We start from the raw sequence: 57,671 nt of genomic DNA, 5'->3' as shown, positions 1-57,671 counted from the left end.
TCTGATCCTTCTGGCCAACTCAAAACACACATATTGGCCTTCAAGCTCATCCCCGTGAATTCCAGTGACAATGCAGATTCTCTTTTGCCCACTGCCATCAGAACTCTTTAATCTATGCTTTCTTATTACATATTCTTCGTCTACAGGAAGTGGTATACGCACCACATCCTCAACAGACTCAATCAACTCACTCATCCAAAACCTCTTCTACAATCACGCTTATTTCCTGTGTCTGCGTCACATTACCGGTAAAAATCCCCTGATTCACAAGGCAATCAGCTGAATCTCTTCCGTTGGAAATCTTGATGTAATCATCATCCACAAGCCTCTTGTTGGTTGGATCATAGCCAATCCATTTTTCTTCATCCCATACTTCAACCCAGGCGTGGGAACTGCCTTCTCCCATCATCATTCCAGCTACGTATCTGCAGGGGATTGTTTCCATTCTGCACAGCGACAGCATTATGTGAGCGTAGTCCTGGCATACCCCCTGCCCTCCTGATAGTGCCTGCTCTGCAGTAGTTTCCATACACGTATAGCCCTGGCCATATTGAAAAGAACTATATAGTTCCTCCATTATGCGCAGGGCCTTTTCTCTGGTACTCTTTAATTCAGATAACTGCAGACCGGAATAAAAATAACGAATGTTATCGCCAGGTCTTGTTATAGGTGTGTGATATCTGTACATACCGACTTTATGCAGTTCCTGAGATTTCTCACTATCAGCCAGTCCTGTTGTGGCAATCCCAGTCACATCAAAACCAAAGCTGTTGTGATATTCATTTGTGTATCCAAAGAGTGTTATGTTGCCGTATGAATCTGTGTTTTCACTTATTATATGATCTGGGTATACAGATACAGACAGCTCTTTTATCTGCTGCATATCTGTATCATGCGGAATACATTTTAGCGAGAAGCGGTGATTATTAACTGCTCCGCTAAAAGACAGCTTCATGTGATACCCAAATTTGAGTTTTTTCACAAATTATCACCTACCAATTTCTCTACAGATTCGATAAGGGTCTCATAAGGTACCTCATCCAGCTGTACAAGATAATTTACATGGGCCAGTGTCTTGTGGCTGTATCTCATTGTGCTCTTATCTATTCTGTTAGTAAGCCTTCTGGCTTCTCTTCTGATCCGCTCTGGTGGCTCCTTGAGACGGGCATACAGATCGATTCTCTCAACCAGCTTGCCTACTTTTATCATGTTTCTTATCTGAGATTCATCAATGTCATCGTCTGCCATTCCCCAGAAAGCTGCCAGATTATCTGTAACCTTCTGTAGGCCTATAAGGGGCGCTCTTGAAATCGCTGCCTGATTCATGGCATATATTGCAAGCTGTATGTATGAAAGCGTGTCACTACCTATTTCTTCCCTCAAAACTATCGCATTATCATAAGCTCTCATGAGATTGGAAAAAATAGAGTTCTCATCCTCCAGGGAAAAACAGTATCTTCTACTGAAATCCTCCCTTGATTTGTACACATTAGGAATGTCCTGACTCTTACAAAACTCAGAATATTCCATTTCATCCACGTCTATCATAGAGTCGAATCTCGTCTCAAAGATCTTGATCGTTGAATAAACGCGTTCTGTATATCTTCCTAGCCAATATAATCTGTCGGTGTTTTCTACTGAGATAATACCCATGTGTCTTTGAAACCTCCTCCCTGTGAAGAATTAACTATGAATGAATCCGGATTTCTGGAAAATCTGGTCAGGCCACTCTTCCACACCATTGGCTCATCTGCCATGAGGACAAATGCTCTAAGGTCTGCTTTTCTTGGAAGGAGCTGTCCCTTTTCCATAATGTCTATATCCAGGAAATCAATTACCTCCTGAGCTATGAATCTTCTTGGCTCATTACGCAGCATTTCCTTGAAGTTTTTCTTTTCCTCAGAAGTCATCTTATTTCCAAAGACAACGCCATATCCTCCTGCTTCTGCCACGTCTTTTAACACAAGCTTGTCAAAATTCTCCATGACATACTTCATATCTTCTTCGTAATATGGCAGATAAGTAGGTGCATTGCTCAGGATTGGCTCTTCTCCCAGATAATAGCTGATCATCTTAGGAACAAAGTAGTAAATTCCCTTATCATCTGCTACTCCGTTACCTGGAGCATTTATCAGTGCTACATTTCCTTTTCTGTAGATGTCAAAAATGTGAGGAATTCCAATAACAGACTCTTTATTGAAATTCATTGGATCAAGATATTCATCGGAAATTCGCCTGTATACGGCGCCTACCTTTTCTTTTCGTCCCGAATAATCGATGAAATACAGATGATCATTTTCTACTATCAGCTCATTTCCTGAAACCAGGTGCGCTCCCGTTTTCTCTGCAAGATAGGAGTGCTCGAAATATGCTGCATTATATCTTCCAGGCGTGAGAATTACTGTGTGACCACCAACATTGACGTGATCCATGGTACGCCTCAGTAAAGACGCATAATTTCTGTTATCTTCTATATGTTTGCCTGTAAAAAGATCTGGCGAACTCCTTCTAGATATCTGCCTGGCAATCATCGGATAAGATGCCCCTGAAGGAATTCTGAGATTATCCTCCAGGATGTACCACTCTCCATTTTTGCCCTGTACAAGATCGATTCCGGATATATGGGAATATATATCTTTTGGCGGCTTTATTCCTTCGCACTGAGACAGATAGCCACTTCCAGCATAGATAAATTCCTCTGGAACAACCCCATCTTTTACAATCTTCTTATCCCCATATATGTCTTTGATAAAAAGATTCAACGCCATAACCCTCTGTTTCAGGCCCTTTTCAAGATAGCTGAACTCTTTACCATCAATTACTCTCGGAATCATATCAAAAGGAAAGAGCTGTTCCTTAAATTCATTGTTCTTATAAATTCCAAATTTTACGCCGTACCTGGCCAGTAACTCATTGACATCCCCAGCACCAGCATACAGCTCCATATCCTCAACCCGCTCTTTTTTACTGAAAATATCCGTATAGGTTGTCATGCTTTTGTTCTCCTTCCCTTCTGTTCCCCTAATAAAATACTAGATCCATTATCCTGATTATCAGACCGCATATCGCTATAAATAAGATCCGCGTTTAGCACAAGCCCCACAAATATGCCAATGAGCGTATCAAGCGATCTGTTAAGTACAAATAAATATGGATTTTCATCCATAAGATGATTGACGACGATACTGAGGAACACAACACAGGAAAAATACGATGCCTTTTTCTGATCGATCACTACAGTAGAATAGATAAGCGGTATAAGCGTTACGGATATGATCGCGTAATGCAGATAGCTGTCTCCTATAATAAGAAGATGTAATTTGACGAGAATATAGATAAGTCCAAAAACTGCACCAATAAAAGTGCCTACAGTGCGCTGCAGAGCGTTCCCTACAGTATTGCTGGTGTGGTTCTGTATACACCACAACACCGCCAGCGCCGAATAGAACGGTGTTCCCTGCTTACCTCTAAGAAAATAGATTGTAAAGCAGATCAGCACTCCCAGTGCTGATTTGATTATCCTCATTCCTATCCGTGGAAAATGTATCATACCTTTCTTATCGCCTTCCCCAGATGCAAAAATGGCGCTTCGGAAAAAACCGAAACGCCATTGTCCCCATGCACCCTTTATATGAAAAAAATGAAAAAAGAAAAGGCGCTCTGAAACACTGAGTGAATCAAAACGCCTTTGTTTGTATACAAGTATACGGACGTGTTATAAATCTGACAATTGTCATTTTTTCACAAATATTATTACACAAAACGCTGAAACTATCATTATTATTGCTAAACTATAGCCCTTATTTCCTCTTACCCAGCTCTCTTACGCGCTCGCGAAGCTCATTAGTAAGGTGTACCTGCTTGGGGAACTCAACCTTCGGAGTATACTTCTTTATTCCAAGAAGAATTCTCTTCTGGTTAAAAGAGAGTCTCTCAGCATATTCGCTTACCAGCTGATCATACTTAAGCTCTGCCATTTCTCTTTCAACCATGATCTTCTGCTCAATCTTCTTAGGTGCATCCACAACCTTCTCATATCGAGCCTGAGCTTTGATATTAAAGTCTTCATGCATCTTCTCAACATCTTTAAGAAGAGCAGAAAGACTGGCCTCTGTCAGAGCGAAATCCGCGCCAAATATCATAGCAAATGTTATTGCAAGAATCTCATAAACAATCATAGGTACTGCTGAATGCATTCCCTCGATAAAAGGAATCAGATATTTAACTATCAAAACGCCAGCAGCTCCAAAAGCGATACTAACTGGAACGCAGATTCTGCCATTGATGTTAAGTGGCACATTACTGTAGTCCCACCATCTAGCATGGAATCTCTTTTCCAAAACCCATGATGTACCGTATTCAGCAATAGCGCTTCCGATATAACAAATAATGAATATTCCCCAAACAGGGAAATCTGGTGATGATAAGAAGTCAAACATACTGAAAAGAGCTGATGTAGCTACAACACAGCTTCCATATATGGGACATACAGGGCCAAAAAGAAATCCTCTGTCCGCCCACTTTTTCTCTTTTGCCGAACAATATATTGATTCCCAAACCCAGCCTAGAAAACTATATAAAATAAACTCAACAAAATACTGTGCGATCATAACAGCCTCCTAATCTCATATAGATAGCATACAACATACTTACTTATGATGCACTAAAAAAGCCAGCAATTTCTTACGAAACTACTGGCTTTCAAGCTTTATGCTAATAACTCAAGATTGAAAACTGAGATAAGATCCTCGTCCTTTTTGCCAACACCACTGATAAGTGAGTTGCCACCCTTAAGGAAAGGTGATGGATCCATAATCTCTTCGTCTGGTATTGCTACAACTTCCTTAACCTCATCAACAATAAGTCCAACCTGCTTATTGTCCTCAATCTCTGTAATGATGATTCTTGAAGCATGTGTAAAAACATCATCCTCAAGGCTCATCTTACGACGAAGACTGATTACAGGAATTATCTCACCTCTAAGATTGATGATTCCTCTAAAATGCTTGGGTGCTCTTGGAACATTTGTTATCTGAGGCATTTCGATTATGGAACTTACTGAAGATATATCAATTCCATAATTCTCTTTGCTTACATTAAATACAACGTACTTCTTTTCGTCTTTTAACTCTTCTCTATAGATTGCTAATTCTTCCATTTCTGACCTCCTTAAGCTACCAATGAATCAAGATTAAGGATAAGAGCTACATCATCAGCATCTGGAAGAAGTGAAACACCTGTAAAAAACTCGTTATCGCTGAGAATTCCAAGTGATTTGCTCTCTATCTCTGCCTGTCCAAAAAGCTTGTCTACAACGATTCCTACGTTTGAATTATCCTTGGCGCAGACTACAACATTTATAGCAGCCTTATCTTCGCCTTTTTCTTCAAGTTCAAAAACCTTATCAAGATATACAAGAGGAATAACCTTTCCTCTGCAATCAATTACATCTTCACGATCAACAAGCCTTACATCAGCTGCCTGAACATTCTCTATTGCAAGTACAGATGAAAGAGGAATTGCTACTACCTCACTTTTTACGCCTACTATAAGAGCCTGTGCATTATTATTTACTTCACTGTCCTGATTAAGCACAGCTAACTGATTTGATACCATTTTGTTACCTCATTCCAATATCTTTTGAATAAAAATTAAAGACACAGTTTTTTAGTTTTATCACAAGAATATACATGAGGTCAACAAGTAATTTTCTTTTTATCGCACACTCTAAAAATGAAATAAATTTACGTACTATTTGCTCAGGTCTTTTTAGCCAGCGCCATTGCTCTCATATAGCTTACAGCTGTAAGTAATGAGGCAATTGCAATGAAGATAAGTGCCAACAGTGCATGATTTATGCGCATGCCAAGGAATACAACGCCTACCACAAGTCCCATAACTACGAACATATTAGGAAGCATATACAGTGCTACTGCTGGTCCCTGCTTGATAACTTCAACCTCGTTCTCCCAGTCCAGACGCATATGCTTGATACCACATGCACATCCCCATGCAGTAGAAAAGGCACAGAGCACAGAGCCAAGAATCAGGTACAATACAGTATTGATCACGGGCACTTTTGCAGAAAAGCATAAACACAGCACACCTAAACACATAAATGGAACTGTAAGATACATGTTAAATAGCATCTTGCCCTGATATATCTGTTCTTTCCTAATAGGAAGACTCTGTAAAATCCAATACTGCTTACCTTCAAGTGAAGGTGAACAGGTTGTAGAAGCCATCATTCCAACAAGGAAATAGATGATAAAAGGAATAGCTGGCTGAAGTACAGCAGAATCAAAAGGTGCATTCTGAGTTGTTACCTTGACTATACTATCGAACCCGAAAATCAGTGTAACAACACTAAGGATCACGGCTAGAAGCTCACCAATTGCCACATTTGTTATATATGTGGTTGAGCCTGTCATTCTCTTGAATTCCTTGTAAGCTATTGCAGTAACCACGCTATGTTTTTTCTGCGACGTCATCTTGTAGCTTTTGGATGCACTATGGGATTTAAGTGCAGAATTGATCTGCCTGTAGGATCTGCCAACAATATGGAATACTACTGAGAACAATAGCACCGTTACTCCTACTAAAAGAAGTGCATCGGATATGCTGCCATCTACAATTGCACCGGCAAACCATTTAGCAGGCAAATAAGTATTTGCAGCGTTCTCAATCGCCTCATAGGAGGCTTCCAATGTCTCCTCCACGTTACCATTTCTGAACATTGCTTCAAGAATGTATCTAAAAGAGAAGCAGAAAATGATGAACATGAAAGTAAACAATGTCTGGATAATGTTGTTCTTCTTAAATCCTACACTTGCTCTTGCAATAAGAAATCCAAAAAATGACGCGATAAGCATAGGAATTATAGGCACGAGCAATGATAAAATCAGCCACTCGATCAATACATAAACAGGAGCAAAAGCAAATATTTCATATCCTATCATCATGGCAATGGTAATGCTAAGATACCATGGCAAGCTCTTTATATACATGTACAAAAACTTACAACCTGCAACAGTCTTGGCTTCAAACGGAAGCGACATGAGCATGTCATATTCTTTAAAGTTGAAAAGATACCCATTAGTTTTAAAGAATGTAAAGAAAAATGCCAGCGCACTTATAGTAAGGACGCATATCATAGGAATCGCCTGAGTAAGCCCTATTGCGCCGTAGCCCAGAGTAGCAGCAAGGCTATAGCCCAGAATCATGGCATATATGATAAACATCCCGATGAAGGACCATACAATCTTGCGCTTTTTCTTTTTATCATCACAATGCTTGTAGGTATTTACCAAACTCGTTGATAATAATAATGTTTTGAGAAGTAAAATATTATTTTTCATTGTTATCTGTCTCCAGGAATGTTTCCTCTAATGAATGACCCTCTGTAAGTTCCTCCATAGTTCCTGATGCAATTATTTTTCCCTGTTTGATGATGGCCACTTTGTTACACAGTTTCTCTGCCACATCCAGTACATGAGTTGAGAAAAAGATGGCTGTTCCCTGATCGCACATTTCATGCATGATCTCTTTTAACACGAAGGTTGCCTTAGGATCTAAGCCTACAAATGGCTCATCCAGAACGAGAAGCTTAGGATTATGTATAAGCGCTGAAATAATAGCCACCTTCTGCTTCATTCCATGGGAATATGAGCTGATCTGATCGCCAAGAGCTGGTGTGATCTCAAAAAGATCTGCATATTTCTTGATACGCTCCTCCCTTTCCTCGGCACTTATATCAAAAACATCTGCTATGAAATTAAGATACTGGATACCTGTGAGATTCTCGTAAAGATCTGGATTGTCAGGAATATACGCAGTCACACGCTTACATTCCATCGGCTCATCCTTGACTGAATGTCCATCGATCAGGATCTCGCCCTCTGTGAAATCAAGGACTCCTACGACTGCTCGGATTGTTGTGGATTTACCTGCGCCGTTGTGGCCAATAAAACCAAAGATATCGCCACTTTCAACTGTAAGTGATACGTTGTCAGCAGCTTTTTTGCCTTCCCTGTAAGATTTGGAATAATTTTTAATCTCAAGCATTTCTTTATACCACCTTCCCATAATTGGTAAGTAAATCATATAGCGTTAATGTTTATACTAATATAGTATTCACTGATATTGCCGTGTTAAACACTGATTATGGCAAAATAGCCAGCTTTAATCTTCTTCCCTTTTGTAATTCTTCCCGAAGTGCTTTGGCCATTTCATTTTCATCCTGAGAAACCATCACATTATCGCCGTTTCCATAGATGCTCCTGTAATAGACGTCAAATACCGCTTTTACTGATGCTTGATACTCTGTTGGAGCTATTTCCACATAATCAGATAAAAGACCTCTCTCAATAAAATCTCCGGTATATTGCTGCCTTAGGAGCTTCTTGATAGACTCAACATCCATGGCGAGCTTCTTTTCCGGTGTTCCATGCCTGTATCGAAGGCTCCTTATGGCGATAGTTCCCAGTATCAAAAGAACTATCAATAAAACTACGCTGAGCGAAACTATAATTACTACGCTTAGAACCTGAGTTGTAGTTTGAGTGTTATCCTCTTCTTCCGGCTCAGTTTCCTCCACTTCGGGTATTTCAGGGATATATTCTTGTTCTTTTGAAACCGTTTTCTCAATTACAGTGTCTGCTTCTTTGGCTTTCCTATGCCATGTAAAGTCAGTTGCAGTCATATATGCGCTTGTTGGCTCAAAAGGAACCCATCCGATATTCTCAAAATAAGCCTCAGGCCATGCATGAGCACAATCACTTCCTACAATATAGGAATCCTGCTGTTCAAAGGGATATGCATATCTGTAGCCAACAGCCACCCTGGCTGGAATTCCAGCGAGCCTTAGCAGCATTACCATGGAAGAAGTATAGTGTACACAGTAGCCTTTTTCTGTTTCAAAAAGGAATCTGTCGGCTATATCAGCCATACCCTGGGCTGTGCTCATATCTGAATCCGGGTTATGACCTCCAACAGCATCAGTACTATAGGGATATTGCCTGAGATACCTCTCGATAATCCTGCATTTCTCATAGTTACTATTAATTCCGGATGTCAGCTCTTTTGACAGCTCTATCATCCTGTTAGTTGCACCTGAAGTATCGGTATAAGCCACTATATTCCTGGGCTCTGTCTCTAAGAATTCCTCATAATCCTGCTCACGAATAACTCTGCTCAGCTCAATCCCATAAAGCTCCCACATGTAGCTATCTGCCTCGGAGTATGACATCATAAGCGCGTTATCTTTTCCCTGCGCCTGCTCTATAAGGTCCTCAAAGTAGGGACTACCATAATCAATATCGAGGAAGGATGCATCAATAACATAGCCCTTCTTGTGCTTGGACTTACTGACGCCTCCATCCACTCTTTTACCGCCACTAGAGAGCATTATGGAGTTGTTTGGCACAATCTCATCCGCAGTATCCAGATATACATATTCAATATTTACTTTGGAAATTTGTGAGAAAAGAGCTGCCTTTTCCTTATCCACGCCCTGCTCATGCATGAAGTTTAGAAGGCTAACAAGGCTCTCATATTCGACACCTTTGCCGCCTGAAAGATAGATGTTTCTACGCATCTTCATATTGGCACCGGTTTCATCATCCTTGAAAACAAAGTATGGCTTTTCGCTGGTACGAAGGATCAGCTGGGTTTTGTCGGATTTGCTGACTCTTTCTCCATTTACGTTAAAGGAGCTGTAACCTGCAGAATATGAGCCATCCTGGAACATGAAAGACAGATAGTACGAAGCATTGTCAGCAACGTCCCTTACTCCAGAAACAAGCCTTTCTCCTACAGCTATTGCTTTCGACCAGTCGATAGGCTCATCTCCCATAGGAAGCGCAAAGACTAATACCGCGATAAGCGCAAAATAATAAAACGGGAAAGCTGCGCCACTTCTATCTCGCAGCAGCTTTTGAAGCGCCGATAAAACCAGTACACTTAAGTCTGCAAATAAGAGCTTATCTGTTATCAGATGACCTGAAAAGCCATTCCAACCAAGGCACAGATAAACTGCCCCTGCCGCCAGAATAATGCCAGTCCAGTCAATAAACGCTTCTTTATGCGCTGCAAAAGACAAAAACAGCCTTACAAGCGCTGCAATAATGACTGGAACTTCCATATGCGGCAATGTCTCTATATCTTTTAACAAAAAACTCAAGATTGCTGCCGGCAAAAGCAAGGCTAAAGCTGATGCCCTGCTACTTGCAAATAGTCTGAACACATATTCCAAAATACTAAACAGGAAAAAGAATCCAATTACAGCCAAAGAAAGGACGTCTCTATAATCGTCCGCGTTTTCCTCTTTTGCCAGAAAATAGATCTCTGCAAAGACCGAAAACAGGGCAAATGCAAATAAATGTAACCTGATTTCAGCCGCAAATAAGGTAGTAATCCTCTCCCGGCTCTGGATCTTCTCTGATGACAATCCATGTATCCTGCCCATACACGCTGTTCCTCACATCAAATACCATGCTCTGCAATTTCTTAAATTCCTCATCAGAGCTATAAAAAATGCTGTCTGCAACCACACTATAAAACTCTAAAAAACTCTCGTATGAATCAACTAAAGACTCCGAAATCTTCCCCGATGGATAAACGATTCTCACGGGAACGCCCTGTTCTCCAAAATGCCAGGCTGCAGACACAGCAAACTCCAGGAAAAAATCTCTCTTTTTGAGGAATTCAATGTCCTGATCACGCTCCGGAACATTCACTGCCTGCAGTAAAAGAGTTACTGTCCTCTTCTCCATTTTGTCTGGGATTCTGGAAATCAGCTCAGATAGTCTTGCTGAAAGCTTCCAATTTATAGAACTAAGAGAATCGCCTCTCTGATAGGGCCTGAAATCACTTCCCGGCGTATTCTCAGATAATCTAGGGCTCTTAAGACCTGTATTATTGAAGAGATTTTCGATATCCAGAACTCTGTCCGCCATATCTGTAATGCGTGGACTTACTATTGCCCTGAAGGAATATGGAATGTCAAGTGTTACCGTATAAATCCCGAAGGGATCTGCAAAAGCAACGTTCTCTATACCGACATTATAGGTTCCGGAATATCTACAATTGATCCCGGAAGACAGCTCTTTTTTCTCATGAATATCCAGAGAAAGCTCCTCACCGTTTCGAAGCTCATACAGCTCACATCTGTCTTCATATAGGAACAGCTTCATTCTGTGGACAGGAAGGAAGCCCTCATTGTCTATAGACACTCTGTACTTGTGCTCTTCGCCTTTGGTGAGTCTGTGAACCTCAATCTCCTGATAAATACGTAGAAAACTATTGTTAATGAAAATATAGATAATCGAAATAGGTATCAATAAAAGCACTACGTAGAGCCACGCAAAAGAGACCGGGCCTCCGTAAAAGCTGGCAAATACGAAGCTCCCAATCAGAACTATCACATATATAATGAATTTCAGTTTGTTAACTGTAACCTTCATGACACCTTCACTTGCTCAAGTATCTTTTTTACCAGGTCTTCTCTAGTAACTCTGCTGAGTCTGGCCTCTGTAGTAAGGACAAGTCTGTGTGGAATCGACAGTCTTGCAGCCTCCGCAATATCCTCTGGCACGCAGTAATCACGACCGTCCATATATGCAATAGCCTGGGCACACCTTAGCATTGCCAAAAGAGCTCTTGGGGAAGCTCCGCATGAAATCTCCGCTTTGGTCCTAGTAGCTTCCACAATGTTAACTGCATAGGCCCTCAGATTCTCATGAATAGTGACCTTCTGAGCCTCTTTCTGCATGGATATAACCTCTTCCCCAGACAAAACAGGCATCGTCTTATCGTGAAGGTCTCCTTCAAGGAATCTCCTAGCTATATCCTCTGAAGCCTCTGTGTCTGGATATCCAACAGAAAGCTTTATCATAAATCTGTCCAGCTGGGACTCTGGAAGCGGATATGTTCCACCCATTTCCGCCGGATTCTGAGTTCCTATCACCATAAATGGCTCAGGCACCTTGTATTCCTGGCTATCTATGGTCACTCTGTGCTCTTCCATTACTTCCAGAAGTGCTGACTGCGTCTTGGGCGAAGTTCGGTTTAGCTCATCCGCCAGAACTATGCTGTTCAGAACTGGTCCGGGAACTACCTGAAAGCTCTCCTTAGCAGGACTATATATAGAAAGGCCTGTGATATCTGCAGGAGTTGTATCAGGTGTACACTGGATTCTTGCAAAAGAAACAGAGATTGAGTCTGCTAGCGCCTTGGCAAGGGATGTTTTACCAACACCAGGAACGTCCTCTAATAGTACATGTCCTCCAGCTAATAGGCAGATGACCACCTTGCGGATAACATCATCTTTTCCTATAAGCCTTTTCTTCATATTTTCAGTTAATTCGGTGATTTTTTGATTTGTATTTCCCATAGAATCCCCCAATGAATAGAAACTTCATACTAATAACTATACTCTAAATCCATGCAAATAAGCAGAATATTTTGCATAATCCGCGAAATATTCTGCTAATTTTTTCTACAATTTATATATATTCGGTATTGCGTTTGCTATAGAATAATATCATCAACAAACAGTTGATAACATATATAGAAAAAACATCTTGTTGATTGAGAAAGGAGATCAAAAGTATGGAAATTACATTACAGGCAGTAGAAAAGGTTATGGAGGAGACAGGTGTGGATTTTAAGGTTGCAAAAGAGGCCCTCGTCAAGACAGACGGAGACATCGATGCAGCAATAAAGCTCATTCAGCCATCATCTAAAGATATAGGCGATGATATCAAGGAGCTTATAGATAAGCTTAAGACTAAGGTTGAAGAAGGCAATGTTGATAGAATCCAGATCAAGAAAGGCGAAGAAGTAGTATTCAGCGTTCCAGTTAATGTTGGAATCGTTGGCGGAATCATCGGACTTGCAGCAGCTCCTTGGGCACTGATCGCTGGATCAGTTGCAGCATTCGGAATGGGATGCAAGCTCGAGGTTGTACACAAAGATGGTACAATCGATGGTATTAACTAATTAAAACGTAAAGACAGCCTCAATCCTGGCTCAGGGTTGGGGCTGTTTTCATGTTCACTGTACTATATTCGATTGGTTATTCCTGTGAAGCCAGCATCTTATCTACCAGTTCCACACACTTGTTGAATTTAGTGAGGTAATCACCTTCTATGTACTCAAATTTCTTACCATGAGATTCATAGATATCTGCTATCATCTTGCGATATTTATCGCGATTGTCCCTTATCTCAGTGCTCCTGTCTCCATCCTGAACCCATTTAACATCAGGTGCCAGGAAAAGAACCAGATCATAACTGTTAAGGGCATCAATAGCGTCAGAAAGCTTGATGTTCTCTTCGTTACCACCAAGGAATTTTAGGAAAAACTGAGTTATAAGACAGTCCGTGTCGCAGAAAAGAATTCTGTTACTCTGCTCTACCGCCTTCATCTCATTGAGCTTCTGAGTGAGTAATATCTCAGTGAAATCCTCATCTAGCATCAGTGTGTCGGTGCCAGATTTCTCAGACAGATCTCTGCCAGCTTCCTCAATATAATTAGTATTGTAGTAATTGGCCAAATTCACGGTCATTACAGATTTACCAGAGCTCTCTACGCCTATCAGTAACACCTTTTTGACATAGTAAGGTCTTACAAAGGTTGGAAGCCAGTCCCAGTGGCCATAAAGATCCTTGCGAATAGCCGTTGAGCTGATATCATTGCGCTCAAATACGTAGAATTCGCTATCTGGGTAATTTACGTTCCAAAAGCTCTCTGCATCGTAGTCAGATCCACAGAATACTACATCTATTGGCTCTCCGATATGTTTTTTAACATATTCAGAATCAGCCTTAGACGCTTCCAGAGTGTATTCCTGCTTGGTTTCGCAATCATCTGATATTGTAAAAATCTCGACGTTTCCTATATGTTTAGTAGCCTGATATAGCCATCTGTAACGGACTCTGTAATCCACTTCGTCCCTGTTATTTCCTATGCTGAGCACGACATAGAGCTTCTCGCACATGCAAGCAGCCTTGATGATGCACTCCAGATGCCCATTATGCATAGGATTAAAGGTTCCGCCATACATACCAATCTTGTACATATTATGCCTCTTTTGTTGTCGCATTAACTCTGGTATCTGAAATCCATTTTACCAGCATTATTATGGCATTTATGAGATAAATGCTCCACATAAGAACTGTTGCCATGTCTCCTGTGCCAGTAGCAAAGGCGTAAACCCACATGATTACTGTAACAACATCAACTACTACCCAGAGAACCCACTGCTCCATGTATCTCTTAACACAAAGGATCTGAGCAAATATTGAAAATACTGTGCTCATAGCATCAACAAATGGAAGTGTGCCATTCATCATCTTAAGTACATATCCGTATGCTACAGTTCCAACTGCAACAAGAAGATAAGCGATAAGACTGCCCTTAAGAGTCATTCTCTTTTTGACTACCTCTTCTGTCTCACTGTTCATGTTCTTGGACCACATATAGAGTCCCACAAAGTTCATAGGAACGTAGTACAAAAGATTGAGCATTACTTCGCCCCAGTATCTCGCTCTCCAGGCTACGATCGCATAAAGAATCGTATTGATAGTTCCAAACCAAAAGCTTGAAAGCTTACCTTTTCCAGTTAAAATAACGCACCAGATACCTGTAACAGCCGCCAGAATTCCAATAAGAGAATCCTTCCAATAGATTGAAAGTCCCAGAATTACTGCCGTTGCCAGAACAATCCAGGCAACTTCCCACTTTTTCCAGCCAGCAACCTCTTTTCTAATTGCCTCTTTTACCTTTTCCATACCAAATCTCACTCCATTAAAACATGTAATAATTTCTGCCGATAACCGCAGAACATTGCTATTATAACAAATAACAACTCATATAGAAATAAAGTGGCATGGTATGCTTAGAAAAAGATTTTTAGCCGGCGAAAGTATTGATTTCCTTACAGAAAGGGCATTTTGCTTCGGAAACATCTACATTGATGCGAATTATCTTTTTACAGTGAGTGCATGCAACCTTCATAAACTGAATCTTACGAGCGCCACCTGTAACAGTCTCAAGTTCGCTGTCCAAGAGCACCTTTTTAGCCTCTAAACTCATGATTTTATCTCCCTTCTTAAATACTTTCCTCATAAAAACACTATTATTTAATTATACGAACCATAAATATTTATGGCAAATAAGCGCAGATATCCTTGTATCCGTGTTATTATGTCATTGTAAGTATTGATTGGTAGGAGGTTTCACATGTTTTTTCTTATAAAAAACGCCCTGGAGGAATGTAGTGCAGAACAGTGCCACGACGCAGCTGAGCCATATGTAGCAGTACTTACTCCCGCTCAGTGGGCAGCACAAAATGAGAATTTTGACATGGGTATGGATTTTGACCTAAACGGTGAAGAAATATATACCACCAAGGCTGAGGTTAACTACGATTCATTAACCGGTACTTTTTTTATTCCTACACAGTCATCGCATTCTACAGAGCCACAGAAGTTTTCTTTTGTTTTGGATGAAACAGGAATTGTCTTCATCGACGAAGGAGATGAAGCTTTGAGGCTTGTTAAAAGGATTCAGCACTATAAGAAATGGAAAAAGCCATGTCTTGAGCGCTTTTTATACGATTTCCTGGAACTTATCATTCATAACGATCTCAGAATCATGCAGAAATACGAGCTTGAACTCGATAGTCTGGAAAAAGAGATAATGTCAAACGCAGAGACAGCCCACATGGAGCGCAACAACGATATCCGAGGCGATATAAGAGATCTGCGTATACACTACGAACAGCTCCTTGACCTGGGCCAGGAACTAGAAGAAAACGAAAATGGCTTCTTCAAGGAAGAAAACCTTAGATATTTCCACATGTTCTCAAGCCGTGTAGACAGGCTTTACAACTCCGCCACACACCTTCGAGACTATACCATCCAGCTTAACGACCTTTATCAGTCACAGCTTGATGTACGTCAGAACAGAATTATGACTGTCCTGACCGTGGTTACAACGATCTTCATGCCTCTGACTTTAATAGTTGGCTGGTATGGCATGAACTTTAAGTACATGCCAGAGCTTGAATCCCGTCTGGGATACCCCATTGTTATCGTTCTGAGTTTATTCATCGTTGTGGGAAGCCTGATATTCTTTAAGATTAAAAAGATATTGTGATAAAACCAAAAACAGCTATCCAGTTGATTTACCGGATAGCTGCTTATTTTTATAGAGGCATTGCCTTGCGACGTCTAAGCCCCATCTTGGCTTCAGTTGCATGCTGAACATAAATATCAGCATTTTCCATGATTCTAAGCTTGTCCTGATTTTCTACTGGTCTGATAACCTTAGCTGGATTACCATAAGCTATCATTCCGTCTGGAATTACGGTATTCTCTGTGACGAGTGCTCCAGCTCCAACAATACAGTTGTTGCCTACCTGAGCACCATTCATAATGATTGCTCCCATTCCTACAAGAACGTTATTTCCTACAGTACATCCATGCACTACAGCACTATGGCCTATAGTTACATTATCGCCAACAGTCAGCTTATATTCCTTGTCTACATGAAGAACTGCCAGATCCTGAATATTAGTACGCTTTCCAATCTGAATTTCCTTGGAATCGCCTCTTATTACAGCGTTATACCATACTCCGCTGTCACTACCTATGGATACATCACCAACAACCTGTGCTCCTGGTGCTATAAAAACGCTTTTGTCTATGTTTCTCATACCGGTTCTCTCCCCATTAATGAGCCAGATCTTACGATCTGGCTCTGAATTAGTCTTATGAAATTCTCTCTCCAAGCCATCCATTGATGTCTGATACGCCATTAAGCTTCTGGAAGCCTTCTTCATTCTGTACAATAAGTGTTGGCGCCTGCATTACATTGTACTTCTCAACAAGCTCTGGATTCTCATCTGCATCAAGAACCTTGTAATTAACTCCAGCCTTATCAAGCATCATTCCTGCAATCTTGCAGTTAGGACAGGTCTGAGTCTTGAACAGCATTATCGCATCATCTACATTGAATGCATTGCTGTTGGCATCCTTATTGGATTTCTTGACAGCAGCCTCTACAAAACTTGGATTCTTGGCGCTTCTCTTAAGAGTTGAATGGCCAATGTCGTAAACTTTTCTATCCTTGTATTCCTGAGCCTTACCATCATTCCAGTTAGCTACAGGACGATAATAGCCAGTAATTCGGCTGTATACTTCTGTCTTTTCACCGCAGTGAGGACAAACAGCCTGTTCTCCTACAAGATATCCATGGTTCTTACATACTGAGTATGTAGGAGACATTGTGTAGTATGGAAGCTTGTAATTCTCAGCAATCTTGCGAACAAGACTTGCTGCAGCCTGCCAATCAGGAAGCTTTTCTCCAAGGAACGCATGGAATACAGTTCCTGAAGTATAAAGAGTCTGAAGCTCATCCTGAATATCAAGAGCAGAGAAGATATCCTCTGTATAGCCTACTGGCAGGTGTGATGAATTGGTGTAATATGGTGTACCATTCATATTCGCTGTAACAATATCAGGATACTGAGCCTTATCATGCTTAGCAAAACGATATGTTGTAGACTCTGCAGGAGTAGCCTCAAGGTTATAAAGGTCTCCATATTTCTCCTGATAATCAGAAAGTCTGTCTCTCATATGAGTAAGAACTTCCTTGGTAAATTCCTGAGTACGCTCATCAGTCATATCAGCCTTTATCCAGTTGGCATTAAGACCAACTTCATTCATACCGATAAGGCCGATTGTTGAGAAGTGATTAGCAAATGTTCCAAGATATCTCTTGGTGTATGGGTAAAGCCCCTGATCAAGAAGCTTGGTTATAACTGTTCTCTTAGTCTTGAGTGAACGAGCTGCAATATCCATCAAATGATCAAGTCTCTTGTAGAAATCAGCTTCATCCTTAGCAAGATAAGCAATTCTAGGCATATTGATAGTAACTACGCCGATAGAACCTGTTGACTCTCCTGATCCGAAGAAGCCACCGGATTTCTTACGGAGTTCTCTAAGGTCCAGACGAAGTCTGCAGCACATAGAGCGCACATCACTTGGCTCCATGTCAGAATTAATATAGTTAGAAAAATATGGTGTGCCATATTTAGCAGTCATTTCAAACAGGAGCTTATTGTTCTCTGTCTCGCTCCAATCAAAATCATTTGTTATTGAATAAGTAGGGATAGGATACTGGAATCCACGTCCGTTGGCATCTCCCTCGATCATGATCTCGATAAATGCCTTGTTGACCATATCCATCTCATGCTGACATTCGCCATAAGTGAAATCAAGCTCCTTGCCACCAACAATAGTATTGAGATTCTTGAGGTCATTAGGAACTGTCCAATCCAATGTGATATTGGAGAATGGTGCCTGTGTTCCCCATCTGCTAGGAGTATTAACGCCATAAACAAATGACTGAATACACTGTTTAACCTCTGCCTGAGACAGATTGTCCACCTTAACAAAAGGCGCAAGATATGTATCAAAGGATGAAAAAGCCTGTGCTCCAGCCCATTCATTCTGCATAATTCCGAGGAAATTAACCATCTGATTGCAAAGAGTTGAAAGATGGCATGCAGGTGAAGATGTGATCTTACCTGGAACTCCGCCAAGTCCCTCCTGAATCAGCTGCTTAAGACTCCAACCGGCGCAATAGCCGCTGAGCATAGCAAGGTCATGGATATGGATAGCTGCGCTTCTATGAGCAGATGCTATCTCATCGTCATAAACCTCTGAAAGCCAGTAATTAGCTGTAATCGCACCAGAATTGGACAGGATAAGTCCACCGATAGAATATGTAACCGTAGAGTTTTCTTTGACTCTCCAGTCGTTGATCTTAAGATAATCGTTAACGATATCCTTATAGTTAACAAGGGCAGAGTTAACGTTACGAACCTTCTCACGCTGCTTACGATAAAGAATATAAGCCTTGGCAACATCAGTATATCCCGCTTCTGACAGCACCTTCTCAACGCTGTCCTGAATCTCTTCTACAGTGATCTTGCCGTCTACTACCTTGCTCTCAAAGTCAGAAGCGACTCTAAGGGCAATAAGATCTATAACACTTGAATGATAGTCCTTCTCAAGTGCCTCAAAAGCCTTGGTTATAGCTGCTGAAATCTTGGAAATGTTAAAATCTGCGATCTTGCCATCGCGCTTTACAACCTGATACATAAGAACCCCCTATAAAGAAATACATAAGAAAATTAACTATGATAAAGATAACATTAATACAGATTTACGTCAACATATAGATATGGTCTAAAAACCGACCACAATATATTGTGGTTTGATCAAACTCCCCTTATCTCCGCGGTTGGAACATATCTCCTAACTATATTAATGTATTTTTCTATAGTTTCACGGCTCGGTGCCTCCAAAGAACAGTCTGGTACTGTATCTCTGGCAACATACTGCTGTAAAAAATATTTTGAAGTTCCGCAGATCCATTTGCCAATTTCCTCAAAATCAGCTTCATCATGGAACTGCTCCACTACTGTAGTCCTAAATTCGTAGTCTATCCTGCCCTCCAGCAAAAGAGATACCGTCTGGCCAATGCGCTCTAAATCCACTTTATCAAGGCCTGCTGTCATAGCATACTTGGCTGGTGAATTCTTGATGTCCATGGCTACATAGTCTACAAGACCTGCATCCATGAGCTCTTTTACCATGTCAGGATTACCACCATTAGTGTCGAGTTTGACCTTATAGCCCATTTCCTTGATCTTTCTGATGAAATCGGGAAGATTCGGGCGAAGACAGGGTTCACCACCAGTTACACAAACACCATCCAAAATACCCCTTCTCTTGGACAGAAAATCAAATAATTCGTCCTCTTCCATTACAGGCTCAGCGCTTCCATCCACAAGCTCGTAATTATGGCAGAATCTGCACCTGAAATCACACCCGCCAAGAAAAACCGTGCATGCTACATGCCCCGGATAATCAAGTAATGTCATTTTCTGAAGACCATGAATTTTCATAGTAAACTCCCGCTTTTAACATCAATACTCAAAAGCACCATGTACAATCATACCACTATTGATGCCATTTTAGTGCTATCATTATTGATAGAAATTTTGTTTATTCTTTGGGGGAATTTAATGGCTAAAAATCCACATTTTAACCGAATAATTGCCTGTCTATGCGTTATTTGCAGCATAGGATTTACTGTGGGGTGCGGAGCTGAAAGTGCCTCAGATGCTGCTATTTCAACTCTTAGCATAGAAATGATTTCAGATATAGAGACTGGTACAGATGACCTGGCGGTTTCAGAAAGCTCAACTGCTGACATAAATTCTGAAGAAGAACAAGACGATGCTTCTGCCGACGTAATTCTTTACGGAACTCTTGAAGAAGCCGGAATTCATCAGGAGTGCATTGATCTTATAGAAGATATAATAACAACAGATATTGAATATGGCTTTACAAGCGCACAGATATCAATAATTCGCGATGATAAACTTGTTTATGAAGGTGCTTTTGGAAACGTTAATTCCTATAATCAGGATGGTTCTCGTAAGACTGATTCTGCACCTGTAACTACCGATACTCTGTATGATCTAGCATCCGTCAGCAAGATGATAGGCGTTAACTATGCCCTTCAAAAGCTAGTTACAGATGGCGAGATCAGCATAAATGACAAGATTTCTGATTATCTGGGACAGGAATTTATTGATGATACTATCTTCATCGACTATGCAGATGGATCTCACGAGCCTTTGGAGACTATCAAAAATTGGAAAGGAGAGCTTACCATAGCTCATCTTCTCCGTCATCAGGGTGGCTTTCCACCAAGTCCCAAGTACCACAATCCTACGATCAATCCTGAGACCTTTGAATATGACCCAGAAATAGAGAATCCTCTTTTTTCCTCAGTATCTGCTGATGAAAACGCCAAAGAGGCCACAATTAAAGCCATATGCATGACTCCACTAATGTTTGAACCCGGCGCCAAGGTTCTTTATTCTGACGTTGATTACATGATCCTTGGCCTGATTGTAGAGGCCAAAACAGGAAAAGATCTTGATACCTACCTTAAAGAGACATTCTGCGAGCCTATGGGACTTACACACGTTACATATACGCCTCTTGATCATGGTTTCACCAAGGACGACTGCGCAGCTACTGAGCTTAACGGCAACACAAGAGATGGCTATTTAACCTTTGATGGCATTAGGACAGATACTGTTCAGGGAGAGGTTCACGACGAAATGGCCTATTACTGCATGGGCGGTGTTTCAGGACATGCCGGAATCTTTTCAAACGCAACAGATCTGGCCAAGCTCGGAACCCTGATGCTTGACGGAACCTACGGGGATCTGCAGTTCTTTTCACCGGAAGTAATTGCTGAATTTACAGCACCTAAGTCTGAAGATTACATGAATTGGGGCCTTGGCTGGTGGCGCCAGGGAGATATACAGAGAACCAGCTACTTTGGCACCAGATCCTCCACTCGAACCTTTGGGCATCAAGGCTGGACGGGAACACTTCTCATGATCGATCCGGACAAAAATCTGGTAATCGCTATCCTGACCAACAAGATAAACAGCCCTGTTACTAACATTGTCAAAAATCCAAATAAATTCAATGGAAACTGGTATACTACCGCAACTCTTGGATTTGTACCTGAAATTCTGTACATAGGAATGGACGAGAATATTGATGTAAATGCCGATCTCCAGATCTACCTTGAGGAGCTTACAGACAGCTGTGACAAAGCTATCAAATCCAGCATGCCTGAAGATCATCCGGCAAGATTAAATGCAGAAAGTAAACACGCCCTGCTGGCCAGAAGCCAACGGGGCGGTTGATAGGATCATTAATAATCTTTCATATATTTAAGTGCTTCATCATCCGCAACTAGCGTAAAATCTGGATGAAGCTGCAAGATAGAAGCTGGAACCTCAGGAGTTACCTCGCCTGTGAGCGCCCTCATAAGGACTTCAGCTTTTTTCTCGCCATCTACTACCATCAGGATCTTCTTGGCCTTCATAATCGTGCCAATTCCCATGGTAATAGCCTGTCTTGGCACCATAGATGCATCCTCGAAGAATCTCTTGTTAGCTTCTATTGTGCTCTCAGAAAGGTCTACAATATGAGTCTTTCTGGTAAAACAGCTGCCTGGCTCATTAAATCCGATGTGTCCGTTTGGACCAAGTCCCAAAAGCTGCATATCTACGCCGCCAAGAGCATCGATGGCTCTCTCATAGCTAAGACACTCGCCTTCTACGTCTTCATTTGTTCCCTCAGGCACATGAACATTGTTCTTCTCAATGTTCACCTTGGAAAAGAGATTCTCATTCATGAAATAGTGGTAGCTCTGAGGATTATCTTCTGAAAGCCCCACATATTCATCCAGATTGAAGGTCTTAACCTTGGAAAAATCCAGATCATCCTTTTTGTACCACTCTACAAGCTGAGCATATATTCCAAGCGGCGTTGAACCTGTAGCCAAGCCTAGAACACAGTTTGGCTTAATGATAATCTGAGCGGATATGATATTGGCAGCCTTGCGGCTCATATCGTTATAATCATGAGCTCTGTAAATTTTCATCATTTGATTTCAAACCCTCTAAGCTTCAATTCCTCAGCATAGATACATGAAGCGAAATGTCCTGGCTCAAGTTCCTTATACTCAGGAGTAAGCTCTTTACACTTTTCATTACAGTATCTGCATCTTGTATGGAAATAACATCCACTTGGTGGATTAGCAGGGTTAGGAATCTCTCCCTTAAGAGGAATTCTCTCCTGCTGATAAGTAGGATCAGCAACAGGTACAGCTGACATAAGAGCCTCGGTGTATGGATGTTTGGGCTTAGTAAAGATCTGCTCTGTCTCACCATACTCAACCATCTTACCAAGGTACATAACACCAACCTTATCAGAAATATGCTCTACTACTGAGAGGTCATGTGAAATGAAGATATATGTAAGCTTCATCTCTTTCTGAAGGTCCTTGAGCAGGTTGATTACCTGGGCCTGAATTGATACATCAAGGGCTGATACCGCCTCATCACAAACAATGATCTTGGGCTTTAATACAAGTGCCCTTGCTATTCCAATACGCTGTCTCTGTCCACCAGAGAATGCGTGTGGATACCTCATAAGATACGCAGGGTTAAGTCCTACCTTCTCGGCCATCTCCTTGGCCAGTCTGTCCATCTCTTCTTTGGGCATCTTGGGATAATTAGCCTTGAGAGGCTCCTTGATGATGTCCAAAACTGTCATTCTGGGATCAAGAGATGAATATGGATCCTGGAAGATCATCTGAATCTCCTTACGGATACCCTTCATCTTCTTTTTATCTACCTTGAGGAAATCTACTTCCTCGCCAGCTTCTGTGCGATAGAAAACCTCGCCCTCTGAAGCATCATAAGCTCTGACAATACATCTTCCAAGGGTTGTCTTACCACATCCGGACTCACCAACGAATCCAATGGTCTCACCCTCTTTTACCGCAAAAGAAACATCTGTAACAGCCTTAACTGTGACATTTTTAGAGGTAAAACGCTTGTGAAGATGCTTTACTTCAAGAATATTATCTTTTTCCACGCTTCTTACCTCCTTCCTCTACTGGTCCTCTTGCTGCCTCCTCCGCAAGTCTCTTCTCAACTTCCTGTCTGTGAGCCTGACATGCAGGGTTATTGCAGTTAAAGCATGCGATCTTGTGACCTGGCTCGATCTCAACAAGTTCTGGCTCAGCCTTATCGCAAAGTCCCTCGATTCTGCAATCGCATCTGTCGTAGAAACCGCACTGCTTGGGCAGGTTCATGGCAAGAGGAACTGTTCCCTCGATAGAGAAGAGTCTCTCGTCCTTTCTGCCACCGATCTTGTGAACAGAACCGATAAGTCCTCTTGTATATGGGTGCTGAGGATTAGCATAAATTGTCTTGGAATCGCCTGTTTCTACGATTCTGCCAAGGTACATAACAGCAACTCTGTCGCACATTTTGGCTACAACGCCAAGGTCATGTGTGATGAAAAGAATCGCCATATTGAACTCCTTCTGGAGTTCCTTCATAAGCTCAAGAATCTGAGCCTGAATTGTTACATCAAGAGCTGTTGTAGGCTCATCTGCAATAAGAAGCTTAGGATTACATACGAGAGCCATAGCGATAAGCGCTCTCTGAAGCATACCACCTGAGAATTCATGAGGATACTGATTGTATCTCTTCTCAACGTTGGCAATACCAACCTTTCTCATTACCTCAAGAGAGATCTCTTTGGCCTTCTTCTTGTCCTTGGTAATATGCAGAAGTGTTGCCTCTGTGATCTGGTTACCAATTGTGTACATTGGAGAAAAGGCTACCATCGGCTCCTGAAAGATCATGGAGATCTGCTTACCTCTTACATTACGGATCTCCTTTCCCTTAGGATCCATCTTGAGAATATCAACCTCTGTGTCATCCTCGTTTCTGAACATGATCTCACCGCGAGGAATACACTTCTTCTCATTGATCGCAAGAATTGACTTACAGGTAATGGATTTTCCACAGCCTGACTCTCCAACAAGTCCCAGAGTCTCGCCACGCTTTATTTCAAAATTTACGCCTCTTACAGGAGTAAGTATTCCTTCCATCATCTTGATGTCGATATGAAGGTCCTTAACTTCCAAAATATTGTCTTTTTCCATAGAAAACTCCTAAAAATAATTACTTGTAAGGATCTGCAGCATCTCTCATTCCATCGCCGAGGAAGTTAAATGCCAAAACAGTAATTGTTACAAAGATAATCGGAATCAGCTTGTGTGGGTTTGCAGCTACGTCTGTAACTGAGCTTGCTTCCTGAAGAAGTACTCCCCAGCTGGTTGCAGGTGATTTGATACCAAGGCCAAGATATGACATTGATGTCTCACCAACGATTGATCCAGGAATACCAAGTGTAAGAGATACGATAAGGTAACTCATGAAGCCTGGTACAAGGTGCTTCCAAATGATCTTCCATGTGGAAACGCCTGATATTCTCGCTGCCATTACATAGTCTTCATTCTTAAGTGACAGGAATTTACCACGTACTACACGTGCCATTCCAGTCCAGTTGATGAAGGACAGGATAATTGTCATGTAAAAATACATCTTAACAGTTGAGATTCCTGCTGGAATAGCTGCTGAAAGTGCCATCCAAAGTGGAATCTGAGGAACAGCTCCGATAACCTCGATGATTCTCTGAATGATCATGTCCAGAACGCCACCGAAATATCCTGAGATTGATCCGATCGCTACGCCCAGGAAGAAACTGATAATCGCGCTGGCAAATGGGATAGACAGAGAAATTCTCGCTCCCAAAAGTACTCTTGAGAAAATATCTCTTCCAAGTGAGTCTGCGCCAAACAGGAAAATCTTGGCTCCTGTGCCACCCTTAGAACCTTCTCCAACACCAAAGAGATGAAGGTCACAAGGGAAAAGACCTAAAACCTTGTACTCTGTACCGTGTACAAAGAACTCAATCTTGTAATACTCTGATAAATCAGGCTCAAGAGTAACTTCAAAGGTCTTCTTGTTAATGCTCTTCTCGAGCTTGTAAACATGTGGTCCCACATGCTGATCTTCGAAAATTGTGTAAATCTTAGTTGGTGCAGAGTTTCTGTAAAGTCCATCGAACTCATCCAGTCCGTATGGTGCAAGGAAATCTGCGAATAATGCTGAAATATAAAGTACTGCCAGAATGATAAATGAAACCTGAGCCAGCTTGTGCTTTTTCAGCTTTCTTGCCATCAATGTCCACTGGGAGGCAAGATAATAATCTTCTTTTGATTTTAACTTTTTAGCCATTATCTGCCACCTCCTGAGTAACGGATTCTAGGATCAAGGAATGCAAGGGCAATATCAGAGAACAGCACACCAATTACAACCAGTACTGCCTGAACCATAACGATAGCACCAGCGAGGTACATGTCCTGTGACTGAAGAGCCTTATAAAGTACAGGTCCCTGAATCTGCATGTTCAGAACCATAGCTGTAACAGTTGATCCTGAGAAAAGACTTGAAAGAACTCCGCCAAGTCCTGATACTGTAGGGTTGATAGCTGCTCTGAAGCAGTATTTCATAATGATCTTACCTTCAGAAACACCCTTTGCTCTTGCTGTAAGTGTGTACTGCTTGGCAACCTCATCAAGCATCTGTGCACGAACAGAACGGATGATTCCGCAGGTTCCGCTGGTACCGATAACTATGATAGGAATGATCATTCTCTTTAAGAAATCACCAAAATTATATAAATGAATGCCGTTTTTAAGCATCTCCTGTGTAAACAGACCTACGTTAGCATTGCCAGTCCATTTATAGGAAAGATACATCAGCACAATAGCCAAAATGAAGTTAGGTATCGCAGTTCCAAGGAAACCAATAATAGCAGAGACATAATCTCCTACCGAATACTGGTGTGTACTAGCGTAAACCGCTATAGGAATTGATACCAGATATTGAAACAGCATGATAATCGCTGTAACACCTATGGTTAGTCCAAGTCTGTCATTAACAACACTCCAAACATCACGACCATAGGCAAAAGAATACTTCCAGTTATGATGTGAATGATACAGTCTGTAATATGCTGTGTCAGAAGGTGTCCAGATTATATCCTTAACCCATTTAATATATTGCTGCCATACAGGCAGATCCAGTCCGTAGTCCTCTCGCATTGATGCAGCATAATCAGCATCAACCAGCTCTCCTTCTGTTGCAAGCGCAGCAATATGCGCAGAAACATAATCCCCCGGAGGAAGCTGTATTACGAAGAAAACAAGTATTGAGATGAGCAGCAGTGTAGGAATAAACCACAGTATACGCTTAAAGATATACTGAACCAGGTCTCTTCTAAAGAACTCTTTTAAGTTCTCTACAAAGCTGTTTTTGCTTAATTTTTCCTCCATCGATAAATCCCTTCCTATAAAAACCGGAGACGTGGAAACCCCCTCACGTCTCCGGCAATCATAATTCAATACATTATATAACCTTTGTTATTTTAATTACTCTGCCTTAAAGAGCACTTCATAGTGTGTCATGTTAGAGTACTGATAACAGTCTGCAGATACAAGATTGTCTGCATAATTGTGAAGCTTGGATGTAATAAGCTCGAAGTAACCTTCTGCCTTAAGGTAAGCAATTGACCAGAGGTTTTCCTTGTGGATCTTGTAAATCTCAGCCTGGTAATTGTCTCTCTCTGTCTCGTCAGATGTAAGTCTCCACTTATCATAGAGCTCTACGAGCTTAGCAAGATCTCCAGTTGGCTCAACACCCTGAGCACCCTTAGTTGCATAGTATGTACCATATTCGCCATACCACTCAGCTGCCTGTGCGATAGGAACAAATGGAGCTGCTCTATCCTTAAGTGAAGCACCGCCAACAGCTGTGTGAGGTCCCATTACTGCAACCCAGTCATTGTTATCTACTGCTTCATCAAATGCTGCAACCTCGAGGTTCTTGAGTGCGCAGTTGATACCGATTGCCTTGTAGTACTGCTCGAATACTGGATAAGACTCGTCAGCACCACCGTCATATGCAAGGAATGTAAGCATAAGGTCTGAACCATCAGCGAATTTGTAGAATCCATCAGATCCCATTACAAGTCCGCAGCCTTCAAGGAGGCTCTTAGCCTTGTCTACATCATACTCTGTCCACTTAGCTTCCCAGTCAGGATCATATCCAACGTTGCCCTCTGCAGGTGCACACTGTCCTGGCTCAAGGAATCCATCTGTAAGAAGCTCAGATACCTGCTCTCTGTCTACGCCGATTGACATAGCCTGACGGAAATCAGCATTAGCAAAAAGATCTGCATAGTTCTTATCAGGATTTGTATAGTTGAAAGTTACCTGGTAGCTACCCCATGCTGTTGATCCCCACTCACGAAGTGAAGCAGAGTCACCAAGGTCTGCAAGTGTAGCTGCGATATCCTTCATTGCTACTGTGATAACATCAATCTCTCCTGAACGGAACATAAGAAGATCCTGTCCATCCTCTGAAGTCTGATTGAAGTGAAGTGCATCTACATATGGTAGCTGATTGCCTGCTGCATCAACTTTCCAGAAGTATGGGTTACGATCCATGATGCAAAGTGTATCGTCCTTGGAGCTGTTTCCAGGAACTGTTGAAAGAACGAATGCGCTAACTGTAGGTACTCCTGCTACGTTCCAGAAGTTGTAAGAAACCGCCTTACCAAGATCCTTAACAGTAGCTGCATCGATGTTCTTCTTCTGAGCGTTAGCAAGAACTTCTTCCTCAGAAAGTCCTGTTGACTGCCAATACTCATTCTCTACATAAGGATAATCCTCAGAATCAGGAATAAGATCGCTTAAGTAATGAGCTGGAGCCCAGCACCATTTGAAATCGCCATTTTCAATGAAATCTGCAGGGTACTTAGGGTTAACGAATGTCCATGTTACAGTGTAATCATCAACCTTCTTAAGTGTTGCCCATGCATCCTCGCCATCAACTTCTTCCTTAAGAGCAGCCCAACTCTTCTTGCTATCGTAGTTGGTGAGGTGGCACATGTAATACCAGAATGTAATGTCGTCAGCTGTGAACGGCTCACCATCTGACCACTTCATGCCTTCTCTAAGATTGAAAGTCCAAACTGTGTAGTCATCGCTGTGCTCGAATGACTTAATAACGTTTGGATAGTATGAACCATCTGTGTTGTATCTGATGATAGACTCAAGAGATGGTCTTGAAAGTCCCCAGCTTCCGCCTGCTGGTCCAAGATTGATAACCCCGCCATATGTACCAATCTCAAGTGGAGCACCAGTAGCATCTACTGTCTCTACAAATACATTATTAGCATCAGGTACTCTCTCTTCTACTGCAGGAAGTGTACCAGCTGCAACCTGATCTGCAAGCATTGGAGCCTCTGCAAATCCGTCTACTTTAACCTCCTCCATGTTGGAAGCGATATCTCCTGTCTGAGTTGCATCAGCTGTCTGCTCAGTTGCTTCTGTAGCAGCAGTCTCTGCACCAGTATTGGATGGAGTAGCTGCTCCGCCACAACCTGCAAGCATTGTGAATGAGGTTGCTGCAGCCAAAACCAGTGATACTGCTTTTGAGTTAATTTTCCTTCTCATAATTCCTCCTTTGTCGCTTTCGCTATACCTTACGATATTCATATTTTATCAAACCGCCAATCCTTGAAATAGCTGATTTTTTTGCTTATTTGCAAAAAACATTGCATTTTTTGTCATTTAGAAAATTGACTACGCATATTTCGGATGGTGATGGTGTGATCAAAACCTGTATAATCAGTGAAATAGACTGTTGAAGAGCCCGAATTAGTAAGCTCAGAGTCCTCTTTACCCTCCATGAATCTATGAGTTCCAAAAGCAGGGCCTACAATCAGCATATCCTTGCTGTTAGAGAGCTCAACATAGTCATCTTTGGCGATAATAGTCTCGTTACCTTTAAGAGTAGTTGCAAGATGGCCATTTTCCATGAAGTTTGCTCCAGTCAGAGACATCTCGATTCTCCAAGGAGCACCTTCTACGCCACTTGTCTTAACTCTTACATCTATTCCGTCTTTATCAGCACTCTCTTTTACCCACACATCGATGTTCATATCAGGGCCCATCTTCTTGTCTCTTGAAGCATTGTCCATCTGCCACCAGTCGTTGGTCTCAGGAATCTTGTCTGCGCTCCAAGGCAGGTAATACCAGCCGTGCATTGTCTGATGAAGATGCAGTCCATCCTCGGTTTCTTCCATGGTCTCTGACTTGAAGGCTCTATGCTCGCAGAAGCTTCCAGCAACCTTCATCTCAAGCTTGATAGTTCCATTGTGAAAGTACAGGAAATTGGACTTTCCATTCATGACTGTATAGGTGTATCTTCCAGTTTTACTCCTGGAAATACCGGAATTCTGGTAAAAGACCTTATAATCCGGATTCTTGTATAAGCCAGCATGCTCAATATTTCTCCACTCCGGGTACCACATGAAGTAAATCAGGCAGTCAGGGCCATGAAGATTACGCCTCTTGCAAATATCGATAATTGAATTGGCCATCTCGTAGAACTCGGTAATTCCATGCCTCTGAGCCATCAGCATGTACTCAGTATAGTAATCTGTCGGATACATGAGCCTGTCTTTATCAAATCTTGTAGAATTGGCCGTAAATACTGAATCGTCAGGCTCCCAGTAATGAAGCATCATCCTGAGGTTCCTGATAACGTGTTCCTCGTAAGATGCATCTCCTGTAGCCTCCGCCAGAGTGATCATGGCATCATTATTGACTCTGTTATAATTACCAGCAGATTTCTCTGCATATTCTCCGTCTTCGTTGCAATCTATGCCTTCTGCAAGATATCTTTCAGCGCATTTCTTCATTTCTTCATCGCCGTAAATCTTATAGCATTCCATCAGAGTTGACGCGATCGCCCATCTGTGATTAGGGGTATGAAAACCACCTGTTATTATTCCTTTAGCGGCCCTGCCTATGATTCCGTCGATGATTTTGAAGATTACTTCCTCTCCGGAATTTCTCTTTTCCCCTCTGATATCTCTCAGGTAAAAGAAAAATGGCATGAGCTTTTTGATACAAAATGCTGTATCAGGTGCAGAGCTGAAGTTACAGGTAACATAATCAAAAAGCCCACTATCAAGCTGCATTTTCTCAGTAAACTTAAGACCTGCAATTATCCTCTTATAGAGCTTTTCATCCCCATAGAGCTCACCGTCTCTGTTGCAGAAAAGAGCTATCATAGAAGCCGTGCGATATATGGTAAATTTCGCATCCAGGATGTGATTATCATCCAAAAAGGCTCCATAATTCTCATTTTCCTCATCCATTATCTGTCTGCACATAGACTCATAAACCAGTTCCTGTGTGTCATTCAGAATAAACTCATAATGCTTTTCCATTTCTGTCCTCCGTCACATCTTGTAAATAAGAGCAGCGCCAATTATTCCAATATCTCCGCTGTCTGAAATGCCCTTAGACAGCATGATCTCTGTATTCTTACTGCTATTTCTCGAATAAATGCCCTTAGCCACTAGCTCTTTTAACCTATCAAGGTACAGATCTGCAGCTTTTGTAATACCACCGCTGAGAGTCAGCACATCAGGCTGGAAGATGTTGATAATATTGATGATTCCTTCTGATAAATAGAACAGATATTGCTCCAGAACCTGCGCAGCTACCTTATCCCCGCTTCTCACAGCCTCAAAGAATATCTCTCCATCCAGCTCTTCCCTTGATGAAACCCGACTACTTAGCATACTCTTTTTGCCCTCAGGAGAAGAAATTGCCTCCCAGGCTAAATTCATGAGGCCTTCTGCAGAAGCATAATCCTCAAAGCAACCTTTTCTGCCGCAGTTGCAATCTACGCCATCAAAATTGATGGTCATATGGCCAAACTCAGCTGCTGCGTAGTTGCATCCCCTAAGGACACGGCCATTTATGATAACTCCACCGCCAATTCCGGTTCCGATTGTCATCATCACAAAGTTCTTGGCATGATAATCCCCAGTTATATACTCACCGATAGCCGCAGCATTTGCATCGTTATCAAAGTAAATCTTGTCTGCAAGTATGTCCCCAAGTGCCTTTTTAAGCTCAGATAAAAATGGCACATCCTCAAAGCCAAGGTTGTTGGCATACAATACCTTACCCGACTCCGGATCCAGCGTTCCAGGAACGCCTACGCCGATAGCTGTGACCATCTCTGGCTTAACCTGAGCAGTCCCCATCAGGTCTTTGACCAGCTCTGCAATTGCACCTATCATTTCGGATGGAGTCTTGGCATCTTTGGTCTTTATGGATTTCTTTTCCACAATCCTGTAGGACTCATCCACTATTCCGGCAGCAATATTGGTGCCGCCTATATCTACCCCTATTCTGAACATTCTCTACCTCAAACCTTTAATATTTCCAACAAAAATAGCATTGCCAGCGCCTGACCATATGGCATTGGCTTAATCTCAATTCCCTTGTAGAAATCCTTGGATTCTCTTCCCATTGGAGTTCCATAGGACACCTGATTAACAGTTCCGTCCAGATCTATGAGCTTCATCATTGGCTCAAGAGCCTTCATGCCCACTTCTCTGTACTTTTCATCTATAAGTCCCAGGCGAACAGCCTTGAGAATTCCATATGCAAATCCGCATGTAGCACTGGCTTCCAGATATGAAGATGGGTCATCCACAAGTGTGTGCCACATTCCCTCATCCTGATATTTCTCAAGAGCCTTAACCTGCTGAAGGAACGCCTCAACGAGGAATTTCCTATCCGCGCCTGTTACATCAGCTATATCGAGATATTCGGGGATAGCAATAGTAAACCAGCAGTTTCCTCTGCCCCAGAGGGCCTCTGCGAAGTTATGATGCCCCTCAAAGGTCCATCCATGGTACAAAAGACCTGTCTTGTGATCCACAAGATATTTAATATGGAGAAGGAACTGGTATCTGGCCTCTTCCCTATATTCGTTGTTATCCTCAATCTCACCCATAAGAGCCAGGAACATTACTGTCATAAAAAGAGTGTCATCCCAGAGCTCCCCTGTATTCTCACTATCAGAAGTTCTATGCTGAATTCCGCCCTCTTCTGTTCTGGCAAATTCGTGCATTATAGCCTCAGCCCACTCGTGGCAGACCTTTCTATACTCCTCTTTTCCTGTATCTCTTAAGAGAAATCCCAGAGTTAAAAGAGGTGCACAGGTATTTACATTCTTGGCTGGAAGTCCTAAAGAGATTTCCTTATCATAGAAGCTCTTAAGAAAATCCAGATAATCCTTCCTATCGAGCTCATATGCCAGCTGATAGAGACCATAGAGTCCAACTCCCTGAGTCCACTCCCAGTGCTGATATCTTGAAACATCATCCCCTGCAAGGTTCTTGGTCTTCATATTCTCCAGAAACTGTTCATCGTCCTCATACAGGAACTTCTGAAAGCTCTGAGCCAAAACCTCTAATTTAGGCATGATTTCATTTTTAACTACTACCATTTGCTACCTCTTTCTATTTCATTTATACTTATCTTATGCTTATAAACGACAATATTTATTACGAAGACAACCATTACATAATCATCAACAACATCCCTAATAACATCTATTATTATTTCGACTACGATAAAAGGGATGCCTCGGTTAATATGGAATTCCAACATTTGCATCCATATTACGAGATCTTGTTCCTGCTTGCGCCTAACGCAACTCACCTGATTGAGGGTGTTCCCTACAACATTCACATGGGTGATTTCGTGTTATTGGCGCCTTCTGTTATGCACAAATCCGTTTACTATAAGGGAGATCCCAGTAAACGTCTCATCATAGATTTCATGTACCCTCTGGATAAACCTGAAAGTGCTGATGCTTACAAGGAAATCTTAGCTCCTTTCCATGTAGACAATCCTGTGTACAGGTTCAGCTTCCAGGATCAGCAGAAACTGATTGATATTCTAAATAACCTATTTATCTTTTCAAAAGAACATAAATATTACGGTAATCCTGCTGATGAATTTTATATTCACAACAAATTCCAGGAATTCCTCTATACTCTCTACGAATTAAAGGACAGAAACACCTATTCCAACGATCAGAGCTACAACTCCATCGAGCAGAAAATATACGAGGTTTCTTCATATATTCACACTCATTACGACGAAGACATCTCACTTGATACGCTATCCGAGCAGTTCTTTATAAGTACAAGCTACTTATCAAGGGAGTTTAAACAGGTAACTGGCTTCAACTTATCCAATTACATCCAGCTCACCAGGATCAAGAACGCTCAGTATCAGCTGGTATCCAGCAATAAAAAGATTTCTGCAATCGCTCAGGAATGTGGCTTCTCCTCTTTCTCTCAGTTCAACAGAATCTTTAACAAGATTTCCGGAACTTCTCCGAGAGAGTATCGCCAGAGCGCAGTTATCGGCAAATGATTACCGGATTGGTTATGGCAAGGTTTGTACAATCATCCTGTGCCATAAAGTACAGATAGTTACCATCAGGAATGGCTTCCTCTATGTCCATACTATAGTCATAGAAGCCATTCTTTTTTTCTGCACAAAGAGGAATCTCTTTGACTACGCCGTTTTCAGTGCATATCTTAAACTCCTTAAGAGGCCTGTTTGCAAGAAGTTTAACCTCTACTGAAAGCTTATCTATCTTCTTTTTACCCTCCGAAAGCCTTACATTATGTCCCGGAATCTTGCCATTTACCTTAGTCAAAAGAATAGGTCCATTGGTCAAAAAGCTTCTGCCAAGGCGAAGTCTGTTCATAATGTACTCAGGGTTATGAGTGTTTTCCTTGGATTCTGTGACATCAAAGTTAATATATGTTCTGACACAGCCACTTGTAAGATTTGTCTCAGCCCACTTCTCCAAAATAGGAAGGAGCTTATCACCAATCTCTAGCATTACTCTGGTTTCATCGGCATACTTATCAGACAGCTCTTTTTCATTAGCCTTAATGGCATCTATGGTATCCATCACATCGTCAAACAGAACGTGATAGTCGTCAGCGCATATATTGTGGGTATCACTTCCTGTTGTCGCTGGCAGGAAAAGACCTCTCTTCATGCATCGATTCCACAGATCCATGGCTGCATCATTGGTAGAGCCTGCCATCATAGGATTGGAGCCATTCCAAATCTCCATTGTCTCGAAGATATCAAGCATATCTTCAAAATCAGGATTCCAGGAAATAGACTTCTGAAGGTCTCTTGGATGATTGATCTGCGCAAGACCACCATTTTCCTTGATCTCGTCTGTAATCCTCACAAATTCGTTTCTAAGATACTCATCAGTACGATTCACATCATCAGGAATCGCGTAAATTACATCTATTGGCACTCCCATAGCCATTACATGGCCGTTAGAAGTCGAAATCTCTTTAGATATGATCGGTACAAAATTATCTCTCTTATTGGCCTTCCATGCTGGATGACTGAGGATAATGTGATGATCAGAAAGTGCTCCATAAGCAAGGCCCATGGCCATCATGGAATTCGCAACCTGTTCAGGGGTCTCAACAACGTCGTCGTCTCCGCCAAAAACAGGACTTGAATAAACGCAGTGGTGATGAAGCTCTCCGGAAATCCATCCCTCACCCTCAAGATTCACAAATCTGTTCAGGTCATAAGATTTATTTGTAAATTTGCCTTCTGTAATTTCGATATCATCTGTTAGTATTTCGCATTCACAGCCCTTGGATACTTCAATGACATATTTACCGACTGGAAGCTTTCTGGAAAGGCATCCATCAAAGCCTGTCATATCGCGGATCATGGTGATCTTACCATTTACTCTGTCGAAGTTTGCAGCTTCCTCGCCCTCAAGGAGCTTGAAAAACTTGACCTGAGCAGGTGTTCCAACGCCGCTAAATCTGGTCTCTACAAACACATTTCCCAATGGCACATCCGGGCTGATTATTCCATTGTTATGGAATCTGTTCCTGTCATTTTTAGCAGAATAATCTACTTCGTTGGTGCGCTTGTGAGCCGGATCAACGTATTTTTCATTAACTACTCTTACATATTTATAGAGTCTGTCCGCATCCATGGCGCTGACCACCTTGTCAGATACGCCTTCCTCTCTATATATTCCCTGTAAAAGACCTATAGCAATACTCAAAAACTTGGTTTCTTTACTCATAATCTTCTCCTAAAAAAAGAATGCATGACATAGATTAACCCTATATCATACATTCTATTTTCTTATCCGCGCATTATCTACGCGGTTTTTATGTCAAATCCACAAAAAGATTGCATTTTTTGCGAAAGTGGTTCTGTTTGCTATTTTCATCCCATAGCTACGTGTATTGTTCTGATTTCAAAAGGTTTAAACTCAATTCTGAGCTCTTTTGTCGATGGATCATAGTTCATAGTTCCGCCAGTGATGCGGTTCTCAAGAAGATCACATTCGTAAACATCAGTGATACTCTTATCTACGCCCTTCAAAAGTTTCGCTGATACGCTATGACTCTGGCCATGACCCTCGTACAGTCTGATGATAATACCATTACTATCTTCTGCAAGCTTTATAGAGCTAATGTAAACTCCCTTTTCTCCAGATAGATCAATTATTCCATCGGACATATTCTTCATAGCTTCAAACCACTCAGAAGCTGTCGCCATTTGCTCTGGCACATACCTATGCTCTAAGAGATTGAACTTCTCCGCCTCTTCTATAACACCACCTTCTCTGTAATCACCCTTATGTGGTAAAAGAGAATAATTAAACTCGTGGAGTCCCTGATCGGCATCAGGATTAGGGAAGATTCCTGACTTGATAAGTGTAAGCCTCATAAGCTTATCAGAAGAATCGTAACCATATTTACTGTCATTAATAACAGCAACGCCGTAGCCACCCTTCTCATCCGAAATATCCATCCAGCGATGAGCACAGCACTCAAACTTAGCCTTGTCCCAGCTGTTTTCTCTCTTAAGATTCCTTTTTATGTTACCAAACTGAATCTCACAGCTGATCTCATCGGCTTCAACATCCACTGGGAAAGCTGCTTTCAGCAGAATCTGATGCTCGTGCCAGTCGGCTTTTGTTTTGAAATCAATTCGCCTTGAATCATTATCAATTACTATAGTCTGCTCAATAGTTGAGTTCCTGAACTTTCTCCTGATGCTGATTTCTGCCCTGTGTCCATCATTGGATAACACTTTTAACTCTTCCAGCTCAGTAATATCCCTGCTCACATCTACAAAATCTACATCAATATTCCATGCATCGTACTCTCTTGGCTCATCCTTAAAGGCAATCAGACGGTTAAGCGGCCCCTGAGACTTATCACAGACTTCTTTATTCGCCTCTTTATCAATAAGGCTCACAATCTCACCGTTCTGGTCAAAAGAGATTGTATAATATGAAGTTTCAATTACAAGCCCATCTTCACTTTGACTAGTCTTTATTCCTGATGTGCCCTGTTCGCCGCATTTATCTGACAGATGCTCACTTTTACCAGAAGATTTTGCCAGAAATTCTCCAAGATATTCTGCTTCTGCATCCGCTCTAACAGCAGTGTCTATCACATCTTTAACAATATCAATCGCTTTTTTATAATTCTCTTCAGAAACCTGATATACTTCTTCAATTGAAGATCCCGGAAGGATATCATGGAACTGATTGAGCATAATTATCTTCCATGCATCAAGCAGCTCTTTTCTCGGATATGGCTTACCTTCCTTGATGTAAGCCCATGTACATATTGCCTCTGCTTCCTGCATCAGAAGCTCAAGCCTTCTGTTATATCTCTTGTTCTTGCCCATGGAGGTATAGGTTCCTCTGTGGAATTCAAGATATAGCTCATCATCCCACACTGGAACATCACTATTATCACTGACTTTCTCAAGAAGTCCGTCCATAAACTTAGATACAGACTTCTGAATAGTCTTGGGACAACCAGGAATGCCCTTACGAAGCCTTCTGTCCATTTCCAGCATCTCCCATGTAGGGCCACCACCGCCATCACCAAAGCCATAGCAGGTCAAAGTTTCGTTGGTTATGCTCTTTTCCCTGAAGGCTCTCCAAGTGCCCATGATCTGGCTCGCATCCTGTCTGCCGTTGTAGGTATAATTCAGAATTCCGCCCTCTCTCATAACCTCATCAGCCTTGGGCAGATCGCAGGTTGTGATTATATATGTAGGAACCTCCGTTCCATCTATGCCCTTCCACATAAAAAGATCGTGTGGGAGCCTGTTTGTATCGTTCCAGGCAAGCTTTGTTGTCACAAATGCCCTGATTCCACTCTTTTTGAGAATTTGTGGCATTGCTCCACTATACCCAAAGACATCCGGGAGCCAGAGAATATCACTGTCTACACCAAACATCTCCTTGAAATATCTTTTACCATATAGAATCTGCCTGACAAGGCTTTCACCGCTTGTAAGATTGCAATCAGCCTCAAGCCACATAGCTCCCTCAGGCTCAAATCTGCCCTCTTTAACTCTCTCTACTATTTCCTCAAAGAGTTCTGGCTCATCTTCCCTGACAAATTCGTACATCTGAGGAGTACTTGCCATGAAAAGATACTCAGGATAGTGCTTCATAAGCTCCATAACTGTGGAGTAGCTGCGAATGACCTTCTCTCTAGTCTGTCTCACAGTCCATTTCCAGGCAACATCAATATGAGTATGTCCAACGCTGGCTACTGTAAGACCAGTATCACTCTTTCCATAGAGGTTTTCCTCCAGAAATGCTGAGATTTTTGCCACTGGAAGCTTGCACGCCTTATCAAGCACCGATAAGATCAGTTCTGCGCCCTCTTTATCAACCGGCTGAGCACTATTTACCGCTGCTTTATCGCTCAGTAGGTCAATGGCATTTTTTCTGGAATCCAGGCCCAACATAGCCTTAGCTCCATCAAAAGGCACACACATATCAAAATATGCTGCTTTAGCCACTTCGTCGCAAGCTGCAAGCTCCATTTTAAGGTAATTACCATTAACAGATAGATTGGAATAGGCATAAATAGCGATGTCTACAGTTCTATCTGTATTTTTTCCCCAGTCATCAATACCATAAATGCTGACACAGTTGTGGTTCATGTCCATGCCACTTCGCCTGATTCCATTTATATACACCAGCATCTGCGGATTATCTGTATTCCAAATGTCATCCGCACCTGTAGATAGGAAAAAGAAAACCTCTTTTCCCGCAAATCTCTCAGGAACAGTGACAGTTACACGGAAAAACTCATGTCCATCAGGCTCGCCCCAGACAGAGCCAGCCTCGAAGCTATCCCAATCAGAACAGTCCCCCAAAAGCTCAGCTCTATGGCCATATGGAACTTTTTTGCACCTTATTCCATCTGGTGACATAACTTCAGTAATATCCGCTCTATCACCAAACATCTGGCTTTTTAAGCCCTCTATGATGCTATTGATTTTCTCTAATCTGTCATCCATAAACAATCCCCAATCTGTCCAGTTCTGCCTTTAAAAACTCCGGAATCATCTCATGTAAAGCATCCAGTTCGACATAATCTTCCCTGGCTATATCACACTTTTCAAACTCCATTGATGGAATAAAACTGAAGTTGTCCCTTATATAAGCAGCAACCTTTCTGTTATCCTCTTCTGAAATATGAATATCTGCAAGATATCTCTCAGGAGCGTCAAGGCCATGAATTCCTGCAAATCTATCACATGCCTCAAAAAGCTCAGGATATATGCTCATAAGCTCTTTAGACGCCAGCATCGCATGCTTACCTGGCTGAGAATACATCACAACATGTGATTCATCCTGAATCTGCGCGCAAGTCACAGCATTATCAATTTCCTCTGGTCTATATGCATTTAGAAATCTGCCATGATAGCTTCCTTCTGCACCTACAACTGCACCATCTTTCCCTATATATACCCATATGTGCTCAAGATCGTACAAATGCTGAATATCATAATCGAGATAGTATACGTATTCCAGCACTCTATCCGCACCAGGATAGTTACCAAAATCAAATACCCTGTTAAAAGAGTTACTCCTGCAACCATCCTCTGAATACTCAAAAAAGCCAACTTTCTTGATTTTAAAGGGCTCTTTTTTATCCATTAATATCACTGGTTCATATTTATATGCATCCTGATTCACTTAATTTACCTCAAATACTAACCTGTATAAAAACCGCGCGGGTGCTACTTTTATAAAATAGCACCCGCTTTTAATAATTATAAAAGCTTAACCTTAAAACAAAGTGGCATATCAGATTTGAAGGAATCTGAAGCCTTAATTGTCATACCTTCATCATCTCTTTCGAAGGTAAGCTCTTCTCCTGTTGATAAAAGAGATACGCTATCGATGAGAAGCTCTCTGATAGGCTCAGTCTTAAATGCCTTAATCTTCACGTCCTGAACTGCTGGGCGCATCCAATATGCATATACATAACCAGCCTTATAAGTAAATCTGAAGTCAGAAGCTGTGTAATCAACCTCTCCGCCGTCGTTGAAGGATCCGCTGGCGATAACAGTGTCGCCTTCCTTGTACTGGCTCCAGTAATGAGAGCCATAAATACCTTCTCCGTTAACTGAAAGCCATGCACCCATCTCTGAAAGCGCCTTCTCATCCTCTGCAGTGAAGGTTCCGTCTGATTTAGGTCCAAGATTCAGAAGGAAATTACCATTTTTACTAACAGCATCAATCAGGTCACACACAAGCTTGTATCCACTCTTGTACTCATTGTCCTGAATGTAGCACCAGGATCTGTTCCCAATAGCTGTATCTGTCTGCCAATATCTTGGTGAAATCTCTGATAATGCGCCTCTTTCCACATCAAAAGTAGCAACATCTGGTGGAAATGCGTGGTGTTTGTAGCATATTGTAACTTCTCTGCCCCACTCTTTAGCGCGGTTATAGTAATAAGCACATATCTTTTTAAGGTAAGGCTTAAATGCCTTGTTCTGGATCCACCAGTCAAAATAGAGCATTGCAGGCTTATATCTGTCGATGATCTCTGCTGTACGTACAGTCCAGTCCTCAAGCCAGTCCTTATCAGGGCCCTTAGAATCAGGATTCTCAGTACTATTAGTAAACAGCTCATCCTGCCACTCCGGACAAAGAACTGCCGGGCCATAGAAATCACGATAGTTGTCATCATTAACGTCACTATCAAACTCTCTTCCAAGATTCATAAAGAAATAGTGCTCTGCTCTGTGAGATGATCCGCAGAAAGTAAGTCCCTGCTTGTCACACTCCTCTTTGAGCATTCCAACAATGTTCTTCTTGGGGCCCATATTAGCTGCATTCCACTTGTTAAACTCAGTGTCATACATAGCAAATCCATCATGGTGCTCCATTACAGGAACAACATACTTAGCGCCTGCCTTTTTGAAGGTATCAATCCATCTATGAGCATCAAAATTCTCAGCCTTGAACATAGGAATGAAATCCTTGTATCCAAACTCACTCTGAGGACCATAGGTCTCTATATGATGCTTGAATTCTCTATTGTTCTTGTTATACATATTTCTGGAATACCACTCGTTGCCGTATGCAGGAACACTGTATACGCCATAATGAATGAAGATTCCAAACTTGGCATCTCTAAACCACTTAGGTGTCTCATGCTCTGATAATGAACCCCAGTCCTCTTTATATGTACCGGCTTCATTTACCTTTTCAATCTCTTTTAAATATTCTTCTCTTGTCATTTACTAAACCCTCTAATTCATAGATTACATCCACAATATCACCCCTATTATACAATTTATGATTTTCTATTAGTACGCATTTTTTGCCCTCTTTTGCCAAAAAGATATCGTTTATGACACTAAAAAGCCCACTGCCTTGAGAGAGGGCTCCAGACAGTGGGCAAAACAATAAATATGTTATATATCTTATATAATTACTTCTCTGTTGCTACAGTTACATCTGCGCCTGTAATGTTCACGTTCTTATTAACCTTAGCATCATAAGTATTAGCTCTCATGATCTCAGCAAAATCAACACCTGTTGATTCGCTCATGGTATCAAAAACCTGTTTCATTACGATTGGCATATTTCCTGAGATTCTTGAAGCACCACTCTCGCCACCTTCACCAGTCTCATAGATATTGATCTTATCAATCTGGGAAAGAGGTTTCGCGATCTCAGCAGCGATCTGAGGCATTACCTTGATCATCATCTCAGCCATAGCAGCGCCGTTGTACTTCTTATAAGCTTCTGCCTTTTTCTCCATTGCTTCGGCTTCAGCAATACCTTTTGCTCTGATAGCTTCAGCTTCTGCTAAACCTTTTGCAGCAATACCAGCAGCCTCAGCATCCATTTTAGCTTTAATACCTGCAGCTTCCTGCTCAAGAGCATATTTCTCAGCTTCAGCCTTAGCTTTCTTAGCATCAGCATCTCTTTCCTGCTCATACTTAGCAGCTTCAGCTTTTCTCTGTCTCTGGATGAGCTCTGCTTCAGCTTTTTTCTCAGCCTGATACTTTTCAGCATCAGCCTTTTTCTCGATCTCAGCAGCAAGTTCCTGCTGTTTTACAACAACTTCCTTCTGTCTGAGTTCTGCTTCGCGCTCAGCCTTAGCAATCTGAGCATTTACAGTAGCTGTCTCAATGGACTTCTGCTGTTCCTGCTGCTGAATAGCATATGCTGCGTCAGCCATAGCGTTTGCAGTGTCAGCCTGCTGTTTAAGTTCTGCCTGCTTAATAGCAAGTGCGTTGTTCTTTTCAGCAATTTCTGTCTGTGCAAGTACTCTTGCATCATTAGCTGCCTTATCTGCCTCAGCCTTTGCAATTGCAACGTCTCTATCAGCCTGTGCCTTAGCAATAGCTGCATCTTTCTTGATCTTAGCTGTGTTGTCCATACCAAGATCACTGATAAGACCATTTTCATCAGTTACGTTCTGGATATTGCAAGATAGAATCTCGATACCGAGCTTATTCATATCCTTTGAAGCTTTCTCCATAACCTGATCTGAGAAGCTATCTCTATCGGTATTGATTGTCTTAAGAGCCAATGTACCGATGATCTCACGCATGTTACCCTGTAATGAATCCTGCAGGTCTTCTGTGATCTGCTCTGGATCTTTGTTAAGGAAGTTCTTGGCAGCCAGCTGAATAGCTTCTGGGCTTGTACCAATTCTTACCTTAGCAACAGCGTCAACATTTACATTGATGAAATCGTTTGTAGGAACTGACTGCTCTGTCTTAATGTCTACAGTCATCTGTCCAAGATACAATTTGTCGACTCTCTCGAAAAATGGAATTTTAACTCCAGCACGTCCAATAAGAATTCTAGGATTTTTTCTCATGCCCGAAATGATATAGGCTCTATCTGGAGGTGCTTTTACATACCCCGCAACTATGATCATAATAACTACTAAAATGATCGCAAAAATTGGAATTAACTCGTAACTCATACTGTCCTCTCTTTCTTTGGGTCCTTGCCCAAGCAAATGTGATTAACACATTGATTATGTAAAAATAGTACCAATTCCCACAACCACCTGCATTAGCAGGGTTAACGGTTTATATATCCATATTTCGAAGTTTTTGCGAAAATTACGGGGTGATTTGCCTAAAGTATTTATCTTTGTTACCATATTTATGTAGCAATATATTTAGAAAAGAGGTTTTATATGTTAGAAAAAGAAATTCTGATCGAGGCTATTGGATACCTGGGATCAACACTTGTACTGGTTTCATTCCTTATGGCATCAGTTTTCAAGCTCCGCGTAGTTAACACAGTAGGAAGTGTTATCTTTACAATCTACGCATGTATTATCCATTCATATCCAACAGCGATCATGAATGCCTGTCTTGTAGGTATCAATATTTATTACCTGATCAAGATGAGCAATACAGACAAGTCCTATGATCTGGTAAAAGCTGATAGTGATGATTCCCTTCTGGATTATTTCATCCATCAGTACAGAGACGACATTATCAAGATTTTCCCTGGTATAAACATGGACTTTTCCAATGCAAATGCAAGCTATGTTATATGCCATGAGGGCAAGCTTGTAGGAGCTATGCTTGGCCAGGAAAATAACGGCGTTATAGAAGTTTTACTGGACTACACCGTTCCACAGTATAGAGACTTTTCAATTGGTAAATTCCTGTTTGATAAATTGCAGGAAGAAGGTATTAAGTCCCTTACTTACCGTGGATCTGATGAAAATCACAAAGCATATCTTGCCAAGACTGGCTTTGTAAATAAGGGCGGCTATTACGAAAAGACATTTTGAAAATGTTAGATAGCGCATAAATAAAAGGGTTCATTGATAACATCAGCTATCAATGAACCTCCTTTTTACTCATTTTTGGCATTTTTCATCATGTTTATTGTCTCAATATCATTGGCAGTAAGCTTAATATTGGACTCAAGCACTTTTCCGTCAGGTGTTGTAACCTTAACAGCAAATACAGTGCCTTCTACTACACCAACATTCCCAACAGCCTGCATAAATGGCATTACCTTGGGATGATCTTCCTGAAAAAGACTAAGTCTCTTCTGAAGCTGCAAAAGCAGCATTGGATTCATATCCATATCTCAAATATCCTTTCGAAAATAATAAGGATATTCTACCATATTCCCCATAAAATGTAGCATAGTTAAAAAATAGTCAAACTATATAAATTAGTTAATAAATTATCAAAGATTTTTATTGAATTTAACCATATTTTTATGTATAGTTTGACTGAAATCAAGTTTTTTTGGTTTTCCTAGGACTATAATGCCTATTGCGCATAAAAATGTATGCGCTTACATTTTACAATTCACCTGTTTATTAAGGAGGACAAATACATGTACGGATTCGGTGATATGATCGAAAAACTTAAGGCTAACCCTAAGACAATCGTTTTACCTGAGGGTTCAGACCCAAGAATTCTTGAGGCAGCTTCAAGACTTCTTGCTGGTAATTTCATTAAGCCTATTCTTTTAGGTAATGAGGAAGAAATCATCAAGTCAGCAGAGGCAGCTGGTTACAACATCAGAGGCGCTAAGATTATCGATCCTGATAACTTTGATCAGTTCGATGAGATGGTTGAGCAGTTCTGCGAGCTCAGAAAGAGCAAGGGAATGACTCCTGAGAAGGCTATTCCTATGCTTAAGCAGACAAACTACTTTGGAACAATGCTCGTTAAGATGGGTCTTGGCGACTGTCTTCTTGGCGGTGCTACATACTCAACAGCTGATACAGTTCGTCCAGCTCTTCAGATCATCAAGACTAAGCCTGAGAACTCAATCGTTTCTTCTTGCTTCATTCTTGTTCGTCCAGCAGCTACTGGCGAGAACGAAGTTATCGCTATGGCTGACTGCGGTATCAACATCAATCCTAACGAGGATGAGCTTGTTGAGATCTGTGGCGAGACAGTTGGCTGCGCATCTAGATTTGGCGTAGATCCTAAGGTTGCATTCCTTTCATTCTCAACAAAGGGTTCAGCTAAGGATGACACAGTAACAAAGATGCAGAACGCTACAAAGAAGGCACAGGAGAAGTATCCTAATATTCCTATCGATGGTGAGCTTCAGTTTGATGCTGCTGTATCTCCACGTGTTGCTAAGCAGAAGGCTCCAGGATCACCTGTTGCTGGTCATGCTAACATCTTCATCTTCCCTGACATCAACGCAGGTAACCTTGGATACAAGATTGCACAGCGTATGGGTAACTTTGAAGCTTACGGTCCTATCCTTCTTGGACTTAACGCTCCTATCAATGACCTTTCACGTGGATGTAACGCTCTTGAAGTTTATTCAATGGCTATCATCACAGCTGCTCTTGCATAATCTGATTTTCATAAATATTAGTAATTCCGGCCATCGTATTTTTTAATACGATGGCCTTATTTTTACCTAATCACGGGAATCTCAATAATAGCACCAGTTATGTCAAAAACAGACACTAACTACTCTTGCATTAATGTGCTAGTATATATTGTGCAAAATACAATATATTTTATTCAGAGGTTTTTTCATGTCAAAATCATCAACAATGGACATGACACAAGGATCTATCCGAAAAGAGCTTATTCTTTTTGCGATACCTCTTCTTGCAGGAAATGTCTTCCAACAACTATATAACACCATTGACAGTATCATTGTAGGACAGGTAGTTGGTCCTGATGGCCTTGGTGCTGTAACTAGTGTCGCTCCTGCTATAAACACGCTTGTAGGCTTTTTTATGGGCTTTTCTGCCGGTTCAAGTGTTGTAATAAGCCATTACTTTGGAGCCAAGAATTATGAAGGTTTAAGACGTGCTGTGCATACTTCAGTGCTGTGTACCTTTATTTTAGGTTTGGTAATGATGGTGGTAGGCTTCTTTATTACTCCTCCACTTCTTGTTTTCATGTCCACACCTGAATCCGTTATGCCACTGGCTACTCAGTATCTGCAGATATATTTCCTAGGCATAATAGGCCTGATGCTATACAACATTGGTTCTGCTATATTAAGGGCTGTAGGCGACTCTGTAAGGCCGCTTATTTTCCTTATCATAACTTCAATACTGAATATCATTCTTGATCTGTTCTTTGTAATAAACCTCAAGATGGGTGTTGCGGGAGCTGCATACGCAACTATTATTTCTCAGTTCATTTCAGCTATTTTGACCATTGCTGTCCTGTTCACAAGCAAAGAATGCTATAACCTGAGGCTTAAAGAATTTGCCATTGATCAATCAATTCTGTCTCAGATAATCAAGATTGGAATGCCTGCTGGTATCCAGATGGCTGTAATTTCCTTCTCTAATCTCTTTGTACAGAGTTACATTAACAGATTTGGAGAGAGTAGCACTGCCGGATGGGGTGCTTATGGACGTATAGATGCCTTTGTAATGCTTCCTATGCAGAGTATCGCACTTACTGCTACGACCTTTGTAGGTCAGAACGCTGGTGCTGGCAATGTTGATCGTATCAAAAAAGGCATAAGAGAAGCTCTTTTACTGGCTGCTATATGTACAATAGCTCTTGTAATACCTGAGTTTATTGCAGCACCTAAGATAGTATCAATGTTCAACACTGATCCAGAGGTAATTCGTTACGGAACACTTTTTATCAGAATGAACTGCTTTTTTGATATATTGTGCTGCAGTAATCAGACACATGCAGGTGTTCTCAGAGGTGTTGGAGATGCGAAGGCTCCAATGTTTATCATGCTCAGCTCTTTTGTAGTTTTCAGGCAGATATATCTTTTCATAGCCTCACACCTCACATCCTCCATATACCCCATTTCTATCGCGTATCCGATGGGATGGCTCGTATGTAGCATAATAATGCTGATATACTTTAGAACAAGTAATTGGGAATTAAAGGTAGATGCTTCTTATCACAAGCCTGCTATAAGCTAACAAATAGACCTATCACAATAAAAATGTGATAGGTCCTTCTTTTTACCTGTCTCCAGATCTTCTTCTGTTATTCTTTCTGTAATAATTGGCCTTATCTTCGTACATGAGCTTATCAGCAGTCTTCATTATCATCTCTATTTCTGCAGAGGTTGTACCCCATTCCCAGCCCATTGCAACGGAAATTCCTTCGGCTTCCTCAAAGTCTTTTTGCAGAGCGTGACATATATCAAGGAAATCCTGTCTTTCCATCTTAGGAATGGCTATGACAAATTCATCACCACCGACACGATATACATAGTCGCGATTTACGCGAAGTTTCATAATGGTGCTTATTTTCTTAAGAAGCTCATCTCCGGCTTCATGTCCCTTGGTGTCATTTATCTGCTTAAGGCCATTAGCATCCGCATATATGATGCCAATGCTGTAATTTCTCTTTTTGGACTTTTTAATGGTCATCTCCATTGCACTACGGTTCTTAACACCACAAAGACTATCATATATACTCTTATTTTCCAGCTCGTGTATAAGTCTGAGTCTGCTGAACTCTGAAGCAAGGAAATAAGATACTGCTTCCATTAGCTCTTTTAAATCCAAATTCCTGATCTGACTGTAGTTTACTCCTCCGAAATAGCCGATAAGAACGCCCTCATCATAGATTGGAATCTCTATTATTGATTTTGTATCGAATGCAACGAGCTTGGTATATAGCCCGTAATGAGTATCCTTGATACTCTCCACGTCGTCAATTACAAGACTGAAGGCTCCAGGGTACTCTTTTTCCCAGTTCAATGCATTCTCACCTTCAATCTGCGGAGCTCTGTCCATAGCAGAAGGTACATTATCGTTGCACCACTCATAGGTTGCTCTATACTGATCATCCTCGACCTTCTCAACTATATATATTCTATCTGCCCCAGCAGCCTCTCCGACAAGCCTTATTACCTGATTGATTGCTACTTCATGTGGAAGTCCGCTGTGAAGCATCTTGGTACAACCGATAATAAGGTCATCTGTACGCCATTCTCTGTCCATGAACTCGCTAGTTATATGTTCTTTGGTCACATCCTCCATGATAATTGCGCATCTTCCAGTAGTAGCCGCCTTGTCTACAGTTATGCTGATCCATTTTCCTGTACTACGTGAATGGTAAGTAGTTTTGCCGTTGATACCTTTAAATGCTGCATTTCGCATCATCTGAATAACATCTTCATGTTCCTTGCCAAATTCAGGATATATATCATAACCAACGATATGATTGGCATTTTCCCCCATCATCTGAGCAAGTCTGTTGCTGACATAAAGACATATTATTTCGTTTTCCTTGCCTGGAGTCTCATTAAACTGAAGAACTGCGTAAGCCAGAGGAAGATCGTTGAACAGCTTAACATAATCGTTTTTGATCAGAATATGTTCCGTCTCTGAATCAACGTCTCTGATGCAAGACAGATATTTTCCTGCCTCTGCAAAAGATGGTTTAAGAACAATATAGGCTTTCCAGGAATAATCTCCATCCGGCATCTTGGTACGGAAATAAGACATAGCAAAGCTCTTTTTATCTGTTTCCAGACGTGTCCTGATATTCTCAGGATCTGAAAACTCCTTGTAGGCTTCCACATCTTCCGGATGAATAAAATCTCTGGAAATATTCTCTATATAATCCAAAATACTGGTATCGTCATTAAATATATAGTCGCCCTTACCAGTATACAAGCGTCTTAGTGTCAAAGTATTAAGGTCCAGCAAATTTACATGGTCATAGAGGCCATACAGAGTTCTTAAAACCTCATCATGGTCGTCGTTAAACGCTGAATCTTCAGATAATAACACATTTCTACTCCGACTAATCATACACTACCTTTCGCAAGCTCATCACGCATTAAATATCATGTGTTATGTCTACGCTCATGGGTCTTATAATACTCAGCTTTACTACCATACATCGCCTGATCTGCTTCTCTGATGCTAGTTTTGATATTGCTGGAGTCATTTGACCAGACATAGCCTACAGAAACAGATACATGCTTAAGCTTCGCCTTTACCTTAGTTACCAGGGCTTCAAAAATATCTTCATCCACCTCTGGCATTATTACGATGAACTCGTCACCACCAATTCTATAACAAAATTTCTTTTTGAATACTGTTGCAAAGATTTCTGCCACCTGCTGTATAAGCTTATCGCCTGCCTCATGCCCCTGTTCGTCATTAACGGCTTTGAGTCCATTGATGTCTGAATAGCATACTCCGACAGTCGTTGACATCTCTGTAAGAAGCATAAGTGACTGATTAAGTGAATGTCTGTTTCCAAGCCCAGTAAGTGAATCATGGCTTCCCATATACAGCATCTCATCAGTAAGTAACTTATTTCTCATCTCTGCTGCAATGAAAATGCCGACAGTCTCCATAAGATCTGTAATATTCAGATCTAAATCATTAGAATAGTTATCCGCAACAAGATATCCTAATCTGTTTTCTTTATCCATCAATCTGACAACTATATATCTCGAAATAGTTCCAGCCAGAATATCGTTGTAAATATCCTCTTTTTGCTCATAAATAACTGCTGTATCATTTATGACTACAACATTCTTATTCTTAAGCTGGCTTTCCCACATAGAAACAATATCGTATTTATCAAAAGCCTTTTTCGACGGCAGATTTGAATTTCTAGCGCTATTAAGCCACGGATGGATATCAGAAAAAGCAGTAGCATCATCTGGCCAAATATATACTCTGTCTGCGTTTATAGCCTGCCCTAGTATCTTAAGTGCCTTCTTGATTCCTTTGCCAAACTCAGCAGAAGAAACAGCTGTAGCGCAGTCTATAACAAGCTTATTTGTATTTGTAGTTAGTGTTGAATTATCTTCGGATCTCTTGGCTGCAGTGACATCATGAATGATAAATGCGCAGAAGCCCTTTTGAAATACAGGAACTGCCCAGAATTCAAACCATTTATCAAAAGAAGAGTTATATGTTCGCATAATGCTGGACTGGCGCAATATAGCTGCCTGATAGCTATACTTGATCCAGTCTTCGTCTCTGTTAGAAACAGTTGTGTGATATGTACTTCCGATAAGTTCAGCAGATGACTTACCAACCATCTGAGAATATTTATCGTTAACAAAAAGAAACAGCATGTCCTTAACTGTTCCAAAAGGATCTGTTAGTACTTTAAAAATACAGCATGCATCCGGAAGATCTTTAAGCATATACAGAATGTCGCTAGCAGAAAAATCTACCATTGCCGAGTATCCAATTTTACCGTCATAACTCTTGCTTTCCATTGTCGTATTCTCCGTATTAGAAAAAAATCCTTATAGTAGATTATACAACAAATACGCCATATTATGAAGCATTTTCACATTATATCGTTGGCTTACCCAAATATTCAGCAATCTGAACCTTGTCCAGATTCTCACCTATAACGATCAAAACTGCCTCTGTAGCATTGACCTCTCTAGTCATCTTTTCGTTACGAGTGGTATTTATTTCGTAAAGCGCGCCATTGCTGGCTTTTACGAAGCCCTTAATACGATGGACATCACCACATTTTTCATCTGCGAAGATATGATTAATTTTGTCTAGAAGTATTTCCTTGTCCATCGCAAAATCAAAATAAAATATGGTTTGAAAAGAATCTTCTGTCTCCAGTGGCATCTTCTCGTATGCACTTCTATTAAATCCAGATTTAACTATTCGTGCAAGCCACGATGTATCAGTGCTTTCCCAACTAGCATATTCGAGGGTCTTTTTGTCCAATTTACCGCTGCATTTGAACTCATTCATAACAGCTTCTATGAATTGAACCACCTCTTCAATTTTTTCTTTGGTAGTATCCTGCGTTCTGCTAAAGACGATAGCTCCAGCATCAGCTATCTCAGACATTAGTATATATCTGGCTTGTTTGGACATTTCGGTCTGAAGCTTGGAATCTACGATAGCTATGACATTAGAAGCTTCATAGAATCTATCTATTGGCTCCTCATACAATAGATCAAAGAATTCATCTACATCAAAAATTCCTGATGGTTCAATAATTACTCTGTCATACCCCATCATAGCCATGGAAATAAGCTTAGTTTTGAGCCTTCTCTTGTGTGCCTCTTTACCATCTCCGCCCACAACCATTTCCAGATTGACTCCATCCTTCTCAAGCTCTTTGAGAATAACCATATCTACATTGATGGCTCCGAAATCATTTTCTATAATACAAATCCTCTCTCCTAATTGAAGCAGGTATGTAACATACTTTTTGATAAAAGTTGTTTTACCTGCTCCGAGAAAGCCTGTTATAAGGTCTAGTTTAATCATTTTTCCTCTATTTCTTTTCTAAGCTCGATTATGGACTTACCTGTCCTTCTCGCTATGCCAGCGAGATCTTCATACTCAAGCTTGGATCTGGATACATTATATCCATAAGCATATTTCTTCCTGACCTCTCCGTAAGGAGTGTCAATTTTCTTGACTTCGCGGGTCAAAATATATCTGTTACATACATTTTCTCTTACGCCAAGAGTGGTTGTATATTTGAAAATCTGCTCGAGAATATGGTCTCTGATATCCTGACTGCAAATACAATAAAGTACTGTTCCAGGTCTATTCTTTTTCATATCAGCTGATACCGTATAAACCTCGACAGCACCTGCATCGAAGAGCATCTCAGTAGCAAATCCAATCTCTTCTGCAGTCATATCATCTATGTTACAAACCAGCTCAAGAACCTGTTCTGAATCGTCCTCAGTCTCACCCTGGATGACTCTTATCACATTTGCCTGTGGAAAATCCTTATTACCAGTTCCATAGCCAATTTTCTCTACTGCCATTACAGGCTGAACAGAGAATTCATCCGCAAAATACTTGATAAGGGCTGCACCTGTTGGAGTACAGAGCTCAGATTTGATCGTCTCACTCTGATAACTAGGTATTTCCTTGAGCAAAAGAGCTGTAGCAGGCGCTGGAACAGGAAGAATTCCATGTGAAGTCTTAACAACGCCTCCACCTACATTTACAGGTGAAACCACGATTTTATCAGGCGAAAGCTTATGGATCAGGTAACATACTGCTGTAATATCTGCTATCGCATCCATATTGCCAACTTCATGGAAATGAATCTTATCTACAGGAACACCGTGAACTTCACTCTCTGCCTCGGCTATAAGCTCATAAACCTCTCGTATATCACTCTTAATATCCTTGGCAAGATTCATATTCTCTATGATATCTTCAATTTCATACATGGTTCTGTGAGCATGGTGATGTTCTGCTTCCTCATGATCATGGGAGTGGTTATGAGAATGCTCATGACTGTGCTCATGCTCTGCCATATCTTCATTATGTGTATGCTGTACTTCTTCTGGCAGCTCCTCTACTCCATTAACCATAACTCTCAGATGCTTACCTGTGATTCCGCACTTAATAGAATCCTCAAGCACGTACGTAACATCCTTAATACCAATGGCGTTTAATTCCTCTACCACTGCAAGCGGATCATCAAATAGACTTAATAAAGCTGCTCCGAGCATATCTCCAGCAGCACCCATCTTGCATTCAAAATAGATTGTTTTCATAAATCCTCCAATTATAAAAAGAAAAGTAGCTATATATGTTATATAACTTATTCATCTTCTATAATGATATTCTTCAATACTACGCCTTTTCCCTCGATAATATGTGCTTTTCTGCCTCCACAATGAGGACAAAGATATCTATTATCCCTATTCGGATAATATTCTTCCCCACATTCCTCACAAAGAGCCTTTACATCAACCTCTATACATTCGAGCTCTGCATCTTCCAAAAGGCTTCCTTTTGATGCTTCTGGGAAGTATTTGTGCATATAATAGGGCATTACACCACTTGTCTTACCAATTTCTACAACAATCTTTTTAATCTCTTTAGCCCCATTTTCTCTGGCTATTTCCTCCGCTAAATTTACCATTTTAGCGATATAACTCATTTCATGCATTCTTAAACCAACCTGAATTCATTTATCTAAATTGTATTTTATACTATATATCTTAATTATCCTATTATTTTTATTATGATTTTATGCTAATTTAATTGATTCTGCCTTCTCATAACACAATAATGAAATAGTAGAATATATCTCTTTTCCCGTAAAAAAGGAGTTCTTATGGCCCACAATATCGAAAAAACCTGTATAGGATGCGGTCGAACCTTCATAGCCAGAAATAGCGGAACTCCCTTCTGCTGTAGAGCCTGCAAACTCCGCTACTCCTATCATTATACATTCCGCTGCAAAGACTGTAGAAATGCTTCCTGTGAAGTAAGAAACGAGAACTTGCAGGGGTGCGCTAATGATTGCCCTAATCTCAAATGGGATCCTTGATTTACTGCTCACCAATCATGTGATTAACAAACTGTCTTGCTGTTCTGCCTGATATACCACCATGATTAAGTTCCCATCTATCCGCTTCTCTTAAAAGCTCATCCTTTTCAAAGCTGAGCCCTTCTTTTTGTGCAAGTTCCAGTACAATATCATAGTATTCCTGCCTTGAAGGCTTATAATACCCGATTGTAACACCAAATCTATTAGCCAGAGAAAGCTTTTCTTCCATAGTGTCGGATCTGTGGATATCACCATCCTGCTCCACGTCTCGCCTGTCTCTCCAGGTCTCTTTAATCAGATGACGCCTGTTGGATGTAGCATAGATCAGGATATTGTCAGGCTTAGTCTCTACACCGCCCTCAATTACTGCCTTGAGGAACTTGTAATCGGATTCATCTTCCTCAAAAGAAAGATCGTCCATATAGATGATAAACTTGTAATTACGATTCTTGATCTGTGCTATAAGCTGAGATAAAAGTCTGAACTGATGCTTATATATCTCGATCATTCTGAGTCCATCTTTGTAGAACTCGTTGACAATAGCCTTGATGCTGGTTGATTTGCCTGTTCCACTGTCTCCAAACAAAAGGACATTATTTGCTTTTTTACCTTCAACAAAGGCCTTAGTATTGGCAATAAGCTTCTTTTTCTGTAATTCATAACCCACAAGGTCATCAAGAACAACTGCATCCATATTGTTGATAGGATTGAATTCTACCCTGGAACCATCTATTTCATGTATTCTGAAGGCCTTGTTAAGTCCAAACGCTCCAACACCTATATCTTTGTAAAAAGATGTAACCTCGTCAAAAAAGGCCTCTACTGAGTCAGTATTCTCAAGTGCAGCGCTAAGTCCTCTTACTTTCTCACTAACATTGCCATTATACATGAGCTCAGGCTTATCAATGGCCTGATAATTAGTGATACAGGTGAAACAATCTACATCTAAAGCCTTCTCAAGCTCACTGAAATCATAGTCAAAAAGCTGTCTGAATGCTGCAAAATCGTTCTTGGCAAAATGATTTACACTTCCATTCTTACTTCCAACCTTTTCACAGGTCAGACTGAATGGATTCTCATCCATGATGAGCAGATAAGTCAGATAATTATGCCACAAATTCTTATCAAAGGCACAAGATGTCCCCAGTACCAATATTCTCTTTATCTGCTTGTAAACACGCGCTGTCAGGTCCTCTTTGCTATAATTTCCGCTGTGAAGATCCCTGCAAACATATGCAAGCTGCATGAGTATTGAATCCTCTGGCATATCACCATACATCAGTAATTTGGATACTATTCTTTCCATAAGTCCTCCTAATAAGCAATAGAGCGATATATGTTATATAACATATATCGCTTCTATATCAGTTATCCAGCAATAATTTCTCTAATTCTTCAAAATTGTCCTGATTCTGCTCAAAACTATTAAATGTATTCTTTTTAGGATACATTGGCTTAGCTTTATTAGCATAATACTCATTCTTGATACATTCCTTGATAAAAGCTATTGGAACATCAATTGTCTTATCATACGTGAGCATGTAATTATAAGCATTCCGTACCTTTTCAAGGTCATATTCTGCAGCTTCTGCTATCTCTCTGATCTCCTTGAATTTGAAATCATCGTGAAGAAGATCCATGAGCTCATCTAAAATCTCATCCTTGTTAATAACAGGCATCTTTTCCTTAGGAACAGCACTTTCCTTTTGATTAACAAAAAACCTGATTCCAGCAGTCTTCCTACCACATTTGATAGGCTCATAATCAACTTCAAGGCTTGTTTTCTTATTGAGCTCATCCTTGGCCTTACTGAGTACATTTCTATTGAAAATCTTGTACTCCTTGTACTTATTAAGGTCATTTTTATCAGCAAGAGCTTCTATCTTGTCATAATCTGGCAACTCTTTTTCAAGCTCGTTCTTGATTTCTTTAACACCACCAGATGTAATAATACCAAGCTCCAGCTTGAGCTCTGTAAGATTATATTCAAAAGCCTGCTCTCCTGGCTCTTTGGTCAAGTATTTCTTGTAATCATAGGCTGATTTGAGCATCTCATATAAACGCAGCGAATATACACTCTTAAGGCTCAGTGTGTCAGCCAAACTAAGTACAGTATAGTTCTTCTGCAGGTTAACAATCTTATCAGTTAAGGAGTTATTATAACGTAGCGTTAACGTTCCATCCTTAAACGAAGCATCTGTAACTACCTGATGAGCCTCAATCTTACCATTTTCCTTATCCTTCATGAGAAGATTCCAGTCAAAAATGGTCTGACCCTTAACCTGTCTGTCACATAATGCCTCAATATGTTCATATAATGAACCAGAAGTAGATTTGAACATCTTACGCAGTTCAGATCCGTATATAGTAGCAACAACATTATTGGTGTTATCAACCGTAATGTTCTGCATTCCTATAGCAAAAAGCTTCTGGCTAAGAGCAGTTCCTTTACCCATTGCATTGATCAGCTCGTTGGACTTCTTATAACTCCTGCTGACAATTAACTGTTCTCTTTTTTTATCTGCCATAAATCCCCCACAAATATCAAATTCCTTTTTTGTACACCTTTAAATAAGGAACCTGATTCCTTTTCTGTACACCTTTAGTAAACATATAGAATAAATAACATTCCCTTTTTATTTACTTCAATAATATTATATTCCCTTTTTTGTCACTTACAAGCTAATTTTGCCTATATTTTGTGGGTTTGTCAAATTATTAATACTACAAATTGTTGACCGTTAAGGTCGATAAAATATATTCCCTTTTTGTGCACCTTTCGAATAATGTACGCCCCTTTAGCTATCTTTTAACCAATATGGTTAGACTATAATAGTCATTTTTAATCCCTTTTTAGTCACTTTTTGACCCCTTTTTATATCTTTTACTCGTAAAAATTTATTTCCAGCGTTTATCCGCAGCTATAATACCTTATATTCCCTTTTTGGTCACTTATACGTTCCCTTTTTGTTCACCTTTATATAAATATAATGGGCTTAAAATGTCTAGAATAAGGCTTTTCTTGTATTCTGCCATGGTTAATAATTTGGCTGCGCCCTTTTATATCACCATTCCCTTTTTAGTCACCTTTAATGATCTCTTAATGGTTTCTCTATAATTAGACATCAGATCTTATCATCCAGTTCATTAATCTAAATATTCTTTTTTCTTTTTATATATTTAATTATATTTTTTGTGCCCGGACTATTTAAGAAATATCATAAAAAAAGAAAATATAGGCCAAATTTCTATATTTTCTCCTGTTTATGGATATTCTCTTATGCTCTTTACATATATTAAGGATATAGGCCTTATAATGCACCTATTTTTCATGCCCTTTTTGTTCACACTCGGTTCCCTTTTTGTTCACCTTTTGATTTTAATTCCCTTTTATGTCACCTTTCGCGCCTTAAAGTATCTCCTTTAGTCCCTAAAATAGTTACTTTTGGTGTTTCATAGATAAGCCCTTTTTGTATACCTTTTATCCCAATTAATCTTACCCCTCATTCCCTTTTTTATAACTATATAATCCCATTTTAGTCACTCATAAATACACAAATATAGATAAATACTGAGTTTCTCTCAGGTATTAATTAATAACAAATTGTAGTTTTATTTATATATAAAAACAACCTTATTCGTCGTATAAAGAGAAAATTATCTTCGATTGCAATTATAAAGATCAGGTGAATATAAACGTAATTCTTTAATTTATCAGATTGTAGCATAAATCATTTTTATTTATGAAAGTAACCAGGAAAAAATATGAAATATTTCTTGCAAAATAATATTTTGATGGATTAGAAAGAAGAATTTATTGGAATTATGAATATTAAAAGAATGTAAAAATTATTAAGAAACTATAAAAAGTGATATGGAAACATACGATATATAAAAATATATCAAAATATAACTATATGACATTTACTCGATAAATACCGTATTATATTAACTCTAGCAATTGTTGTATATCAATTGGCCAGGAAATAAAAAGTTTAAATATATAAAATCGACAGATATTAAAAGCTATTATATTTGAGATGCTGGAGATCAAGAATATTGTCAAAATTGACCGTTGTGGTTAATTTAATTTAATATGAATATTATATTTTAAAAAGATAACATATAATATCAAAAGAAGAATTAATAATGTATGTAAATAGTGATAAAAACTGTAAATATCATAGTTATTATAAAATGAAAATTTATTGCGCTTTTTATATAAATGCAAGTAATTATGCATACATTAATTATTTATATATCATAAATATCTAAAGATATCAATAAATGGCTCAACTAAGCGCTTTTATAACTTGCAAAATATTTATATTAAAATTGCACTTCTCTGGTAGCGAATTTTATAGATATTTTATAATTTGATAATTCTATTTTTAGAACTTTGCAACGACAAATTAGTCCTCTGATTCCAAAATAACGCAAAATAAAGAAAAATGATTAATAACACTACATTTATTGATGTAAATTAATATTTATAGTTATCATATACCTGGCTATTATTCTATTTACCATTATCGGATATAAATCTGAACTTCCAGATCATAAATGCATGATATCTATTGAATTTTATCCTATATGATATATAAACTATATATAAT

The 57,671-nt window shown here is 40.5% G+C and carries 48 protein-coding genes (1 of these 48 running past the window's edge); 7 read left to right on the top strand and 41 right to left on the bottom strand.

Features of this window, described 5'->3' with window-relative positions; translation table 11 throughout:
- From IJI01_RS07780 to IJI01_RS07720, 13 genes are all read right to left on the bottom strand, one after another.
- Nucleotides 1–195: the beginning of a M14 family metallopeptidase gene (locus IJI01_RS07780; RefSeq protein ID WP_292188287.1), read on the bottom strand. 783 nt of this gene lie to the left of the window's left edge; only the first 195 of its 978 coding nucleotides appear in the window; it begins with the start codon at nucleotides 193–195; the stop codon falls past the left edge of the window.
- Nucleotides 188–982, bottom strand: coding sequence for a transglutaminase-like domain-containing protein (locus IJI01_RS07775; protein WP_292188285.1), 795 nt, complete (start codon nucleotides 980–982; stop codon nucleotides 188–190). The genes IJI01_RS07780 and IJI01_RS07775 overlap by 8 nt, the downstream gene beginning before the upstream one ends.
- Nucleotides 979–1,653, bottom strand: a complete 675-nt coding sequence (locus tag IJI01_RS07770; protein ID WP_292188284.1) for an alpha-E domain-containing protein — start codon at nucleotides 1,651–1,653, stop codon at nucleotides 979–981. The genes IJI01_RS07775 and IJI01_RS07770 overlap by 4 nt, the downstream gene beginning before the upstream one ends.
- Nucleotides 1,635–2,993 (bottom strand): circularly permuted type 2 ATP-grasp protein, encoded by a 1,359-nt coding sequence (locus IJI01_RS07765; RefSeq protein ID WP_330623101.1) that lies wholly within the window; start codon nucleotides 2,991–2,993, stop codon nucleotides 1,635–1,637. Before IJI01_RS07765 ends, IJI01_RS07770 begins: the two co-directional genes overlap by 19 nt.
- Complete coding sequence (locus tag IJI01_RS07760) at nucleotides 2,990–3,550, bottom strand: FUSC family protein (protein ID WP_292188283.1); 561 nt, start codon at nucleotides 3,548–3,550, stop codon at nucleotides 2,990–2,992. The genes IJI01_RS07765 and IJI01_RS07760 overlap by 4 nt, the downstream gene beginning before the upstream one ends.
- Before the next feature lie 250 nt (nucleotides 3,551–3,800).
- Nucleotides 3,801–4,610, bottom strand: a complete 810-nt coding sequence (locus IJI01_RS07755) for a putative ABC transporter permease (protein ID WP_292188281.1) — start codon at nucleotides 4,608–4,610, stop codon at nucleotides 3,801–3,803.
- Between the two features lie 98 nt (nucleotides 4,611–4,708).
- Nucleotides 4,709–5,158 (bottom strand): chemotaxis protein CheW, encoded by a 450-nt coding sequence (locus tag IJI01_RS07750; protein WP_292188280.1) that lies wholly within the window; start codon nucleotides 5,156–5,158, stop codon nucleotides 4,709–4,711.
- A gap of 11 nt (nucleotides 5,159–5,169) precedes the next feature.
- Nucleotides 5,170–5,616, bottom strand: a complete 447-nt coding sequence (locus IJI01_RS07745; protein ID WP_292188277.1) for a chemotaxis protein CheW — start codon at nucleotides 5,614–5,616, stop codon at nucleotides 5,170–5,172.
- Between the two features lie 143 nt (nucleotides 5,617–5,759).
- A complete protein-coding gene (locus IJI01_RS07740; RefSeq protein ID WP_292188275.1) occupies nucleotides 5,760–7,358 on the bottom strand; it encodes a putative ABC transporter permease subunit in 1,599 nt (532 codons plus the stop codon).
- The gene (locus IJI01_RS07735; RefSeq protein ID WP_292188272.1) at nucleotides 7,348–8,064 is read right to left on the bottom strand and encodes an ABC transporter ATP-binding protein; all 717 of its coding nucleotides are present in this window, start codon (nucleotides 8,062–8,064) and stop codon (nucleotides 7,348–7,350) included. The genes IJI01_RS07740 and IJI01_RS07735 overlap by 11 nt, the downstream gene beginning before the upstream one ends.
- A gap of 97 nt (nucleotides 8,065–8,161) precedes the next feature.
- On the bottom strand, nucleotides 8,162–10,465 hold the full coding sequence (locus IJI01_RS07730; RefSeq protein ID WP_292188270.1) for a transglutaminase-like domain-containing protein: 2,304 nt from the start codon (nucleotides 10,463–10,465) through the stop codon (nucleotides 8,162–8,164).
- Nucleotides 10,392–11,462 (bottom strand): DUF58 domain-containing protein, encoded by a 1,071-nt coding sequence (locus IJI01_RS07725; protein WP_292188268.1) that lies wholly within the window; start codon nucleotides 11,460–11,462, stop codon nucleotides 10,392–10,394. Before IJI01_RS07725 ends, IJI01_RS07730 begins: the two co-directional genes overlap by 74 nt.
- Nucleotides 11,459–12,391 (bottom strand): AAA family ATPase, encoded by a 933-nt coding sequence (locus IJI01_RS07720; protein ID WP_292188265.1) that lies wholly within the window; start codon nucleotides 12,389–12,391, stop codon nucleotides 11,459–11,461. The genes IJI01_RS07725 and IJI01_RS07720 overlap by 4 nt, the downstream gene beginning before the upstream one ends.
- 218 nt (nucleotides 12,392–12,609) lie before the next feature.
- On the opposite strand from IJI01_RS07720, the gene IJI01_RS07715 reads away from it, so the two are divergent.
- Nucleotides 12,610–12,999 carry a DUF4342 domain-containing protein gene (locus IJI01_RS07715; protein ID WP_292188263.1) on the top strand — a complete coding sequence of 130 codons (390 nt, stop codon included), beginning with the start codon at nucleotides 12,610–12,612 and terminating at the stop codon, nucleotides 12,997–12,999.
- Between the two features lie 76 nt (nucleotides 13,000–13,075).
- Here IJI01_RS07715 and IJI01_RS07710 read toward each other — a convergent pair whose 3' ends face one another.
- The 3 genes from IJI01_RS07710 to IJI01_RS07700 all read right to left on the bottom strand — a co-directional run bounded on the left by IJI01_RS07710 (nucleotide 13,076) and on the right by IJI01_RS07700 (nucleotide 15,096).
- A complete protein-coding gene (locus tag IJI01_RS07710; RefSeq protein WP_292188261.1) occupies nucleotides 13,076–14,080 on the bottom strand; it encodes an AAA family ATPase in 1,005 nt (334 codons plus the stop codon).
- Nucleotide 14,081: 1 nt separating this feature from the next.
- Complete coding sequence (pnuC, locus tag IJI01_RS07705) at nucleotides 14,082–14,792, bottom strand: nicotinamide riboside transporter PnuC (RefSeq protein WP_292188259.1); 711 nt, start codon at nucleotides 14,790–14,792, stop codon at nucleotides 14,082–14,084.
- A 121-nt stretch (nucleotides 14,793–14,913) separates the two neighbouring features.
- Nucleotides 14,914–15,096 (bottom strand): hypothetical protein, encoded by a 183-nt coding sequence (locus IJI01_RS07700; RefSeq protein WP_026662204.1) that lies wholly within the window; start codon nucleotides 15,094–15,096, stop codon nucleotides 14,914–14,916.
- Nucleotides 15,097–15,243: 147 nt separating this feature from the next.
- On the opposite strand from IJI01_RS07700, the gene IJI01_RS07695 reads away from it, so the two are divergent.
- The gene (locus IJI01_RS07695; RefSeq protein ID WP_026662205.1) at nucleotides 15,244–16,161 is read left to right on the top strand and encodes a magnesium transporter CorA family protein; all 918 of its coding nucleotides are present in this window, start codon (nucleotides 15,244–15,246) and stop codon (nucleotides 16,159–16,161) included.
- A 49-nt stretch (nucleotides 16,162–16,210) separates the two neighbouring features.
- Here IJI01_RS07695 and IJI01_RS07690 read toward each other — a convergent pair whose 3' ends face one another.
- The 3 genes from IJI01_RS07690 to IJI01_RS07680 form a co-directional block, all read right to left on the bottom strand.
- Nucleotides 16,211–16,720 (bottom strand): gamma carbonic anhydrase family protein, encoded by a 510-nt coding sequence (locus IJI01_RS07690; protein WP_292188250.1) that lies wholly within the window; start codon nucleotides 16,718–16,720, stop codon nucleotides 16,211–16,213.
- A gap of 55 nt (nucleotides 16,721–16,775) precedes the next feature.
- Complete coding sequence (locus IJI01_RS07685; protein WP_292188248.1) at nucleotides 16,776–19,172, bottom strand: ribonucleoside triphosphate reductase; 2,397 nt, start codon at nucleotides 19,170–19,172, stop codon at nucleotides 16,776–16,778.
- 119 nt (nucleotides 19,173–19,291) lie between these two features.
- Nucleotides 19,292–19,981, bottom strand: a complete 690-nt coding sequence (locus tag IJI01_RS07680) for an anaerobic ribonucleoside-triphosphate reductase activating protein (RefSeq protein ID WP_292188245.1) — start codon at nucleotides 19,979–19,981, stop codon at nucleotides 19,292–19,294.
- 120 nt (nucleotides 19,982–20,101) lie between these two features.
- On the opposite strand from IJI01_RS07680, the gene pbp4b reads away from it, so the two are divergent.
- The gene (gene pbp4b, locus IJI01_RS07675) at nucleotides 20,102–21,811 is read left to right on the top strand and encodes a penicillin binding protein PBP4B (protein WP_292188243.1); all 1,710 of its coding nucleotides are present in this window, start codon (nucleotides 20,102–20,104) and stop codon (nucleotides 21,809–21,811) included.
- A gap of 8 nt (nucleotides 21,812–21,819) precedes the next feature.
- Here pbp4b and nagB read toward each other — a convergent pair whose 3' ends face one another.
- From nagB to bglB, 9 genes are all read right to left on the bottom strand, one after another.
- Nucleotides 21,820–22,554, bottom strand: coding sequence for a glucosamine-6-phosphate deaminase (gene nagB / locus IJI01_RS07670; RefSeq protein ID WP_292188314.1), 735 nt, complete (start codon nucleotides 22,552–22,554; stop codon nucleotides 21,820–21,822).
- On the bottom strand, nucleotides 22,554–23,552 hold the full coding sequence (locus tag IJI01_RS07665; protein WP_292188241.1) for an ABC transporter ATP-binding protein: 999 nt from the start codon (nucleotides 23,550–23,552) through the stop codon (nucleotides 22,554–22,556). The genes nagB and IJI01_RS07665 overlap by 1 nt, the downstream gene beginning before the upstream one ends.
- Nucleotides 23,539–24,633 (bottom strand): ABC transporter ATP-binding protein, encoded by a 1,095-nt coding sequence (locus tag IJI01_RS07660; protein ID WP_292188239.1) that lies wholly within the window; start codon nucleotides 24,631–24,633, stop codon nucleotides 23,539–23,541. The genes IJI01_RS07665 and IJI01_RS07660 overlap by 14 nt, the downstream gene beginning before the upstream one ends.
- A 19-nt stretch (nucleotides 24,634–24,652) precedes the next feature.
- Nucleotides 24,653–25,771 (bottom strand): ABC transporter permease, encoded by a 1,119-nt coding sequence (locus IJI01_RS07655; protein ID WP_292188233.1) that lies wholly within the window; start codon nucleotides 25,769–25,771, stop codon nucleotides 24,653–24,655.
- On the bottom strand, nucleotides 25,771–26,871 hold the full coding sequence (locus IJI01_RS07650) for an ABC transporter permease (protein WP_292188230.1): 1,101 nt from the start codon (nucleotides 26,869–26,871) through the stop codon (nucleotides 25,771–25,773). Before IJI01_RS07650 ends, IJI01_RS07655 begins: the two co-directional genes overlap by 1 nt.
- Nucleotides 26,872–26,967: 96 nt before the next feature.
- Entirely contained in the window at nucleotides 26,968–29,055 is a 2,088-nt protein-coding gene (locus tag IJI01_RS07645; protein ID WP_292188227.1) for an ABC transporter substrate-binding protein, read from the bottom strand.
- A gap of 113 nt (nucleotides 29,056–29,168) precedes the next feature.
- On the bottom strand, nucleotides 29,169–30,839 hold the full coding sequence (locus IJI01_RS07640; protein WP_292188225.1) for a hypothetical protein: 1,671 nt from the start codon (nucleotides 30,837–30,839) through the stop codon (nucleotides 29,169–29,171).
- A 12-nt stretch (nucleotides 30,840–30,851) separates the two neighbouring features.
- A complete protein-coding gene (locus tag IJI01_RS07635; RefSeq protein ID WP_292188222.1) occupies nucleotides 30,852–31,823 on the bottom strand; it encodes an ROK family protein in 972 nt (323 codons plus the stop codon).
- Between the two features lie 8 nt (nucleotides 31,824–31,831).
- Entirely contained in the window at nucleotides 31,832–32,920 is a 1,089-nt protein-coding gene (bglB, locus tag IJI01_RS07630; protein WP_292188220.1) for a beta-galactosidase BglB, read from the bottom strand.
- 149 nt (nucleotides 32,921–33,069) lie between these two features.
- Here bglB and IJI01_RS07625 point away from each other — a divergent pair, with 149 nt between their 5' ends.
- Nucleotides 33,070–33,858, top strand: coding sequence for an AraC family transcriptional regulator (locus IJI01_RS07625; RefSeq protein WP_292188218.1), 789 nt, complete (start codon nucleotides 33,070–33,072; stop codon nucleotides 33,856–33,858).
- Here the strand turns inward: IJI01_RS07625 and IJI01_RS07620 are convergent.
- The 5 genes from IJI01_RS07620 to IJI01_RS07600 form a co-directional block, all read right to left on the bottom strand.
- Complete coding sequence (locus IJI01_RS07620; protein ID WP_292188215.1) at nucleotides 33,845–35,572, bottom strand: CehA/McbA family metallohydrolase; 1,728 nt, start codon at nucleotides 35,570–35,572, stop codon at nucleotides 33,845–33,847. The genes IJI01_RS07625 and IJI01_RS07620 overlap by 14 nt on opposite strands.
- Before the next feature lie 146 nt (nucleotides 35,573–35,718).
- Entirely contained in the window at nucleotides 35,719–38,835 is a 3,117-nt protein-coding gene (locus IJI01_RS07615) for an alpha-mannosidase (RefSeq protein ID WP_292188213.1), read from the bottom strand.
- A complete protein-coding gene (locus IJI01_RS07610) occupies nucleotides 38,828–39,517 on the bottom strand; it encodes a hypothetical protein (protein WP_292188211.1) in 690 nt (229 codons plus the stop codon). The genes IJI01_RS07615 and IJI01_RS07610 overlap by 8 nt, the downstream gene beginning before the upstream one ends.
- A 77-nt stretch (nucleotides 39,518–39,594) precedes the next feature.
- Nucleotides 39,595–41,073, bottom strand: a complete 1,479-nt coding sequence (locus IJI01_RS07605) for an alpha-L-fucosidase (protein ID WP_292188209.1) — start codon at nucleotides 41,071–41,073, stop codon at nucleotides 39,595–39,597.
- Between the two features lie 194 nt (nucleotides 41,074–41,267).
- Entirely contained in the window at nucleotides 41,268–42,779 is a 1,512-nt protein-coding gene (locus IJI01_RS07600) for a flotillin family protein (protein WP_292188207.1), read from the bottom strand.
- 219 nt (nucleotides 42,780–42,998) lie between these two features.
- Between IJI01_RS07600 and IJI01_RS07595 the strand changes: the two genes are divergently transcribed.
- On the top strand, nucleotides 42,999–43,607 hold the full coding sequence (locus IJI01_RS07595; protein ID WP_292188205.1) for a YgjV family protein: 609 nt from the start codon (nucleotides 42,999–43,001) through the stop codon (nucleotides 43,605–43,607).
- A gap of 65 nt (nucleotides 43,608–43,672) precedes the next feature.
- Here the strand turns inward: IJI01_RS07595 and IJI01_RS07590 are convergent, their stop codons facing one another.
- Nucleotides 43,673–43,909, bottom strand: a complete 237-nt coding sequence (locus IJI01_RS07590) for a hypothetical protein (RefSeq protein WP_292188204.1) — start codon at nucleotides 43,907–43,909, stop codon at nucleotides 43,673–43,675.
- Nucleotides 43,910–44,167: 258 nt separating this feature from the next.
- Here IJI01_RS07590 and pta point away from each other — a divergent pair, with 258 nt between their 5' ends.
- Both pta and IJI01_RS07580 read left to right on the top strand, forming a co-directional pair.
- Nucleotides 44,168–45,151 (top strand): phosphate acetyltransferase, encoded by a 984-nt coding sequence (gene pta, locus IJI01_RS07585; protein WP_292188202.1) that lies wholly within the window; start codon nucleotides 44,168–44,170, stop codon nucleotides 45,149–45,151.
- Between the two features lie 187 nt (nucleotides 45,152–45,338).
- The gene (locus tag IJI01_RS07580) at nucleotides 45,339–46,709 is read left to right on the top strand and encodes an MATE family efflux transporter (protein ID WP_292188200.1); all 1,371 of its coding nucleotides are present in this window, start codon (nucleotides 45,339–45,341) and stop codon (nucleotides 46,707–46,709) included.
- Between the two features lie 42 nt (nucleotides 46,710–46,751).
- On the opposite strand, the gene IJI01_RS07575 is transcribed toward IJI01_RS07580, so the two are convergent.
- The 7 genes from IJI01_RS07575 to IJI01_RS07545 form a co-directional block, all read right to left on the bottom strand.
- A complete protein-coding gene (locus IJI01_RS07575) occupies nucleotides 46,752–48,536 on the bottom strand; it encodes a GGDEF domain-containing protein (protein ID WP_292188197.1) in 1,785 nt (594 codons plus the stop codon).
- A gap of 56 nt (nucleotides 48,537–48,592) precedes the next feature.
- Entirely contained in the window at nucleotides 48,593–49,990 is a 1,398-nt protein-coding gene (locus tag IJI01_RS07570) for a sensor domain-containing diguanylate cyclase (RefSeq protein ID WP_292188195.1), read from the bottom strand.
- 79 nt (nucleotides 49,991–50,069) lie between these two features.
- A complete protein-coding gene (locus IJI01_RS07565) occupies nucleotides 50,070–51,017 on the bottom strand; it encodes a GTP-binding protein (RefSeq protein WP_292188193.1) in 948 nt (315 codons plus the stop codon).
- The gene (gene larC / locus IJI01_RS07560; protein WP_292188191.1) at nucleotides 51,014–52,273 is read right to left on the bottom strand and encodes a nickel pincer cofactor biosynthesis protein LarC; all 1,260 of its coding nucleotides are present in this window, start codon (nucleotides 52,271–52,273) and stop codon (nucleotides 51,014–51,016) included. The genes IJI01_RS07565 and larC overlap by 4 nt, the downstream gene beginning before the upstream one ends.
- 47 nt (nucleotides 52,274–52,320) lie before the next feature.
- Nucleotides 52,321–52,662, bottom strand: coding sequence for a hydrogenase maturation nickel metallochaperone HypA/HybF (locus IJI01_RS07555; protein WP_292188310.1), 342 nt, complete (start codon nucleotides 52,660–52,662; stop codon nucleotides 52,321–52,323).
- A gap of 394 nt (nucleotides 52,663–53,056) precedes the next feature.
- The gene (locus tag IJI01_RS07550) at nucleotides 53,057–54,361 is read right to left on the bottom strand and encodes an ATP-binding protein (protein WP_292188187.1); all 1,305 of its coding nucleotides are present in this window, start codon (nucleotides 54,359–54,361) and stop codon (nucleotides 53,057–53,059) included.
- Between the two features lie 58 nt (nucleotides 54,362–54,419).
- Entirely contained in the window at nucleotides 54,420–55,583 is a 1,164-nt protein-coding gene (locus tag IJI01_RS07545; RefSeq protein ID WP_292188185.1) for a replication initiation protein, read from the bottom strand.
- Nucleotides 55,584–57,671: the final 2,088 nt, after the last annotated feature.

Source organism: Butyrivibrio sp. (assembly GCF_017433805.1).
GTDB lineage: Bacteria > Bacillota > Clostridia > Lachnospirales > Lachnospiraceae > Butyrivibrio.
The sequence above is the reverse complement of the archived record's forward strand: the minus strand, read 5'-3'. Positions and strand labels throughout refer to the sequence as shown.

Coding starts and splice junctions, on each gene's coding strand:
- IJI01_RS07565 (WP_292188193.1), bottom strand. CDS start 51,017: ATGATTAAACTAGACCTTATAACAGGCTTTCTCGGAGCAGGTAAAACA.
- IJI01_RS07720 (WP_292188265.1), bottom strand. CDS start 12,391: ATGGGAAATACAAATCAAAAAATCACCGAATTAACTGAAAATATGAAG.
- IJI01_RS07600 (WP_292188207.1), bottom strand. CDS start 42,779: ATGAGTTACGAGTTAATTCCAATTTTTGCGATCATTTTAGTAGTTATT.
- IJI01_RS07620 (WP_292188215.1), bottom strand. CDS start 35,572: ATGAGTAAAGAAACCAAGTTTTTGAGTATTGCTATAGGTCTTTTACAG.
- IJI01_RS07545 (WP_292188185.1), bottom strand. CDS start 55,583: ATGGCAGATAAAAAAAGAGAACAGTTAATTGTCAGCAGGAGTTATAAG.
- pbp4b (WP_292188243.1), top strand. CDS start 20,102: ATGGCTAAAAATCCACATTTTAACCGAATAATTGCCTGTCTATGCGTT.
- nagB (WP_292188314.1), bottom strand. CDS start 22,554: ATGAAAATTTACAGAGCTCATGATTATAACGATATGAGCCGCAAGGCT.
- pta (WP_292188202.1), top strand. CDS start 44,168: ATGTACGGATTCGGTGATATGATCGAAAAACTTAAGGCTAACCCTAAG.
- IJI01_RS07695 (WP_026662205.1), top strand. CDS start 15,244: ATGTTTTTTCTTATAAAAAACGCCCTGGAGGAATGTAGTGCAGAACAG.
- IJI01_RS07635 (WP_292188222.1), bottom strand. CDS start 31,823: ATGTTCAGAATAGGGGTAGATATAGGCGGCACCAATATTGCTGCCGGA.
- IJI01_RS07740 (WP_292188275.1), bottom strand. CDS start 7,358: ATGAAAAATAATATTTTACTTCTCAAAACATTATTATTATCAACGAGT.
- IJI01_RS07700 (WP_026662204.1), bottom strand. CDS start 15,096: ATGAGTTTAGAGGCTAAAAAGGTGCTCTTGGACAGCGAACTTGAGACT.
- IJI01_RS07590 (WP_292188204.1), bottom strand. CDS start 43,909: ATGGATATGAATCCAATGCTGCTTTTGCAGCTTCAGAAGAGACTTAGT.
- larC (WP_292188191.1), bottom strand. CDS start 52,273: ATGAAAACAATCTATTTTGAATGCAAGATGGGTGCTGCTGGAGATATG.
- IJI01_RS07615 (WP_292188213.1), bottom strand. CDS start 38,835: ATGGATGACAGATTAGAGAAAATCAATAGCATCATAGAGGGCTTAAAA.
- IJI01_RS07750 (WP_292188280.1), bottom strand. CDS start 5,158: ATGGAAGAATTAGCAATCTATAGAGAAGAGTTAAAAGACGAAAAGAAG.
- IJI01_RS07580 (WP_292188200.1), top strand. CDS start 45,339: ATGTCAAAATCATCAACAATGGACATGACACAAGGATCTATCCGAAAA.
- IJI01_RS07735 (WP_292188272.1), bottom strand. CDS start 8,064: ATGCTTGAGATTAAAAATTATTCCAAATCTTACAGGGAAGGCAAAAAA.
- IJI01_RS07755 (WP_292188281.1), bottom strand. CDS start 4,610: ATGATCGCACAGTATTTTGTTGAGTTTATTTTATATAGTTTTCTAGGC.
- IJI01_RS07595 (WP_292188205.1), top strand. CDS start 42,999: ATGTTAGAAAAAGAAATTCTGATCGAGGCTATTGGATACCTGGGATCA.
- IJI01_RS07760 (WP_292188283.1), bottom strand. CDS start 3,550: ATGATACATTTTCCACGGATAGGAATGAGGATAATCAAATCAGCACTG.
- IJI01_RS07650 (WP_292188230.1), bottom strand. CDS start 26,871: ATGGAGGAAAAATTAAGCAAAAACAGCTTTGTAGAGAACTTAAAAGAG.
- IJI01_RS07745 (WP_292188277.1), bottom strand. CDS start 5,616: ATGGTATCAAATCAGTTAGCTGTGCTTAATCAGGACAGTGAAGTAAAT.
- IJI01_RS07730 (WP_292188270.1), bottom strand. CDS start 10,465: ATGGGCAGGATACATGGATTGTCATCAGAGAAGATCCAGAGCCGGGAG.
- IJI01_RS07715 (WP_292188263.1), top strand. CDS start 12,610: ATGGAAATTACATTACAGGCAGTAGAAAAGGTTATGGAGGAGACAGGT.
- IJI01_RS07770 (WP_292188284.1), bottom strand. CDS start 1,653: ATGGGTATTATCTCAGTAGAAAACACCGACAGATTATATTGGCTAGGA.
- IJI01_RS07680 (WP_292188245.1), bottom strand. CDS start 19,981: ATGAAAATTCATGGTCTTCAGAAAATGACATTACTTGATTATCCGGGG.
- IJI01_RS07660 (WP_292188239.1), bottom strand. CDS start 24,633: ATGGAAAAAGACAATATTTTGGAAGTTAAGGACCTTCATATCGACATC.
- IJI01_RS07555 (WP_292188310.1), bottom strand. CDS start 52,662: ATGAGTTATATCGCTAAAATGGTAAATTTAGCGGAGGAAATAGCCAGA.
- IJI01_RS07765 (WP_330623101.1), bottom strand. CDS start 2,993: ATGACAACCTATACGGATATTTTCAGTAAAAAAGAGCGGGTTGAGGAT.
- IJI01_RS07685 (WP_292188248.1), bottom strand. CDS start 19,172: ATGTATCAGGTTGTAAAGCGCGATGGCAAGATCGCAGATTTTAACATT.
- pnuC (WP_292188259.1), bottom strand. CDS start 14,792: ATGGAAAAGGTAAAAGAGGCAATTAGAAAAGAGGTTGCTGGCTGGAAA.
- IJI01_RS07710 (WP_292188261.1), bottom strand. CDS start 14,080: ATGTACAAGATTGGTATGTATGGCGGAACCTTTAATCCTATGCATAAT.
- IJI01_RS07570 (WP_292188195.1), bottom strand. CDS start 49,990: ATGGAAAGCAAGAGTTATGACGGTAAAATTGGATACTCGGCAATGGTA.
- IJI01_RS07645 (WP_292188227.1), bottom strand. CDS start 29,055: ATGAGAAGGAAAATTAACTCAAAAGCAGTATCACTGGTTTTGGCTGCA.
- IJI01_RS07725 (WP_292188268.1), bottom strand. CDS start 11,462: ATGAAGGTTACAGTTAACAAACTGAAATTCATTATATATGTGATAGTT.
- bglB (WP_292188220.1), bottom strand. CDS start 32,920: ATGGTAGTAGTTAAAAATGAAATCATGCCTAAATTAGAGGTTTTGGCT.
- IJI01_RS07605 (WP_292188209.1), bottom strand. CDS start 41,073: ATGACAAGAGAAGAATATTTAAAAGAGATTGAAAAGGTAAATGAAGCC.
- IJI01_RS07690 (WP_292188250.1), bottom strand. CDS start 16,720: ATGAGAAACATAGACAAAAGCGTTTTTATAGCACCAGGAGCACAGGTT.
- IJI01_RS07655 (WP_292188233.1), bottom strand. CDS start 25,771: ATGGCTAAAAAGTTAAAATCAAAAGAAGATTATTATCTTGCCTCCCAG.
- IJI01_RS07625 (WP_292188218.1), top strand. CDS start 33,070: ATGGAATTCCAACATTTGCATCCATATTACGAGATCTTGTTCCTGCTT.
- IJI01_RS07640 (WP_292188225.1), bottom strand. CDS start 30,839: ATGGAAAAGCATTATGAGTTTATTCTGAATGACACACAGGAACTGGTT.
- IJI01_RS07550 (WP_292188187.1), bottom strand. CDS start 54,361: ATGGAAAGAATAGTATCCAAATTACTGATGTATGGTGATATGCCAGAG.